Origin of the sequence: Ramlibacter cellulosilyticus (assembly GCF_014297465.1) — a bacterium.
GTDB lineage: Bacteria > Pseudomonadota > Gammaproteobacteria > Burkholderiales > Burkholderiaceae_C > Ramlibacter > Ramlibacter cellulosilyticus.
In genome coordinates, this window is sequence record NZ_JACORT010000001.1 from 880,877 (window position 1) to 935,780 (window position 54,904).

Annotated in this window: 58 protein-coding genes and 1 tRNA gene (2 of these 59 cut by a window edge); 32 read left to right on the forward strand and 27 right to left on the reverse strand. The window is 69.5% G+C overall.

Annotation, left to right across the window (positions count from 1 at the left end):
* A protein-coding gene (gene nirB / locus H8N03_RS04370; protein WP_187074881.1) for a nitrite reductase large subunit NirB crosses the window boundary here: on the reverse strand, window positions 1–565 show its start. 1,883 nt of this gene lie to the left of the window's left edge; only the first 565 of its 2,448 coding nucleotides appear in the window; the start codon lies at window positions 563–565; its stop codon lies beyond the left edge, outside the window.
* Between the two features lie 4 nt (window positions 566–569).
* A complete protein-coding gene (locus H8N03_RS04375) occupies window positions 570–1,853 on the reverse strand; it encodes an MFS transporter (RefSeq protein WP_187074882.1) in 1,284 nt (427 codons plus the stop codon).
* Between the two features lie 169 nt (window positions 1,854–2,022).
* Between H8N03_RS04375 and H8N03_RS04380 the strand changes: the two genes are divergently transcribed.
* A complete protein-coding gene (locus tag H8N03_RS04380; RefSeq protein WP_187074883.1) occupies window positions 2,023–3,270 on the forward strand; it encodes an ANTAR domain-containing protein in 1,248 nt (415 codons plus the stop codon).
* Between the two features lie 131 nt (window positions 3,271–3,401).
* On the opposite strand, the gene H8N03_RS04385 is transcribed toward H8N03_RS04380, so the two are convergent.
* From H8N03_RS04385 to H8N03_RS04400, 4 genes are all read right to left on the reverse strand, one after another.
* On the reverse strand, window positions 3,402–4,238 hold the full coding sequence (locus tag H8N03_RS04385) for an ABC transporter ATP-binding protein (protein ID WP_187074884.1): 837 nt from the start codon (window positions 4,236–4,238) through the stop codon (window positions 3,402–3,404).
* A gap of 9 nt (window positions 4,239–4,247) precedes the next feature.
* Window positions 4,248–5,105 carry a nitrate ABC transporter permease gene (gene ntrB, locus H8N03_RS04390; RefSeq protein ID WP_187074885.1) on the reverse strand — a complete coding sequence of 286 codons (858 nt, stop codon included), beginning with the start codon at window positions 5,103–5,105 and terminating at the stop codon, window positions 4,248–4,250.
* 10 nt (window positions 5,106–5,115) lie between these two features.
* Window positions 5,116–6,414, reverse strand: a complete 1,299-nt coding sequence (locus tag H8N03_RS04395) for a CmpA/NrtA family ABC transporter substrate-binding protein (protein ID WP_187074886.1) — start codon at window positions 6,412–6,414, stop codon at window positions 5,116–5,118.
* 178 nt (window positions 6,415–6,592) lie between these two features.
* The gene (locus H8N03_RS04400) at window positions 6,593–7,816 is read right to left on the reverse strand and encodes a nitrate- and nitrite sensing domain-containing protein (protein WP_187074887.1); all 1,224 of its coding nucleotides are present in this window, start codon (window positions 7,814–7,816) and stop codon (window positions 6,593–6,595) included.
* A gap of 63 nt (window positions 7,817–7,879) precedes the next feature.
* On the opposite strand from H8N03_RS04400, the gene tsaD reads away from it, so the two are divergent.
* A complete protein-coding gene (gene tsaD / locus H8N03_RS04405; protein WP_187074888.1) occupies window positions 7,880–8,917 on the forward strand; it encodes a tRNA (adenosine(37)-N6)-threonylcarbamoyltransferase complex transferase subunit TsaD in 1,038 nt (345 codons plus the stop codon).
* 49 nt (window positions 8,918–8,966) lie between these two features.
* A complete protein-coding gene (locus H8N03_RS04410) occupies window positions 8,967–9,611 on the forward strand; it encodes a class I SAM-dependent methyltransferase (protein ID WP_187074889.1) in 645 nt (214 codons plus the stop codon).
* Window positions 9,612–9,714: 103 nt separating this feature from the next.
* Here the strand turns inward: H8N03_RS04410 and H8N03_RS04415 are convergent, their stop codons facing one another.
* A complete protein-coding gene (locus H8N03_RS04415; RefSeq protein ID WP_187074890.1) occupies window positions 9,715–10,611 on the reverse strand; it encodes a LysR family transcriptional regulator in 897 nt (298 codons plus the stop codon).
* Between the two features lie 123 nt (window positions 10,612–10,734).
* Here H8N03_RS04415 and H8N03_RS04420 point away from each other — a divergent pair, with 123 nt between their 5' ends.
* Both H8N03_RS04420 and H8N03_RS04425 read left to right on the forward strand, forming a co-directional pair.
* The gene (locus H8N03_RS04420; RefSeq protein ID WP_187074891.1) at window positions 10,735–10,908 is read left to right on the forward strand and encodes a hypothetical protein; all 174 of its coding nucleotides are present in this window, start codon (window positions 10,735–10,737) and stop codon (window positions 10,906–10,908) included.
* A gap of 3 nt (window positions 10,909–10,911) precedes the next feature.
* A complete protein-coding gene (locus H8N03_RS04425) occupies window positions 10,912–11,307 on the forward strand; it encodes a tautomerase family protein (RefSeq protein ID WP_187074892.1) in 396 nt (131 codons plus the stop codon).
* 104 nt (window positions 11,308–11,411) lie between these two features.
* Here the strand turns inward: H8N03_RS04425 and H8N03_RS04430 are convergent, their stop codons facing one another.
* The gene (locus H8N03_RS04430) at window positions 11,412–11,783 is read right to left on the reverse strand and encodes an Hsp20/alpha crystallin family protein (RefSeq protein WP_187074893.1); all 372 of its coding nucleotides are present in this window, start codon (window positions 11,781–11,783) and stop codon (window positions 11,412–11,414) included.
* Between the two features lie 141 nt (window positions 11,784–11,924).
* Here H8N03_RS04430 and H8N03_RS04435 point away from each other — a divergent pair, with 141 nt between their 5' ends.
* The 26 genes from H8N03_RS04435 to H8N03_RS04560 all read left to right on the forward strand — a co-directional run bounded on the left by H8N03_RS04435 (window position 11,925) and on the right by H8N03_RS04560 (window position 36,571).
* Window positions 11,925–13,196, forward strand: a complete 1,272-nt coding sequence (locus H8N03_RS04435; protein WP_187074894.1) for a branched-chain amino acid ABC transporter substrate-binding protein — start codon at window positions 11,925–11,927, stop codon at window positions 13,194–13,196.
* 188 nt (window positions 13,197–13,384) lie between these two features.
* Window positions 13,385–14,539: a pyridoxal phosphate-dependent aminotransferase gene (locus tag H8N03_RS04440; RefSeq protein WP_187074895.1), complete on the forward strand. Its 1,155-nt coding sequence runs from the start codon at window positions 13,385–13,387 to the stop codon at window positions 14,537–14,539.
* A 197-nt stretch (window positions 14,540–14,736) separates the two neighbouring features.
* Complete coding sequence (gene rpsO, locus H8N03_RS04445) at window positions 14,737–15,000, forward strand: 30S ribosomal protein S15 (protein ID WP_187074896.1); 264 nt, start codon at window positions 14,737–14,739, stop codon at window positions 14,998–15,000.
* A 191-nt stretch (window positions 15,001–15,191) separates the two neighbouring features.
* Entirely contained in the window at window positions 15,192–17,525 is a 2,334-nt protein-coding gene (pnp, locus tag H8N03_RS04450; protein WP_187074897.1) for a polyribonucleotide nucleotidyltransferase, read from the forward strand.
* Between the two features lie 12 nt (window positions 17,526–17,537).
* Window positions 17,538–18,527 carry an NAD(P)H-quinone oxidoreductase gene (locus H8N03_RS04455; protein WP_187074898.1) on the forward strand — a complete coding sequence of 330 codons (990 nt, stop codon included), beginning with the start codon at window positions 17,538–17,540 and terminating at the stop codon, window positions 18,525–18,527.
* Window positions 18,528–18,534: 7 nt separating this feature from the next.
* On the forward strand, window positions 18,535–19,296 hold the full coding sequence (gene tpiA / locus H8N03_RS04460) for a triose-phosphate isomerase (protein WP_187074899.1): 762 nt from the start codon (window positions 18,535–18,537) through the stop codon (window positions 19,294–19,296).
* A 25-nt stretch (window positions 19,297–19,321) separates the two neighbouring features.
* Window positions 19,322–19,771 (forward strand): preprotein translocase subunit SecG, encoded by a 450-nt coding sequence (gene secG / locus H8N03_RS04465; RefSeq protein WP_187074900.1) that lies wholly within the window; start codon window positions 19,322–19,324, stop codon window positions 19,769–19,771.
* 134 nt (window positions 19,772–19,905) lie between these two features.
* A tRNA-Leu gene (locus H8N03_RS04470) sits at window positions 19,906–19,990 on the forward strand.
* A 56-nt stretch (window positions 19,991–20,046) separates the two neighbouring features.
* Window positions 20,047–20,418, forward strand: a complete 372-nt coding sequence (locus H8N03_RS04475) for an NADH-quinone oxidoreductase subunit A (RefSeq protein ID WP_187074901.1) — start codon at window positions 20,047–20,049, stop codon at window positions 20,416–20,418.
* 40 nt (window positions 20,419–20,458) lie between these two features.
* Window positions 20,459–20,938: a NuoB/complex I 20 kDa subunit family protein gene (locus H8N03_RS04480; RefSeq protein WP_169420697.1), complete on the forward strand. Its 480-nt coding sequence runs from the start codon at window positions 20,459–20,461 to the stop codon at window positions 20,936–20,938.
* A gap of 2 nt (window positions 20,939–20,940) precedes the next feature.
* Entirely contained in the window at window positions 20,941–21,561 is a 621-nt protein-coding gene (locus H8N03_RS04485) for an NADH-quinone oxidoreductase subunit C (RefSeq protein ID WP_187075219.1), read from the forward strand.
* Between the two features lie 156 nt (window positions 21,562–21,717).
* Window positions 21,718–22,971 (forward strand): NADH-quinone oxidoreductase subunit D, encoded by a 1,254-nt coding sequence (locus H8N03_RS04490; RefSeq protein WP_187074902.1) that lies wholly within the window; start codon window positions 21,718–21,720, stop codon window positions 22,969–22,971.
* The gene (nuoE, locus tag H8N03_RS04495; protein ID WP_187074903.1) at window positions 22,968–23,453 is read left to right on the forward strand and encodes an NADH-quinone oxidoreductase subunit NuoE; all 486 of its coding nucleotides are present in this window, start codon (window positions 22,968–22,970) and stop codon (window positions 23,451–23,453) included. Before H8N03_RS04490 ends, nuoE begins: the two co-directional genes overlap by 4 nt.
* Window positions 23,450–24,817, forward strand: coding sequence for an NADH-quinone oxidoreductase subunit NuoF (gene nuoF / locus H8N03_RS04500; protein ID WP_187074904.1), 1,368 nt, complete (start codon window positions 23,450–23,452; stop codon window positions 24,815–24,817). Before nuoE ends, nuoF begins: the two co-directional genes overlap by 4 nt.
* A 6-nt stretch (window positions 24,818–24,823) precedes the next feature.
* Complete coding sequence (nuoG, locus tag H8N03_RS04505; RefSeq protein ID WP_187074905.1) at window positions 24,824–27,001, forward strand: NADH-quinone oxidoreductase subunit NuoG; 2,178 nt, start codon at window positions 24,824–24,826, stop codon at window positions 26,999–27,001.
* On the forward strand, window positions 26,998–28,080 hold the full coding sequence (nuoH, locus tag H8N03_RS04510) for an NADH-quinone oxidoreductase subunit NuoH (protein WP_187074906.1): 1,083 nt from the start codon (window positions 26,998–27,000) through the stop codon (window positions 28,078–28,080). Before nuoG ends, nuoH begins: the two co-directional genes overlap by 4 nt.
* Window positions 28,081–28,084: 4 nt before the next feature.
* Window positions 28,085–28,600 (forward strand): NADH-quinone oxidoreductase subunit NuoI, encoded by a 516-nt coding sequence (gene nuoI, locus H8N03_RS04515; RefSeq protein ID WP_187074907.1) that lies wholly within the window; start codon window positions 28,085–28,087, stop codon window positions 28,598–28,600.
* A gap of 12 nt (window positions 28,601–28,612) precedes the next feature.
* Complete coding sequence (locus H8N03_RS04520) at window positions 28,613–29,278, forward strand: NADH-quinone oxidoreductase subunit J (protein ID WP_187074908.1); 666 nt, start codon at window positions 28,613–28,615, stop codon at window positions 29,276–29,278.
* Window positions 29,275–29,583: an NADH-quinone oxidoreductase subunit NuoK gene (gene nuoK / locus H8N03_RS04525; protein WP_187074909.1), complete on the forward strand. Its 309-nt coding sequence runs from the start codon at window positions 29,275–29,277 to the stop codon at window positions 29,581–29,583. The genes H8N03_RS04520 and nuoK overlap by 4 nt, the downstream gene beginning before the upstream one ends.
* A 25-nt stretch (window positions 29,584–29,608) precedes the next feature.
* Window positions 29,609–31,666: an NADH-quinone oxidoreductase subunit L gene (gene nuoL / locus H8N03_RS04530; RefSeq protein WP_187074910.1), complete on the forward strand. Its 2,058-nt coding sequence runs from the start codon at window positions 29,609–29,611 to the stop codon at window positions 31,664–31,666.
* Window positions 31,667–31,685: 19 nt separating this feature from the next.
* Window positions 31,686–33,158, forward strand: coding sequence for an NADH-quinone oxidoreductase subunit M (locus H8N03_RS04535; RefSeq protein WP_187074911.1), 1,473 nt, complete (start codon window positions 31,686–31,688; stop codon window positions 33,156–33,158).
* A gap of 22 nt (window positions 33,159–33,180) precedes the next feature.
* The gene (gene nuoN / locus H8N03_RS04540) at window positions 33,181–34,674 is read left to right on the forward strand and encodes an NADH-quinone oxidoreductase subunit NuoN (RefSeq protein ID WP_187074912.1); all 1,494 of its coding nucleotides are present in this window, start codon (window positions 33,181–33,183) and stop codon (window positions 34,672–34,674) included.
* Window positions 34,671–34,973, forward strand: a complete 303-nt coding sequence (locus H8N03_RS04545; RefSeq protein WP_187074913.1) for a DUF2818 family protein — start codon at window positions 34,671–34,673, stop codon at window positions 34,971–34,973. The genes nuoN and H8N03_RS04545 overlap by 4 nt, the downstream gene beginning before the upstream one ends.
* 7 nt (window positions 34,974–34,980) lie before the next feature.
* The gene (locus H8N03_RS04550; RefSeq protein WP_187074914.1) at window positions 34,981–35,571 is read left to right on the forward strand and encodes an NUDIX domain-containing protein; all 591 of its coding nucleotides are present in this window, start codon (window positions 34,981–34,983) and stop codon (window positions 35,569–35,571) included.
* A complete protein-coding gene (locus tag H8N03_RS04555; RefSeq protein ID WP_187074915.1) occupies window positions 35,568–36,008 on the forward strand; it encodes a DUF1178 family protein in 441 nt (146 codons plus the stop codon). The genes H8N03_RS04550 and H8N03_RS04555 overlap by 4 nt, the downstream gene beginning before the upstream one ends.
* Before the next feature lie 173 nt (window positions 36,009–36,181).
* Complete coding sequence (locus tag H8N03_RS04560) at window positions 36,182–36,571, forward strand: 4a-hydroxytetrahydrobiopterin dehydratase (protein ID WP_187074916.1); 390 nt, start codon at window positions 36,182–36,184, stop codon at window positions 36,569–36,571.
* Here the strand turns inward: H8N03_RS04560 and H8N03_RS04565 are convergent.
* The 19 genes from H8N03_RS04565 to H8N03_RS04655 form a co-directional block, all read right to left on the reverse strand.
* Window positions 36,558–37,448, reverse strand: a complete 891-nt coding sequence (locus tag H8N03_RS04565; RefSeq protein WP_187074917.1) for a VWA domain-containing protein — start codon at window positions 37,446–37,448, stop codon at window positions 36,558–36,560. The genes H8N03_RS04560 and H8N03_RS04565 overlap by 14 nt on opposite strands.
* Window positions 37,445–37,987 carry an MxaK protein gene (locus H8N03_RS04570; RefSeq protein WP_187074918.1) on the reverse strand — a complete coding sequence of 181 codons (543 nt, stop codon included), beginning with the start codon at window positions 37,985–37,987 and terminating at the stop codon, window positions 37,445–37,447. The genes H8N03_RS04565 and H8N03_RS04570 overlap by 4 nt, the downstream gene beginning before the upstream one ends.
* Window positions 37,984–39,000, reverse strand: a complete 1,017-nt coding sequence (locus tag H8N03_RS04575) for a vWA domain-containing protein (RefSeq protein ID WP_187074919.1) — start codon at window positions 38,998–39,000, stop codon at window positions 37,984–37,986. Before H8N03_RS04575 ends, H8N03_RS04570 begins: the two co-directional genes overlap by 4 nt.
* Window positions 38,997–39,836 carry a hypothetical protein gene (locus H8N03_RS04580; RefSeq protein WP_187074920.1) on the reverse strand — a complete coding sequence of 280 codons (840 nt, stop codon included), beginning with the start codon at window positions 39,834–39,836 and terminating at the stop codon, window positions 38,997–38,999. The genes H8N03_RS04575 and H8N03_RS04580 overlap by 4 nt, the downstream gene beginning before the upstream one ends.
* Complete coding sequence (locus H8N03_RS04585) at window positions 39,833–40,684, reverse strand: DUF58 domain-containing protein (protein ID WP_187074921.1); 852 nt, start codon at window positions 40,682–40,684, stop codon at window positions 39,833–39,835. Before H8N03_RS04585 ends, H8N03_RS04580 begins: the two co-directional genes overlap by 4 nt.
* Window positions 40,685–40,692: 8 nt before the next feature.
* Window positions 40,693–41,718 (reverse strand): AAA family ATPase, encoded by a 1,026-nt coding sequence (locus H8N03_RS04590; RefSeq protein ID WP_187074922.1) that lies wholly within the window; start codon window positions 41,716–41,718, stop codon window positions 40,693–40,695.
* Entirely contained in the window at window positions 41,705–42,064 is a 360-nt protein-coding gene (locus H8N03_RS04595) for a hypothetical protein (protein ID WP_187074923.1), read from the reverse strand. The genes H8N03_RS04590 and H8N03_RS04595 overlap by 14 nt, the downstream gene beginning before the upstream one ends.
* Complete coding sequence (locus H8N03_RS04600; protein WP_187074924.1) at window positions 42,061–42,702, reverse strand: hypothetical protein; 642 nt, start codon at window positions 42,700–42,702, stop codon at window positions 42,061–42,063. The genes H8N03_RS04595 and H8N03_RS04600 overlap by 4 nt, the downstream gene beginning before the upstream one ends.
* 2 nt (window positions 42,703–42,704) lie before the next feature.
* Window positions 42,705–43,562, reverse strand: coding sequence for a substrate-binding domain-containing protein (locus H8N03_RS04605; RefSeq protein ID WP_255428030.1), 858 nt, complete (start codon window positions 43,560–43,562; stop codon window positions 42,705–42,707).
* The gene (locus H8N03_RS04610) at window positions 43,562–43,969 is read right to left on the reverse strand and encodes a c-type cytochrome (protein ID WP_187074925.1); all 408 of its coding nucleotides are present in this window, start codon (window positions 43,967–43,969) and stop codon (window positions 43,562–43,564) included. Before H8N03_RS04610 ends, H8N03_RS04605 begins: the two co-directional genes overlap by 1 nt.
* Window positions 43,969–45,777, reverse strand: a complete 1,809-nt coding sequence (locus tag H8N03_RS04615) for a methanol/ethanol family PQQ-dependent dehydrogenase (RefSeq protein ID WP_187075221.1) — start codon at window positions 45,775–45,777, stop codon at window positions 43,969–43,971. The genes H8N03_RS04610 and H8N03_RS04615 overlap by 1 nt, the downstream gene beginning before the upstream one ends.
* A gap of 42 nt (window positions 45,778–45,819) precedes the next feature.
* A complete protein-coding gene (gene fae, locus H8N03_RS04620) occupies window positions 45,820–46,332 on the reverse strand; it encodes a formaldehyde-activating enzyme (protein ID WP_187074926.1) in 513 nt (170 codons plus the stop codon).
* 86 nt (window positions 46,333–46,418) lie between these two features.
* Window positions 46,419–47,309 carry a triphosphoribosyl-dephospho-CoA synthase gene (locus H8N03_RS04625; RefSeq protein ID WP_187074927.1) on the reverse strand — a complete coding sequence of 297 codons (891 nt, stop codon included), beginning with the start codon at window positions 47,307–47,309 and terminating at the stop codon, window positions 46,419–46,421.
* Window positions 47,306–48,259 (reverse strand): ATP-grasp domain-containing protein, encoded by a 954-nt coding sequence (locus tag H8N03_RS04630; RefSeq protein WP_354005073.1) that lies wholly within the window; start codon window positions 48,257–48,259, stop codon window positions 47,306–47,308. The genes H8N03_RS04625 and H8N03_RS04630 overlap by 4 nt, the downstream gene beginning before the upstream one ends.
* Window positions 48,256–49,245 (reverse strand): methenyltetrahydromethanopterin cyclohydrolase, encoded by a 990-nt coding sequence (gene mch, locus H8N03_RS04635; RefSeq protein WP_187074928.1) that lies wholly within the window; start codon window positions 49,243–49,245, stop codon window positions 48,256–48,258. The genes H8N03_RS04630 and mch overlap by 4 nt, the downstream gene beginning before the upstream one ends.
* Window positions 49,242–50,378 (reverse strand): ATP-grasp domain-containing protein, encoded by a 1,137-nt coding sequence (locus H8N03_RS04640; RefSeq protein ID WP_187074929.1) that lies wholly within the window; start codon window positions 50,376–50,378, stop codon window positions 49,242–49,244. The genes mch and H8N03_RS04640 overlap by 4 nt, the downstream gene beginning before the upstream one ends.
* Before the next feature lie 9 nt (window positions 50,379–50,387).
* Window positions 50,388–51,296, reverse strand: coding sequence for an NAD(P)-dependent methylenetetrahydromethanopterin dehydrogenase (locus H8N03_RS04645; RefSeq protein WP_187074930.1), 909 nt, complete (start codon window positions 51,294–51,296; stop codon window positions 50,388–50,390).
* A 3-nt stretch (window positions 51,297–51,299) separates the two neighbouring features.
* The gene (locus tag H8N03_RS04650; RefSeq protein WP_187074931.1) at window positions 51,300–52,328 is read right to left on the reverse strand and encodes a beta-ribofuranosylaminobenzene 5'-phosphate synthase family protein; all 1,029 of its coding nucleotides are present in this window, start codon (window positions 52,326–52,328) and stop codon (window positions 51,300–51,302) included.
* A gap of 1 nt (window position 52,329) precedes the next feature.
* Window positions 52,330–52,818, reverse strand: a complete 489-nt coding sequence (locus H8N03_RS04655; protein ID WP_187074932.1) for a dihydroneopterin aldolase — start codon at window positions 52,816–52,818, stop codon at window positions 52,330–52,332.
* Window positions 52,819–52,947: 129 nt separating this feature from the next.
* Between H8N03_RS04655 and H8N03_RS04660 the strand changes: the two genes are divergently transcribed.
* Window positions 52,948–54,904: the 5' portion of a sigma-54-dependent Fis family transcriptional regulator gene (locus H8N03_RS04660; protein WP_187074933.1), read on the forward strand. It continues 14 nt past the right edge of the window; only the first 1,957 of its 1,971 coding nucleotides appear in the window; the start codon lies at window positions 52,948–52,950; its stop codon lies beyond the right edge, outside the window.

Genomic DNA, 54,904 nt, shown 5'->3' on the forward strand with positions numbered 1-54,904 from the left:
CGACGTCGTCGAGCTGGCGCTCCATCAGCCAGGGCATCACGTGCACCACGGTGACGTCCATGCCGCGCTTCATCAGCCCGTTGGCGGCTTCCAGTCCCAGCAGGCCGCCGCCGATCACGACGGCCTTCCCGTACCTGGCAGCGGCTTCGATCATCGCGTTGGTGTCGGCGATGTCCCGGTAGGCGATCACGCCCTGCAGCTCCTTGCCCGGGACCGGGAGCATGAAGGGGTTGGATCCGGTGCACAGCAGCAGCCGGTCGTACTCCTCCTCGGTGCCGTCATCGGCACGCACCACGCGCTTGACGCGGTCGATGTGCACCACCTTCCTGCCGGCATGCAGGCGGATGCCGTTCTGCTCGTACCAGTCCCAGGAGTTCAGGACGATCTCGTCCAGCGTCTGCTCGCCCGCGAGCACGGGCGACAGCAGGATGCGGTTGTAGTTCGGATGCGGCTCGGCGCCGAAGACCGCCACCTCGTACAGCTCCGGCTGGATGCGGATCAGTTCCTCGAGGGTGCGGACGCCGGCCATCCCGTTGCCGACCATCACCAGCTTCATCTTCTTCATGCGTTCACTCCTGGGTCTGCGAGAGGGGTTGCGGGTGCGGGCGGCCGGAGGGCCAGCCGGTGGCGCCCGAGGACGCCGTGGTGCGGGCACGGCCGCCTTGGCCGACCCACGAGCGCGTCCAGCCGGACTGCATCACGCGCAGCAGGGCCAGCACCAGCAGGGAGAGCGCGGCGAACAGCAGGAAGCCCCAGGCGTAGCTGCCCAGGTACTGCTTCGAGAGGCCCATGGAGCTGGGCACGAGGCCGCCCCCGAGGGCGCCGATCTCGCCGATCATGGAACCCGCCACCGCGGTGGAAGCTGGCCACCGCAGCGGCACGAGCTGGAAGAGCGCGCCGTTGCCCGCGCCGAGCGCGGCGAAGCACAGCATCATCAGGAGCGTGGTGACCACGAGCGAGCCGCCGCTGAACCCGATGGCCACCAGCGAGGCCGTGACCACGCCCAGCACGAGGGTCAGCACGTTGATGCCGCCCCAGCGGTCCGCGAGCCAGCCGCCGCACACGCGCAGGGCCGCGCCCATGAAGGCCGCCAGCATCGTGAGCTGCCCCGCCTGCACCTTGCTCACGCCGAACTGCTCGAAGTAATAGGAAGGCAGGAAGCTGGTGAGGCCGATGAAGCCGCCGAAGGTGATCGCGTAGATCACGCTGAAGACCCACCCGTCGCCTTCGAACAGGCAGGCGACGTGTTCGCGCAGGCTGGCGTGGCGGTTCACGTCTGCGGGCTCGCGGGCGAAGGTGATCATCACCGCCATCGGCAGCAGGATGGCGACGGCGGCCACGCCGTACACCGCCTGCCAGCCGAGCCACTGCGCCAGCGGCGGCGCCACGAGCACCGATACCGCCGTGCCCACGTTCCCGGCTCCCACGATGCCCATCGCCAGCCCCTTGTGCTTGGCGGGGAAGGAGCCCGAGCCGAGGGACAGCGCCACGCCGAAGCTGGCGCCGGCGATCCCGAGCAGAACGCCCATGGCGAGCAGGTCGCCGAAGCTGTCGACGAAGAAGAGGCCGAAGACCATCGCGACGGCGATCAGCGCCATCTCCACCAGCGTGGCGTTCTTGCGGCCGATGTACTGCGCGAGCACGCCCAGCGGGAAACGCATCAGCGCCCCCGCGACGATGGGGATGGAGAGCATCAGGCCTTGCTGGGCCGCCGTGAGCTGGTAGCTCTCGCGGATGAAGGGCGCCATGGCGCCGTTCAGCACCCAGATCGCGCAGGAGAAGGCGAAGTAGAGGAACGCCGCGAACAGCGTGGGCGAATGGCCGGACTGCAGGAAGTGGTGGAACGCGCGCATCGTGTGTCTGGACCCCGGCACGCCGGGGGCGTGCCACGAATGAATCGAGTACAGGTCAGCACACGGCGTCGTGCGCACGGCCGGCGGTACGGTGCCCGGCCCGGGTGCGTCGTCACACCCGATGGCCTGGTCCTTGCAACCAGCGTGCCAGCAACGCCTGCCGCTCTCGATGACCTCCGTCCTGCTCCTCGCCACGCCCGATCCCGGTGCACCCGCCCTCGCTTCCGACTTCTCCGCCGCGGGTTTCGAGGTGCGCGGACAAGGCGATTGCGCCCACCTGGTGCGCGAGGCGCTGCGTGCGCAGGCCGACGTGCTCGTTTGCTGGGCGCCGCGCCCCGATGCGGCGCTGTTGCAGTCGGTTGCGACGCTGCAGGCCCAGCAGCCGATGCCGGTGCTGTTCTTCACCCAGGACGCCGGCGTGGAGTGCATGGAAAGTGCACTGGCCGCGGGCGTGCACGCCTGGGTGGTGCAAGGCTATGCGCCGCAGAGGCTCCGCGCCCTGGTGCACATGGCGCAGCTTCGCGAGAAACACGAGCGCGCCTTGCGCACGCAGGTGGCCGAACTCGGCGAGAAGCTGGAGGAGCGCAAGTGGGTGGACCAGGCCAAGGGCGTGCTGATGCGTGCCCAGCAGGTGAGCGAGGAGGACGCGTTCCGCATGCTGCGGCGCGCGTCGATGCAGGCCAACCGCAAGGTGGGCCAGCTCTCGAAGGACGTGATCGCGGCCGCGCGCATCGCCGAGGCCACGAACCGCGCGGGGCAGCAGCGCATGCTGTCGCAGAGGCTGGTGAAGCTCCATGCGCTGGCCTGCAGCCGCACCGACGGTGCCGCCGCCGCGGTGCTGATGAAGGAATCGATCCAGCGGGTGGAGGACAACCTCGCGTTCCTGGAGGCCGGCCTGTCGGTGGCGAGCTACGGTGACCTGGTGGCCGCCGCGCGTGCCGGGTGGAAGGTGCTGCGCGCCTTGCTGGAGGCGCCGGCGCAGCCGTCGGAGCTTCCACGACTCGACGCGGCCGCCGAAGCCGTGCTGGCGCAGGCGGATGCGCTGGTGCGCGCGTTCGAGGCCTCCGGCATCGCGCCGCAGGTGCACGTCGTGAACGTGGCCGGGCGCCAGCGGATGCTGTCGCAGCGCATGGCGAAGCTGGCGCTGCTGGGGAATGCGGCGGGACAGGCGGCGACGGCGCAGGAGTTCGAGCAGGGGCTTGCCACCTTGCAGCAGGCGCCGCTGTCGACGGCGCAGATCCGCGCGATGCTGGACCAGGGGGCGGCGGCGTGGAAGACGCTGCGCGCGGCCATGCCGGAGGCGGCGCAGGCAGGCGGGCGGATGAAGGTGGCCGCCGCGAGCGAGGAACTGCTGGAGGTGTTCGACCGGCTGACGGAGGCGTACCAGGGCAGCATGGAGGTGCTGGTGGGGGGGTGAGCCGTCCTCGGTGGGGTTCGCTTCGCTCACCTTCGGCGGCTGCGCCGCCCCACCCTACAACGGCCGCTGGAGTCCTGTAGGGTGGGGCGGCGCAGCCGCCGAAGGTGAGCGCCAGCGAACCCCACCGCCAGTCACGCCACCGCCTTTTCCTTCTTCCCGAACCCCGCCCCCACCCGCCCCGCAATCGGCTCCACCTTCCGTTGCTTCTCGTACAGGAAGGACAGGATCTCCTGCCGGCAATGGTTGTAGACCTTGTCTTCCGCCAGCGCGATGCGGTTGCGCGGACGTTCCAGCGGCACGTCCATCACCTGCCCGATGGTCGCGGACGGCCCGTTGGTCATCATCACCACGCGGTCCGACATCAGCACGGCCTCGTCCACGTCGTGGGTGATCATCATCACGGTGTTCCCCAGCTCGGACTGGATGCGGATCACCTCGTCCTGCAGGTGGGCGCGCGTCAGGGCGTCCAGGGCGCCGAAGGGCTCGTCGAGCAGCAGCACCTTGGGTTCCATCGCCAGCGCGCGCGCGATGCCCACGCGCTGCTTCATGCCGCCGGAGACCTGCGACGGCAGCCGGTCCAGCGCATGCGACATGTTCACCATCGCGAGGTTGTGCAGGATCCACTCCCTGCGCTCCGCGGCATTGCGGCTGTCCCGGAAGATCTTGTCCACCGCCAGCTCCACGTTCTGGTAGACGGTGAGCCAGGGCAGCAGCGAGTGGTTCTGGAACACCACGGCGCGGTCCGGCCCGGGCGCGTTCACCTCGCGGCCGTCGACGATCACGCCGCCGGACGTGCACGCCAGCAGGCCGGCCACGATGTTCAGCACCGTGGACTTGCCGCAGCCCGAGTGGCCGATCAGCGAGATGTACTCGCCGCGCCGCACGTCGAGGTTGATGTTCTTCAGCACCGGGTTGGGTCCGGGGAAGGTCATGTCGACCTGGGACAGCGAAAGGTAGGCTTGGGTCATGGCTTGTCCTCAAGCAGCAGCGGTGCCGCGGGTGACCTTGCGGCCGACGAAGGCGACGATGCGGTCCAGCGCGAAGCCGACCAGGCCCACGTAGACGAGCGCCAGGATGATGTCGCTGATGCGCGAGGAGTTCCACGCGTCCCAGATGAAGAAGCCGATGCCCACGCCGCCGATCAGCATCTCCGCGGCGATGATCGCCAGCCACGACAGGCCCACGCCGATGCGCAGCCCCGAGAAGATGAAGGGCGCCGCCGCGGGCAGCATGATCTTGCCGAAGTACTCCAGGCCGTTGAGCCGGATCACCTTGGCGACGTTGCGGTAGTCCTCGGGGATGTTGCGGATGCCGATCGAGGTGTTGATGATGATCGGCCAGATCGACGTGATGAAGATGACGAAGATCGCCGAAGGGTGCCCGTCGCGGAAGCCCGCCAGCGAGATCGGCAGCCACGCGAGCGGCGGCACCGTGCGCAGCACCTGGAACAGCGGGTCCAGGCCGCGCAGCGCCCAGGTCGACTGCCCCACCAGCACGCCCAGGCTGACGCCGGCCACCACCGCGAGCGAATAGCCGTACGCCACCCGCTTCAGGCTGGCGAGCAGCTGCCAGGCGATGCCCACGTCGTTGCCGCCGCGGTCGTACCAGGGGTGCGCGATCAGGTCCCACGTGTCCTGCACCACCTTCGCGGGCGAGGGCAGCGCGGCACCGGGACGGGAGCCGAGCACCTGCCACACGAGGACGAGGAAACCGATGATCACGAGCGGCGGCAGCACGTGGGTGAGGAAGCCGCGGACGGCGGCCCGCGTCCACGCCTGCAGCACACCCGGGGTGGCGGCGCGCGCCACGGGAATGGATTCGACGATGTCGCTCATGGGGCGTCCTTCAGGCGGCGGTCTTCAGGTACTTGATCTCGAGCGCGTCGAGGTACTTCTTCGGGTTCGCCGGGTCGAAGACCTTGCCGTCGAAGAACTTCTCGACGCCGCGCGAGGTGGACGCCGGGATGTCCTTCGCAGCCACCCCGAGGTCCTTCGCCGCCGCGCGCCAGAGGTCTTCGCGGTTCACCTTCGCGATCAGCGACTTCGTGTCCAGGTTGGGCGGCAGGTAGCCCCAGCGCTGGTTCTCGGTGAGGAACCAGAGGTCGTGGCTCTGGAAGGGATAGGACGCCTGGTCGCGCCAGTAGCGCATCTGGTACCTGCTGTTCGCTTCCACGCGACCCGTGCCGTAGTCGAAGTTGCCCTGGATGCGGTCGACGATGTCGTCCACCGGCGCGCTGATCCAGCGGCGGCGCGAGCAGATCTCGGCGACCTCGGCGCGGTTCTTCGTCTCCTCGCACCACATCTGGGCTTCCATCACCGCCTTGAGGAGCGCGCGGGTGGCGTTCGGGTTCGCCTGCACGTAGTCGGCGCGCATCGCGAACGCCTTCTCCGGATGGTTCATCCACAGCTCGCTGGTGGTGAGCGCCGTGTAGCCGATCTTCTGGTGAATGAGCTGCAGGTTCCAGGGCTCGCAGACGCAGAAGGTGTCCATGCTGCCCACCTTCATGTTGGCCACCATCTGCGCGGGCGGCACCACGATGGTGTTGATGTCGCGCGTGGGGTCCACGCCGCCGGCCGCCATCCAGTAGCGGATCCACAGGTCGTGCGTGCCGCCGGGGAAGGTCATCGCGGCGTTCACGGGCTTGCCGGTCTTCACGCGCTTGTCCAGCAGCGCCTTGCGGAACGCCTTCGTGTCGACGCCGACCTTCAGGTCCTTGTATTCGTTGGACACGGAGATGCCCTGGCCGCCGAGGTTCAGGCGCGCCAGGATGTTCATCGGCACGGGCACGTTGTTGGGCGTCACCGCCCCGGTGGTGATCAGGTACGGCATGGGCGTCAGGATGTGCGCGCCGTCGATGCCGTTGCTCTTCGAGCCCAGCACCAGGTTGTCGCGCGTCGCGCCCCAGGAGGACTGCTTCAGCACCTCCACCTCGGTCATGCCGTGCTTCCTGAAGAACCCCTTCTCGTCGGCGACGAAGAGCGGCGCCGCGTCGGTGAGCGCGATGAAGCCCAGCTTCGCCTTCGTCGTCTCCAGGGCGCTGCCTTGCGCGACGGCGATGCCGGGGAAGCCGCCCGCGAGGCTGGCGCCCCCGAGCGCCGCGGCGCCGCGCAGGACGGTGCGGCGGGAGAAGGTGTTGCTTGGCATCGATAGCTCCTGGTTGCGAGAGAGAAAAAAGAAACGGCGGCCATCGCGCTGCGTGCCTGGGCACACAGGGATGGACGCCGTTGTCCGGATGTCGGGTCGTGCGCGCGCCGCCGTTGGCGCCCGTTCGGGAGGAGGGGATGCAGGGACCGTGCCAGCTCTTGTGCACCGCAGCAGTGCGCTAGCGCCCGGCCGGCAGCACCTCCGCCAGCGAGAGCACCGCCTCGGCCACGTCCACGATGCGGCGGTTCTGGTTCATGGCCATCTGGCGCAAGGCCTTGTACGCCTCGTCCTCCGTCATGCTCCGGTGCGCCATCAGCAGGCCCTTGGCGCGTTCGACGAGCTTGCGTTCGCCGAGCGAGGCGCGTGCCGCATCGAGCTCGTCCCCCATCGCCTGCAGCCGGCGCGACTGCTCCTGCACCAGCGCGAGGACGGAGCGTTCGAGCTGCGGCCCCAGCGGCGCGGTGCCGTCGGCGCCGGGGCAGGGCGCCTCGCGCGCCAGCGCTTCCAGCAGCGCGCGGCGGTCGCGCAGCTCCCTGCGTGCCTGGGCGATGCGGGTCTCGCACAGGCGGCGCAGGTGCAGCGCGAGCCTTTCCTCGACGCTGCGCATGGCGTCGATGCGGCACGTGGCCCACTGGTACCACTCCGTGCTGAGGCTGCTGTCCACGGCGCCGGGTCGGCCCGCGCAGCCGATGCGACGCAGGCGCTCCACTTCGGCGCCCACCGCCCGGTCGCGGCTCGCCTCGTCGGCGCGCACCACCTCGGGATCCGAGAAATCGGCAAAGACCCGGAAGCAGCCTTGCTGCGCCTCGATCAGGTGCAGCCATTGCTGCTGGCCGGCGGGCGCGAGGGTGCCGGACGCGAAGAGGTTCGCGCCATGCGCCCGCTCCTGGCCCGCCAGTTCCTTGCCCTGCATGAAGTGGAAGAGCGCGACGAGGGCGCGCGAGACCTCCGGGTCCGACGCGCTGTCGGCGGCCTCGAACACCACGGCGAGCAGGCCCGCGATGAGCCTGCTGAACGCCGCCGTCGCCTCGCGCGCGGCGATCGCCCGGGTGCCGACCTGTTCGCGCAGGGCCGGCAGGCCTTCCAGTGCGTGCAGCACCACGGCGACGCGACTGAAGAGGCGGGCGCCGTTGCGCGCATGCGCCGAATCCGTGTCCAGCACCTCGAAGAACGTGCGCACGCGGGCCTCGGCGACCATGCATTCGGCCAGCTGCTGTTCGCGCTGCAGGCCGAAGCGGGAGCCCTGCGAGGCGAGGAAACCGTTCGAGAGGCCGCGCTCCCGCTGCAGCGCATGCACGAAGCGGCCGATGGCGCCCACCAGCTCGCCGGTGCGGGCCAGCTCCTCCAGGTCGGCGATCTCGCACTGGCGGGCGGCAAGGAGGAAGGTGGAGCCGGACTTCACGCGCAGGCTGCAGCAACAAGCGTGCCGCGGCGGGGGAAAAGGGGCGGCCGGTACACTGCCCGCATGATCGTTCTGGGCATCGAGTCTTCCTGCGACGAGACCGGCGTGGCCGTGGTCGAAACCGGCGCGCAACCGGTCCCGGTGCTGCGCGCGCACGCGCTGCACAGCCAGGTCGAGATGCACCAGGCCTACGGCGGCGTGGTGCCGGAACTGGCGAGCCGCGACCACATCCGCCGCGTGCTGCCGCTCGCCGGGCAGGTGCTGGCCGATTCCGGCTGCGCGCTCGCGGACGTCGACGTGGTCGCGTACACCCGCGGGCCGGGCCTCGCCGGCGCCCTGCTGGTGGGAGCGGGCGTGGCCTGCGCGCTGGGCGCGGCGCTCGCCAAGCCGGTGCTGGGCGTGCACCACCTCGAAGGGCACCTGCTGTCGCCTTTCCTCAGCCAGGACCCGCCGGAGTTCCCCTTCGTCGCGCTGCTGGTGTCCGGCGGCCACACGCAGCTGATGCAGGTGGACGGCGTCGGCCGCTACACCCTGCTCGGCGAGACGATCGACGATGCGGCCGGCGAAGCCTTCGACAAGTCGGCCAAGCTGCTCGGCCTCGGCTATCCGGGCGGGCCGGCCTTGTCCCGGCTCGCGGAGCAGGGCGATCCGGCCGCCTTCAAGCTGCCGCGCCCGCTGCTGCACAGCGGCGACCTCGACTTCTCCTTCGCGGGCCTGAAGACGGCCGTGCTCACGCAGGTGCACAAGCTCGGTGCGGAGCTTCAGGCGCGCAAGGCCGACCTGGCGGCGTCCACGGAGGCGGCCATTGTCGAGGTGCTGGTGAAGAAATCGCTGGCAGCACTGGATCGCAGCGGCTTGCAGCGCCTGGTGGTGGCCGGCGGCGTGGGGGCGAACCGACGCCTGCGTGCGCAACTTGACGCCGCCTGCGCGAAGCGGGGCGTGCGCGTGCACTACCCGGAGCTGGCGCTGTGCACGGACAACGGGGCCATGATCGCGCTGGCCGCCGCCATGCGGCTGCAGGCGGGCGTGCAGCAGCCCAGCGACAGCTATGCCTTCGACGTCAAGCCCCGCTGGCCGCTCGATCTGACGGCAATTGCCTAAAGGGGTTTCCCGCAAGCTCGCCGGCGGAGTGCGTGCCTAACATGGGGCCATGAGCGACCCGCACGCCACTGCGCCCGTGTTCGAAGACCCGGCCGGCACCTGGAACCGGCGCTTTTCGGCACCCGGCTACCTGTTCGGCACCGAGCCCAATCCGTGGCTGCACGAGCACGCCACGCTGTGGGAGGCCGGCCAGCGCGTGCTGTGCGTGGCGGACGGCGAGGGGCGCAACAGCGTCTTCCTCGCGCAGCAGGGCCTGACGGTCGATGCCTTCGACATCTCGGAAGTGGGCGTGCGCAAGGCGCGCGACTTCGCGCGCATCACCGGCGTGAAGGTGAACTTCGCCGTCGCCGACATCGCGCAGCTGCAGTGGCCCAAGGGCCTGTACGACGGCGTCGTCGCCATCTTCATCCAGTTCGCGGACCCGGTGCTGCGCGCGCGCATCTTCGAAGGCATGGTGCGCAGCCTCAAGCCGGGCGGGCTGCTGGTGCTGCAAGGCTACACGCCCAAGCAGCTGGACTACCGCACGGGCGGCCCGCCTTTCGCGGCGCACATGTACACGGAGCCGCTGCTGCGCGAGGCGTTCACGGGGATGGAGATCGTGGACCTGCGCGAGTACGAGACGGAGCTCGCCGAAGGGACGGGGCACCGCGGGCATTCGGCGGTGATCGGGTTGGTGGCGCGGAAGCCGGCGTGAATGTTGCGAGGATTGCTGGGGTGCGCTTCGCGCAACCCAGCCTACCCTGCCTGCATTCGTCGGGTCCCCGTAGGCTGGGTTTCGCGCCAGCGAACCCCGGCATTCACCCCCGCCCGAACCACTCCGTCCAGTACTCCAGGCACGCCCGGATCTTCGGCAGCCGGTGCCGCGTGCCCCCCGTCACGGCATACACCGGCACCGGCCGCAGGTCCACGAATTCGGGCAGCACCCGCACCAGCGCGCCTTGCGCGGCGAGCACGTCGCCCACCAGCGTCGCGAGCCGCCCGATGCCGAGTCCCTGCAGCACCATCGCCGCCGCCATGTTCGTGTCGTTGGCGCGCCATTTCCCCTGCGCCGGGTAGGTCCACGGCTTGCCGTCGACGAGGAAGGGCCACTCGTTGAGCACCGTCACCGCGCTGTTGCTCACGAGCGTGTGGCGGGCGAGTTCCTCCGGATGCCGCGGCAGCCCGTGCGCCTGCGCATACGCCGGCGACGCGTACAGGGAGCGGCCGAGCGTGCCGATCTGCCGCGCCACCACCGTGTCCGGCAGGCTGCCGGCGGCGCGGATCGCGATGTCGATGCCTTCGCGCGCCATGTCGATGATGCGGTCGCCGGCCTCGATCTCCACCTGCAGCCGCGGGTGGCGCCGCGCCAGCCCTTCCAGGCTGGGCACCAGCGGGTAGTGGGCGACCACCGTGCTGGCGGCCACGCGCACCACCCCGCTCGGCTCGCCCGTGCGCTCGGCGAACGCGCCTTCCAGTTCCTCCATCGTGTCCAGCGCGCGGCGGCTGTATTCGAGGAAGGTGCGGCCTTCCTCGGTGAGCGACAGGCCGTGCGTGGACCGGTTCATCAGGCGCGCGCCGCACGCCTTTTCCAGGCGCGCCAGCGTGCGCGACACCTGGCTGACCGGCACGTCCCGCTCGCGCGCGACCGCGGACAGCGACCCGAGCTGGGCCACCCGCGCATAGAGCGCCATCTCGTCGAACTGGAGGTTGCGCATGGGGCCGGATGGTAGCGGCGCGGGCGAGGCCTTGCAGGCGGCGCAAAACCGATTTGCGGCGCAGGCGGTTTCGGGAGGGAAGGGCCTTTCCTAGAGTGGACCCACCCACAGCAGGAGCCCGCCATGGACTACCGCCACACCGAGGATTTCGCCCGCCGCATGGAAGCCGCCGAACTGCGCGCGCAGATGCTGCGCAACCAGGCGATCGACGCGTTCGTCGCCGCGGCCGCCAGCCGCCTGGCGCTGTTCCTGCGCCGCATCGCGCACCAATGCGTGCGCTTCATCCCGGAGGCCTGATCCATGCCCACGCTGCAGCTGAAACTGAGCCCGCCCCAGCCCGCCGAGCGCCTGCAGGTGCTCGCGCGCCGGCTCACCGACCTCGTCGCCCAGGTTCTGGGCAAGCGCCGCGAAGTGACGGCCGTGGTCGTGGAGGAGCTCTGGCCGGGACGCTGGTTCATCGCCGGCCGCAACCCGGGACAGCCGACGGCGCTGCTGGAGATCCGCATCACGGAAGGCACGAACACGGCCGAGGAGAAGGAAGCCTTCGTCCGCGCCGCGTTCGAGGAGCTGTGGCAGCAGATCGGGCCGCTGGCGGAGGCGAGCTACGTCGTCGTGCAGGAAGTGAAGGCGACGGACTGGGGCTACGGCGGGAGGACGCAGGAGGAGCGCCGCCAAAGCAAAACGCCCGTGCTGTGACGCACGGGCGCTTGCTGCTTCTTCGGGGGCACCCTGGATCCTGCGAGCCCGCCCCTGCGCAGGCAGGGGTCAGGATGAAAGGACGCGGCGGCGAGCCGCCGATGTCATTTCACTTCGATCTGGCGCGACGTCACCACGGGCTTCTTCTTGCCCAGCGTGAGCGTCAGCACGCCGTTTTCCAGCTTGGCGCTGGTGGCTTCGGCGTCGATGTCGGCCGGCAGCTCGTAGGCTGCCTGGTACTGGCGCGCGGCTTCCTTGGCGGTGGACACGCGGACCACGGCGCCGTCCACGTCGATGGACAGCTGCTCGCGGGTGACGCCCGGAACGTCGAGCGACACGGTCCACGCCTCTTCATTCTGTTCGACCTTGGGCAGGCCGGCGGAGAAGAAGGAGTCGTTCAGGAAACGCTCGAAGGAGCGGTCGAAGGAACGCGCCGGGACGTAGGCGCGGGTGCGAAGGGCGGGAGCGAAAAACATCTGCAATCTCCTTGACTGGATTCGGGTGGGGTGCGGCACATTACGTATCCGCTGCCCCCTTAAACTGCGCGGCTCTCGCCATCGATCGCCGCCTGGTCACCATCTGCGCACCGGGCCCGGCATTTCAAGGGATCTCCTGTGATGAAAAAAACGCGCCGCGCCGTCTTGAAAACGCTGGCCGCGTCGGCATTTCTCCCCGCCTTCGCTTCCGCCCAGCCTGCACCGCCCACGATCCGCCTCGCGATGATCGAGGGCCTCTCCGGCGGCAATGCCAACGGGGGCGAGGCCGTGTACCGCAACCTGGTGTGGGCGGTGGAGCGCGTCAACCAGCGCGGTGGCGTGCGCACCCGCGACGGCCAGCGCCTGCTGGAGCTCGATCGCCACGACAGCAAGGGCACCATCGAGGAGGCACTCTCCGCGCTGCGTTCCGCGGTGGACCGGGGCGCGCGCGTGATCCTGCAGGGCAACTCCTCGGCGGTGGCCGCCGCGTTGATCGATGCCATCGAGCGCCACAACGAGCGCGAGCCGGACAAGCGCGTGGTGTTCCTGAACTACTCCGCGGTCGACCCGATCCTCACGAACGAGAAGTGCAGTTTCTGGCACTTCCGCTTCGACGCGCACGCCGACATGCGCATGGCCGCGCTCATGTCGGTGCTGAAGGACGACGCGTCGGTGAAGTCCGTGTACCTGATGAACCCGGACTACAGCTTCGGACAGGCCGTGCAGCGCGAGGCGAAGCGGCAGCTCGCCCTGCAGCGCCCGGACGTCAAGGTCGCGGCGGAGGAACTGCACCCGCTGCTGAAGATCAAGGACTTCGCGCCCTATGCCGCGAAGATCCAGGCGAGCGGCGCGGACGCCGTGATCACCGGCAACTTCTCGAGCGACCTCACGCTGCTGGTGAAGGCGGCGCGCGAGGCGGGCTTCGACGGCCGCTTCTACACCTTCTACGGCAATGCGCTCGGCGCGCCCGCGGCGATGGGCGAGGCAGGCATCGGCAAGGTCGTGGCCGTGGCCGACTGGCTGCCCAACGTGCCGGCGAAGCAGAGCGAGGACTTCTACCGCTCCTTCCGCGCGCGCTACCCGAAGCCCGCCGACGACTACGTGCACATGCGCATGCAGCTCGTGATCGAGGCGCTGGCGCAGGCCATCGAGAAGGCGGGCACCGCGGAAGCCGTGCCGCTGGCCAACGCGCTGGAGAACGTCGACGTGCGCTTCGCCGGCTGGGTGGGCCGCATGCGCGCCGCCGACCACCAGTTCCAGCAGCCGCTCGTGGTGGGCCTCATGGACCGCCAGGGCACGCCCGGCGTGCAGTTCGACGTCGAAGGCTCCGGCTACGGCTTCCGCGTGATCCGCCAGTTCCCGCCGACGAAGGTGGAGATGCCGCATTCGTGCCGGATGGTTCGGCCGACTTGAAGGCGGGATCGGACAGCCGGACGCAGAAGACGCAGAAGTTGCGCAGAAGTCGCAGAAGAACATCCGAAGAAGGATGGAAGGTCTTCCGTCTTCTCTTTTCCTCCTTCTCTTCTTTTGCGTCTTCTGCGTAACTTCTGCGCCTTCTGCGTCCGGCTGTTGGGTTTTCGACTTTCCCCGACAATCCCCCCATGCGCCAGACCGTCCTCGACCTCGAAGAATCCAAGATCCGCGAAGTGGCCAACGCCGGCATGGGGCGCGCCGACGTGCTGCCGTTCTGGTTCGGCGAGAGCGACGAGGTCACGCCGGACTTCATCCGGCAGGCGGCGATCGCCTCCCTGCAGAACGGCGAGACCTTCTACGCGCACAACCTGGGCCTGCCGGAGCTGCGCGAGGCGATCTCGGCGTACGCCTCCAAGCTGCACGGGCCCGTGGGCACCGACCGCATCGCCGTCACCTCGGGCGGCGTCAACGCGCTGATGCTCGCCTGCCAGGCCGTGGTGGACGCGGGCGACGAAGTGGTGGCGGTCACGCCCGTCTGGCCCAACCTGCCGGCCCAGGCGCTGATCATGGGCGCGAAGCTCAAGCGCGTCTCGCTGACGCCGAAGGACGGCGCGTGGACGCTGGACCTGCAGAAGCTGCTCGATGCGATCACGCCCGCCACGCGCCTCCTGATCGTGAACGCGCCGAACAACCCCACGGGCTGGACCCTGTCGCGCGACGAGCAGCAGGCGATCCTGGCGCACTGCCGCCGGACCGGCACCTGGATCCTTGCCGACGAGGTGTACGAGCGGCTCTACTACGAGCCGACGGCCCAGGGCTGCGCCCCCAGCTTCCTGGACGTCGCCGCGCCCGACGACCGCCTGGTCGTGGCGCACAGCTTCTCCAAGAGCTTCCTCATGACCGGCTGGCGCCTGGGCTGGCTGGTGATGCCGCCCGCCATGACGCACCACATGGGCAAGCTGATCGAGTTCAACACCTCCTGCGCCAGCGTGTTCACCCAGCGGGCGGCGGTGGAGGCGATGCGCCGCACCGACGAGGTGACGCCGCGCGTGGTGGCGCACCTGAAGCACTGCCGCGACACCCTGGTGCCCCTGCTGCAGGCGATCCCGCGGGTGGAACTGGCGCCGGCCAAGGGCGGCATGTACGCCTTCTTCAAGCTGGACGGTTTCGACGATTCGCTGGCGCTGGCGAAGCGGCTGGTGGCCGAGGCAGGGATCGGGCTGGCGCCGGGCAACGCGTTTGCGCCGGAAGCGCAGGGGTGGCTGCGGTGGTGCTTCGCGTCGAAGGACCTGGCGCGGTTGAGGCAGGGCGTCGACCGGCTGGCGACCTGGCTGGCGCGGTGAGTCCGTGCTGGGGTCGCCTGCGGCGAACCCAGCCTACAGCCGCGCCCCTTCGTAGGCTGGGTTGCGCGAAGCGCACCCCAGCAAAAGCGCCCCTTCTCCCCCTCGGCTATAATCCTGCGGTTCTGCATCTCGCGGAACGCACGTGGGGCCGCAATTCCGGCAGCCCCTCGCAAGTCAACAACTTTCAAGGAATCCCCATGACCGCCATCAACAAGGCAGAGGTCGTCGCCGCCAACGCGCGCGCCGCCAACGACACCGGCAGCCCGGAAGTGCAAGTCGCCCTCCTGACCGCCCGCATCAACGAACTCACCCCGCACTTCAAGACGCACGCCAAGGACCACCACGGCCGCCGCGGCCTGCTGCGCATGGTGAACCGCCGCAAGAGCCTGCTCGCCTACCTGAAGGACAAGGACGCCGAGCGCTACACGGCCCTGATCGCCAAGCTGGGCCTGCGCAAGTAAGCAGCCCCGCCCGCATGAACGCCTGAGACGGTTTCCAGACTGCCTCAGGCGTTTTTCACTTCGGAGCAACCCGAAACCGCAGGGATTAGGGATTAGGGGTTAGGGGCTAGGGAACGGAAGTGTTTCCCTAGACCCTAGCCCCTAACCCCTAGCCCCTACGGAGAGCTCCACAACCAATGAGAGAACAAGCCATGAGCATCTTCAACAAGGTCACCAAGTCGTTCCAGTGGGGCAACCACACCGTCACGCTGGAAACGGGCGAGATCGCGCGCCAGGCATCCGGCGCCGTGCTGGTCAACATCGACGACACCGTGGTGCTCGCCACCGTGGTCGGCTCCAAGACCGCCAAGCCGGGCCAGGACTTCTTCCCCCTGACCGTCGACTACATCGAGAAGACCTACGCCGCCGGCAAGATCCCCGGCTCGTTCTTCAAGCGCGAAGCGAAGCCGTCCGAACTCGAGACGCTGACCTCCCGCCTGATCGACCGCCCGATCCGCCCGCTGTTCCCCGAGGGCTTCTACAACGAGGTGCACGTGGTCATCCACACCATCTCGCTGAACCCCGAGGTCGACGCCGACATCGCCGCCATGATCGGCGTGTCCGCCGCGCTGTCCATCTCCGGCATCCCGTTCAACGGCCCGATCGGCGCCGCGCGCGTGGGCTACGTCAACGGCGAGTACGTGCTGAACCCGGGCCCGACCGCCCGCAAGATGTCCGACCTGGACCTCGTGGTCGCCGGCACCGAGTCCGCCGTGCTGATGGTGGAGTCCGAGGCGCAGCAACTGTCCGAGGAAGTGATGCTGGGCGCCGTGGTGTTCGGCCACGAGCAGGGCAACATCGCCATCAACGCCATCCACGAACTGGTGCGCGAAGCCGGCAAGCCGGTGTGGGACTGGCAGGCCCCGGCCAAGGACGAATCCTTCGAGGCGAAGGTGCGTGAGCTGGCCGAGGAGAAGATCCGCGCCGCCTACCAGATCCGCAGCAAGCAGGCCCGCACGCAGGCCCTGCGCGACGCCGGCGCGTCCGTGCAGGCCGCGCTGAAGGAGCAGGGCGTCGACTTCGACCCGATCAAGGTCGACAACCTGGTGTTCGAGATCGAGGCCCGCGTGGTGCGCAGCCAGATCCTCTCCGGCGAGCCGCGCATCGACGGCCGCGACACGCGCACCGTGCGCCCCATCGAGATCCGCACCGGCGTGCTGCCCCGCACCCACGGCTCCGCGCTGTTCACGCGCGGCGAGACGCAGGCGCTCGTGATCTCCACGCTGGGCACCGAGCAGGACGCGCAGCGCATCGACGCGCTGGCCGGCGAGTACCAGGACCGCTTCCTGTTCCACTACAACATGCCTCCCTTCGCCACCGGTGAAGTGGGCCGCATGGGCTCCACCAAGCGCCGCGAAGTGGGCCACGGCCGCCTGGCCAAGCGCGCGCTGATCCCGCTGCTGCCCTCGAAGGAAGAGTTCCCCTACGTGATGCGCGTGGTCTCCGAGATCACCGAGTCCAACGGCTCCTCCTCCATGGCGTCCGTCTGCGGCGGCTGCCTGGCGCTGATGGATGCCGGCGTGCCGATGAAGGCCCACGTGGCCGGCATCGCCATGGGCCTGATCAAGGAAGGCAACCGCTTCGCGGTGCTGACCGACATCCTGGGCGACGAGGACCACCTCGGCGACATGGACTTCAAGGTCGCGGGCACCGTGAACGGCGTGACCGCCCTGCAGATGGACATCAAGATCCAGGGCATCACCAAGGAGATCATGCAGGTCGCCCTGGCGCAGGCCAAGGAAGCGCGCATGCACATCCTGGGCAAGATGCAGGAAGCCCTGGGCGAGGCGAAGCAGGACGTGTCCAACTTCGCACCGCGCCTGTACACGATGAAGATCAACCCCGAGAAGATCCGCGACGTGATCGGCAAGGGCGGCGCGGTGATCCGCGCGCTGACGGAAGAGACAGGCACGCAGATCGACATCGCGGAAGACGGCACCATCACCATCGCCTCCACCGACGCCGGCAAGGCCGAAGAGGCGAAGAAGCGCATCGAGCAGATCACCGCGGAAGTGGAAGTCGGCAAGGTGTACGAAGGCCCGGTCACCAAGATCCTGGACTTCGGCGCGCTGATCAACCTGCTGCCCGGCAAGGACGGCCTGCTGCACATCAGCCAGATCGCCCACGAGCGCGTGGAGAAGGTCACCGACTACCTGTCCGAAGGCCAGGTCGTGAAGGTCAAGGTGCTCGAGACGGACGACAAGGGCCGCGTGAAGCTGTCCATGAAGGCGCTGACCGAGCGTCCGGAAGGCATGCCCGAGCGCGAGCCACGCGAGCCCCGTGGCGACCGCCCGCCGCGCGGCGAGTACCGTGGCGACCGCGGTGATCGCGGCGACCGCGGCGACCGCGGCGACCGTGGCGACCGCCCCCCGCGCGAGTCGCGTGAGCAGCGCGAGCCCCGTGGCGAGCAGCAGCGCGACCCGCGCGAGCCGCGTCCGGAGCCGCAGCAGGAATCCGGCAACCCCGAAGGCGGCAGCCAGCAGTAAGGCCGAAGCGCCATGAAGGCCATCGAGATCACGCAGTACGGCGCGCCGGAAGTGCTGCGCGCCGGCGAGCGCCCGGACCCCGTCGCGGGTGCGGGCGAGGTGCTGATCCGCGTCGCTGCCAGCGGCGTGAACCGGCCCGACGTGCTCCAGCGCACCGGCAACTACCCGGTACCGCCGGGCGCGTCCGACATCCCCGGCCTCGAAGTGGCGGGCACCATCGTGGGCGGCGACGCTGCCGCGATGGCGGCCGCCGGCTTCAAGCCGGGTGACCGCGTCTGCGCGCTCGTGGCCGGCGGCGGCTACGCCGAACTGTGCGTCGCGCCGGTGGGCCAGTGCCTGCCGGTGCCCGAGGGCCTGAGCGACATCGAGGCGGCCTCGCTGCCCGAGACCTTCTTCACCGTGTGGAGCAACGTCTTCGACCGCGGACGCCTGCAGCCGGGGGAGACTTTCCTCGTGCAGGGTGGCACCAGCGGCATCGGCGTGACGGCGATCCAGATGGCGAAGGCCATGGGCGCGTCCAGGGTGATCGCCACGGCGGGTTCGGACGACAAGTGCCAGGCCTGCCTGAAGCTCGGCGCCGACGCGGCCATCAACTACAGGACGCAGGACTTCTCCGAGGAAGCGAAGAAGCTCACCGACGGCAAGGGCGTGGACGTGATCCTCGACATGGTCGCCGGCAGCTACGTCGACCGCGAGGTGAAGTGCGTGAATGAAGACGGCCGCATCGTGATCATCGCGGTGCAGGGCGGCACGAAGAGCGAGTTCAACTCGGGCCTCGTGCTCCGCCGCCGCATCACGATCACCGGTTCCACGCTGCGCCCGCGGCCGGTCGCCTTCAAGGAGGCGATCGCGCAGTCGCTGAAGAAGAACATCTGGCCGCTGATCGAGGCGAAGAAGATCCAGCCCGTGATCTTCAAGACCTTCGCCGCGGCGGACGCGGCGCAGGCCCATGCCCTGATGGAGTCCAACCAGCACGTGGGCAAGATCGTCCTGACCTGGTGAAGAACGAATGACGGACAAGAAGAAGCTGATTGCCGGCAACTGGAAGATGAACGGCAACCTGGAGGCCAACGACGCGCTGGTGCGCGCGCTGGTGGCGGGGATGAAGGATGCTGCCTGCGACGTGGCGGTCTGCGTGCCGGCGCCTTACCTGGCGCAGGTGCAGATGCTGCGCCACGGCGCGAAGCTGGACCTCGGCGCGCAGGACGTGTCGCAGCACGCTTCGGGTGCCTACACCGGCGAGGTGTCGGCGCCCATGCTGCGCGAGTTCGGCGTGCGCTACGCGATCGTCGGCCACTCCGAGCGCCGCCAGTACCACGGCGAGACCGACACGCTGGTGGCGGAGAAGGCGAAGACGGCGCTCGCGCACGGCATCACGCCCATCGTGTGCGTGGGCGAGACGCTCGCGGAACGCGAAGCCGGCAAGACCGAGGAAGTGGTGAAGCGCCAGCTGGCTGCCGTGATCCACGTCAACGGCCACTGCATCAGCGAGATCGTCGTCGCGTACGAGCCCGTGTGGGCCATCGGCACCGGCAGGACGGCCACGCCGGAGCAGGCGCAGCAGGTGCATGCGCTGCTGCGCAAGCAGCTCGCCGCGGCCACCGGCCACGCCGGGCGCGTGCACATCCTCTACGGCGGCAGCATGAACGCCGCCAACGCGGCCAGCCTGCTGGCGCAGCCGGACATCGACGGCGGCCTCATCGGCGGCGCATCGCTGAAGGCACCCGATTTCCTGCAGATCATCGCCGCCGCTTCGCGCAGCGCGGCCTAAAGACAAAGTACGGAGTGATTGAAGAATGAATTTCCTGCTGACCCTCGTCCTGGTCGTCCAGATCCTGACGGCCCTGGGCATGATCGGCCTCATCCTGATCCAGCACGGCAAGGGCGCGGACATGGGTGCGGCTTTCGGCAGCGGCGCGTCCGGCAGCCTGTTCGGCGCCACCGGCAGCGCGAACTTCCTGTCCCGCACCACCGCGATCCTGGCCGCCGTGTTCTTCGCGTGCACGCTGGCGCTGGCCTACTTCAGCCACAGCGTGAAGCCGGCCAGCTCCGGCTCCGTCCTCGAGCACTCGGCCCCGGCCACCGCGCCTGCGGCGCCCGCGTCGTCCGACGGCGGCCCGAACCCGGCCAACCAGATCCCGGCCGGTGCTTCCACCGTGCCCGCACCGCAAGGCCCGGCGACCACGCCGGCCACCACGGTGCCGGTCGCCCCCGCTTCCGGTGCGGCGCAGATCCCGACGAAGTAAGCGTTCGTCAGCGAAACAGGCGCCATGCACGGCAGTAGGGCGTCTGTTTCGGAGTACACTTAGTGGTTGTCCGGATAGGCACGCGGTTCTCCACGAAACGCAAGCCCTCAGAGCCTCTCCGGGACGTTCAGATAGCCGACGTGGTGAAATTGGTAGACACGCTATCTTGAGGGGGTAGTGGCGAAAGCTGTGCGAGTTCGAGTCTCGCCGTCGGCACCAAACAAGAGCCTGCCGGGCACCGCCCCGGCAGGCCGCGCACCCGACAAGCCGCCACGATGAACCTCGACCAGTACCTTCCTGTCCTCCTGTTCATCCTCGTCGGCATCGGCGTCGGTGTCGCTCCCCAGGGCCTCGGCTGGCTGATCTCCAAGGGGATCGGCGTCCACAAGCCGGACGCGGCCAAGAACTCTCCCTACGAATGCGGCTTCGAGGCCTTCGAGGACGCGCGCATGAAGTTCGACGTGCGCTACTACCTCGTCGCCATCCTCTTCATCCTGTTCGACCTGGAAATCGCCTTCCTCTTCCCGTGGGCGGTGGCGCTGAAGGAGATCGGTCCCGTGGGCTTCTGGTCCATGATGGTCTTCCTCGCCATCCTGGTCGTCGGCTTCGTCTACGAGTGGAAGAAGGGCGCGCTCGACTGGGAATGATCCCCGCGCGGCCCCCCACAGCTTCCAAGAAAGTTCCGAGATGGCAAACCAAGGCATTCTTGAAAAAGGTGTCGTGACCACGACCGTCGACACGGTCATCAACTGGGCCAAGACCGGCTCGCTGTGGCCGATGACGTTCGGCCTCGCGTGCTGCGCCGTGGAGATGATGCACGCGGGCGCCGCGCGCTACGACATCGACCGCTTCGGCATGCTGTTCCGCCCCAGCCCGCGCCAGTCCGACCTGATGATCGTGGCCGGCACGCTGTGCAACAAGATGGCGCCGGCGCTGCGCAAGGTGTACGACCAGATGGCCGAACCGCGCTGGGTGCTCTCCATGGGCACCTGCGCCAACGGCGGCGGCTACTACCACTACAGCTATTCCGTGGTGCGCGGCTGCGACCGCATCGTGCCGGTGGACGTGTACGTGCCCGGCTGCCCGCCGACGGCCGAGGCGCTGCTGTACGGCATCATCCAGTTGCAGCAGAAGATCCGCCGCACCCAGACGATCGCGAGGGCTTGAGCATGCAAGGAAACCTCGCGGCGGTCTCGCCCGCTCCCGAAGCCGTGCGCGACGCGGTCGTTGCCGCGCTCGGCGACAAGGCGAAGCGCGTCGACCTGAAGCACGGCGAAGTGACGGTGATCGTCACGGCCGCCAACTACCTCGCGGCCGCGCGCATCCTGCGCGACCACGAGAGCTGCCGCTTCGAGCAGCTGCTCGACCTGTGCGGCGTCGACTACTCCGAATACAAGATGGGCGACTGGGACGGCCCGCGCTACGCCGTCGTCTCGCACCTGCTGTCCGTGAGCCTGAACCAGCGCGTGCGCCTGCGCGTGTTCGCGGCCGACGACGAACTGCCCGAGGTGGACTCGCTGGTCGACCTGTGGACCTCCGCCAACTGGTTCGAGCGCGAAGCCTTCGACCTGTACGGCATCGTGTTCGTGGGCCACATGGACCTGCGCCGCATCCTCACCGACTACGGCTTCATCGGCCATCCCTTCCGCAAGGACTTCCCGGTCTCCGGCCACGTGGAAATGATCTACGACGCCGAGCGCAAGCGCGTGGTCTACCAGCCCGTGACGATCGAGCCGCGCGAGATCACGCCGCGGATCATCCGCGAGGAAAACTACGGGGGGCTGCAGTGAACTCCCGAACTTCCGGACATCCGAACGCAAAGGGCGCAAAGGTTCCGCAAAAGACGCAAAAGGACTTCCAGGTCCTTGAAGGTTTCTTTTGCGTCCTTTGCGTAGATTTTGCGTCCTCTGCGTTCGGATGTTCTGGCTGTTCTGCCTGCTAAGACCATGGCTGAAATCAAGAACTACACCCTCAACTTCGGCCCGCAGCACCCGGCAGCGCACGGCGTGCTGCGCCTCGTGCTGGAGCTGGATGGCGAAGTGATCCAGCGGGCCGACCCGCACATCGGCCTGCTGCATCGCGCGACCGAGAAGCTGGCCGAGACCCGCACCTACATCCAGACGCTCCCGTACATGGACCGCCTGGACTACGTCTCGATGATGTGCAACGAGCACGCCTACTGCCTCGCGGTGGAGAAGCTCCTGAACATCGAGGTGCCGGAACGCGCCCAGTACATCCGCGTCATGTTCTCCGAGCTCACGCGCCTGCTGAACCACCTGCTGTGGCTCGGCGCGCACGGCCTCGACTGCGGCGCGATGAACATGCTGATCTACTGCTTCCGCGAGCGGGAGGACATCTTCGACATGTACGAAGCGGTCTCCGGCGCGCGCATGCACGCGGCGTACTTCCGCCCGGGCGGCGTCTACCGCGACCTGCCGGACAGCATGCCGCAGTACAAGGCGAGCAAGGTCCGCAACCAGCGCGAGATCGACCGCATGAACGAGGAGCGCTCCGGTTCGCTCCTCGACTTCATCGAGCGCTTCACGCAGCGCTTCCCCGGCTACGTCGACGAGTACGAGACGCTGCTGACCGAGAACCGCATCTGGAAGCAGCGCACCGTGGGCATCGGGGTCGTCACGCCCGAGCGCGCGCTCAACCTGGGCTTCACCGGCCCCATGCTGCGCGGCTCCGGCATCGCGTGGGACCTGCGCAAGACGCAGCCCTACGAGGTCTACGACCGCATGGACTTCGACATCCCGATCGGCAGGACGGGCGACTGCTACGACCGCTACCTGGTCCGCGTGCAGGAGATGCGCGAAGCCAACCGCATCATCCAGCAATGCGTGGCCTGGCTGCGCGCCAACCCCGGCCCCGTGATCACCGACAACCACAAGGTGGCGCCCCCCGACCGCGAGAGCATGAAGGCCAACATGGAGGAGCTGATCCACCACTTCAAGCTCTTCTCGGAAGGCATGCGCGTGCCCGAGGGCGAGTCGTACGCGGCCGTCGAGCACCCGAAGGGCGAGTTCGGCATCTACATCGTGAGCGACGGCGCCAACAAGCCGTACCGCCTGAAGATCCGTCCGCCGGGCTTCCCCCACCTGGCCGCGATGGACGAGATGTCCCGCGGCCACATGATCGCCGACGCCGTCGCGATCATCGGCACGATGGACATCGTGTTCGGAGAAATCGACAGATGATCAGCGACACCACCCGCGCGCGCTTCGACCGCGAAGTCGCCAAGTACCCGCCGGACCAGAAGCAGTCCGCCGTGATGGCCTGCCTGGCCATCGTGCAGCAGGAGCAGGGCCACGTCACGCAGGAGGCCGAGCAGGCGATCGCCGAGCACCTGGGCATGCCCCAGATCGCCGTGCACGAGGTCACGACCTTCTACAACATGTACAACCAGCACCGCGTCGGCAAGTACAAGCTGAACGTGTGCACCAACCTGCCGTGCCAGCTGCGCGACGGCCAGAAGGCGCTGCAGCACCTGGAGAAGAAGCTGGGCATCGCCATGGGCGAGACCACGCCGGACGGCCTGTTCACGCTGCAGCAGAGCGAGTGCCTCGGCGCCTGCGCCGACTCGCCGGTCATGCTGGTCAACGACCGCACGATGTGCAGCTTCATGAGCAACGACAAGCTCGACCAGCTGATCGACGGCCTCAAGGGAGCCCAGGGATGAACGCCCAGCAAGTTCTCGCGCAGTTCCAGGCCACGGGCGTCCAGACCTGCTTCCACGACCGCCACATCACCCCGCAGATCTACGCGGGCCTGGACGGCACCAACTGGCGCCTGAAGGACTACGAGGCGCGCGACGGCTACAAGGCGCTGCGCAAGATCCTCTCCGAGGGCCTCACGCAGGACCAGGTGATCGCCACCGTCAAGGAAAGCGCGCTGCGCGGCCGCGGCGGCGCCGGCTTCCCCACGGGCCTGAAGTGGAGCTTCATGCCCCGCCAGTTCCCGGGCCAGAAGTACCTGGTGTGCAACTCCGACGAAGGCGAGCCGGGCACGTGCAAGGACCGCGACATCCTCGCGTACAACCCGCACATCGTCATCGAAGGCATGATCATCGCGGCCTACGCGATGGGCATCACCGTGGGCTACAACTACATCCACGGCGAGATCTTCCAGGTGTACGAGCGCTTCGAGGAAGCGCTGGAAGAAGCCCGTGCCGCGGGTTACCTGGGCAACAACATCCTGGGCTCGAACTTCTCGTTCCAGCTGCACGCGTTCCACGGCTTCGGCGCCTACATCTGCGGCGAAGAGACCGCGCTGCTCGAGTCGCTCGAGGGCAAGAAGGGCCAGCCGCGCTTCAAGCCGCCGTTCCCGGCGAGCTTCGGCCTGTACGGCAAGCCCACCACGATCAACAACACCGAGACCTTCGCGGCGGTGCCCTGGATCATCCGCAACGGCGGCCAGGCCTACCTCGATTGCGGCAAGCCGAACAACGGCGGCACGAAGATCTTCTCCGTGTCGGGCGACGTGGAGCTGCCCGGCAACTACGAGGTCCCGCTCGGCACGCCTTTCAGCAAGCTGCTGGAGCTGTGCGGCGGCGTGAAGGGCGGCCGCAAGCTCAAGGCCGTGATCCCCGGCGGTTCCTCCGCCCCGGTGCTGCCCGCGGACATCATGATGCAGTGCACGATGGACTACGACTCCATCGCGAAGGCCGGCTCCATGCTGGGCTCCGGCGCCGTCATCGTGATGGACGAGACGCGCGACATGGTGGAAAGCCTGCTGCGCCTGTCCTACTTCTACATGCACGAGTCCTGCGGCCAGTGCACGCCCTGCCGCGAAGGCACGGGCTGGATGTGGCGCGTGATCGACCGCATCCAGAACGGCCACGGCAAGCCCAACGACCTCGACCTGCTGAACTCGGTCGCCGACAACATCCAGGGCCGCACCATCTGCGCGCTGGGCGACGCGGCGGCCATGCCGGTGCGCGCCATGATCAAGCACTTCCGCCACGAGTTCGAGGCGAAGATCGCGCGGCCCAACCTGCCCACCTCCGACGACAAGCAGCCCGTTCCGGCTGGCGCGCGAGGCTAAGACAACATGATTGAGATCACCCTCGACGGACAGAAGGTGGAGGTCGCCGAAGGCAGCATGGTGATGCATGCGGCCGAGAAGGCGGGCACCTACATCCCCCACTTCTGCTACCACAAGAAGCTCTCCATCGCCGCCAACTGCCGCATGTGCCTGGTGGACGTGGAGAAGGCGCCGAAGCCCATGCCGGCCTGCGCCACGCCCGTGACCAACGGGATGATCGTCCGCACCAAGAGCGACAAGGCGATCAAGGCGCAGCAGTCCGTCATGGAGTTCCTGCTGATCAACCACCCGCTGGATTGCCCCATCTGCGACCAGGGCGGCGAATGCCAGCTGCAGGACCTGGCCGTCGGCTACGGCGGCTCCGGCTCGCGCTACGAGGAAGAGAAGCGGGTGGTCCTGCACAAGGACGTGGGCCCGCTGATCTCCATGGAGGAGATGAGCCGCTGCATCCACTGCACCCGCTGCGTGCGCTTCGGCCAGGAACTGGCCGGCGTGATGGAGCTGGGCATGGTCAACCGCGGCGAGCACAGCGAGATCACCACGGTGCTGAACGACACCGTCGATTCCGAAGTGTCCGGCAACATGATCGACCTGTGCCCGGTCGGCGCGCTCACGAGCAAGCCGTTCCGCTACAGCGCGCGGCCCTGGGAGCTGTCGCGCCGCAAGTCGGTGAGCCCGCACGACTCCACCGGTGCCAACCTGATCGTCCAGATCAAGAACAACAAGGTGATGCGCGTTCTCCCCTTCGAGAACAACGACGTCAACGAGTGCTGGCTGGCCGACCGCGACCGCTTCTCCTACGAAGCGCTGAACACGAACGAACGCCTGACCGCGCCCATGCTGAAGCAGGGCGGCCAGTGGAAGACGGTCGACTGGCAGACCGCGCTCGAGTACATCGCGCGCGGCGTCGGTGACATCAAGCGGGACCACGGTGCGAAGAGCATCGGCGCGCTCGTGAGCCCCCACAGCACGGTGGAAGAACTGTTCCTGGCCCAGAAGCTCGTTCGCGCGCTGGGCAGCGAGAACGTCGACTACCGCCTGCGCCACGCCGAGTTCCTGCCGTCCGAAGGCGTGCGCTGGCTCGGTACCTCCATCGCGTCGCTGTCGACGCTGCAGGGCGCGCTGGTGATCGGCTCCAACCTGCGCAAGGACCATCCGCTGTTCGCGATGCGCGTGCGCGCCGCCGTGCGCACCGGCGCCCGCGTGTCCGTGATCCACGACCGCGACGAGGACTGGGCGATGACGATGGCCGGCAAGTCCATCGTCCCCGCCGGCCAGTGGGTGCAGGCGCTGGCCGACGTGGCCACGGCCATCGCCGGCGAGAAGGGCGGCCAGGCGCCGCTGCAAGGCAACGCCACCGACAACGCCCGGGCGATCGCCGCTTCGCTGCTCGCCGGCGAGCGCAAGGCCATCCTGCTGGGCAACGCCGCCGCGCACCACCCGACCGCTTCGTCGCTGCTGGCGCTGGCGCAGTGGATCGGCGAGCAGACCGGTGCCACGGTGGGCTTCCTCACGGAAGCCGCGAACACCGTTGGCGCGCAGCTCGTGAAGGCCATGCCCGGCGAAGGCGGCCTGAACGCCGCGCAGATGCTGGCCGGCGGCCTGAAGGCGCTGTTCCTGCTGAACACCGAGCCCGAGTTCGACTCCGCCCACGGCGCCGCCGCGCGCAAGCTGGGGCAGGGCGGCGGCATGGTCGTGACGCTCAGCCCGTTCAAGGCGAACCTGGACATCAGCGACGTGCTGCTGCCCATCGCGCCCTGGACCGAGACGCCCGGTACCTTCGTCAACGCCGAAGGCCGCGTGCAGAGCTTCCACGCCGTGGTGAAGCCGCTGGGCGAAGCCCGTCCCGCGTGGAAGGTGCTGCGCGTGCTGGGCAACATGCTCGGCCTGCAGGGCTTCGAATACGAATCCGCCAACGAGGTGCTCGCCGATGCGCGCGGCGCCGACGGCCAGGACCAGGCCATGGTGCAGGGCAACCTGCTGTCCAACCGCACGGCCAAGGCCGCCTGGCTGGGCGACACCAACGCCCGCCCGGTCGCCGCTTCGATCTACCAGCTCGATGGCATCGTGCGCCGCGCACCTTCCCTTCAGCTGACCGCCGATGCGAAGGTCGGCCTGGTTCGCGCCGGCGACGTAGGCTGGGTTCGCGACAGCGACCCCAGCAACCATGGAGTCGCCGCATGATCGACACCATCTACACCTTCGGCAACGGCCTCATCGCCGCCCCCTGGTGGACCCAGGCCGGCTGGCCCGTGGTCTGGAACCTGATCAAGATCGTCGTGCTGGTGCTGCCGCTCTTCGGCGCGGTCGCCTACCTGACGCTGTGGGAACGCAAGGCGATCGGCTTCACGCAGATCCGCCCGGGCCCCAACCGCATCGGCCCCTTCGGCCTGCTCACGCCCATCGCGGACGCGCTGAAGCTCCTGACCAAGGAGATCATCCTCCCGACGGTCGCGAACAAGGGCCTGTTCCTGCTCGGCCCGATCATGGCCATCATGCCGGCGCTCGCCGCCTGGGTGGTGATCCCCTTCGGTCCCGAGACGGCGCTGTCCAACATCAACGCCGGCCTGCTGTTCCTGATGGCGATCACCTCGCTCGAGGTGTACGGCGTCATCATCGCCGGCTGGGCCTCGAACTCGAAGTACGCCTTCCTGGGCGCGCTGCGCGCGTCGGCCCAGATGGTCAGCTACGAGATCGCCATGGGCTTCTGCTTCGTGGTGGTGCTGATGGTCTCCGGCTCGCTGAACATGACCGAGATCGTGCTGCAGCAGGACCGCGGCTACTTCGCGGACCGCGGCATCAACCTGCTGTCGTGGAACTGGCTGCCGCTGCTGCCGATCTTCTTCGTCTACTTCATCTCCGGCCTGGCCGAGACGAACCGCCACCCGTTCGACGTGGTGGAAGGCGAATCGGAGATCGTGGCCGGCCACATGATCGAGTACTCGGGCATGTCCTTCGCCATGTTCTTCCTGGCGGAGTACGCCAACATGTGGCTCGTGTCGATCCTCGCGGTCGTCATGTTCCTGGGCGGCTGGCTGCCCCCCATCGACGCGCCGCTGCTGAACTGGATCCCGGGCTGGATCTGGCTGGGCATCAAGACCTTCGTGATGGTCACGATGTTCCTGTGGATCCGCTCGACGTTTCCGCGCTACCGCTACGACCAGATCATGCGCCTCGGATGGAAGATCTTCATCCCGGTGACGCTCGTCTGGCTGGTCGTGATCGGCGCGTGGATGCAGACCCCCTACAACGTCTTCAAATAAAGCCATGGCCACCGACACCCTGTCCCGCCCGGGCTTCAACCTGGGCGACTTCCTCCGCAGCTTCATGCTGGTGGAGCTGTTCAAGGGCCTGCGCATCACGGGCAAGTACTTCTTCGCCCGCAAGATCACCGTGCAGTTCCCGGACGAGAAGACGCCGCTGTCGCCGCGCTTCCGCGGCCTGCACGCCCTGCGCCGCTACGAGACCGGCGAGGAGCGCTGCATCGCCTGCAAGCTGTGCGAGGCCGTGTGCCCCGCGCTCGCGATCACCATCGAGAGCGAGCAGCGCGACGACGGCACCCGCCGCACGACCCGCTACGACATCGACCTGACCAAGTGCATCTTCTGCGGCTTCTGCGAGGAGAGCTGCCCGGTCGACTCGATCGTCGAGACCCACATCCTCGAGTACCACGGCGAGAAGCGCGGCGACCTGTACTTCACCAAGGACATGCTGCTGGCCGTGGGCGACCGCTACGAGGCCGAGATCGCCGCGAACAGGGCGGCCGACGCCAAGTACCGGTAAGCGAGAACAACAATGGACATCCGGACCGGTCTCTTCTACCTCTTCTCCGCGGTGCTGCTGTTCGCGGCCTTCCGCGTGATCACCGCGCGCAACCCGGTGTATGCCGCGCTGTTCCTGGTGCTCACCTTCTTCCAGGCCGCCGGCATCTGGATGCTGCTGCGCGCCGAGTTCCTCGCGATCTCGCTGGTGCTGGTGTACGTGGGCGCCGTGATGGTGCTGTTCCTGTTCGTCGTGATGATGCTGGACATCAACGTCGACGCGCTGCGGGCGGGCTTCTGGAAGCACTTCCCCGTCGCCGCGACCGTGGGCGCGCTGATCGCGCTGGAAATGGCGGCGGTGCTCATGGGCGGTTTCCGTCCGACCGAGGAGCCGCGCGCATTGCCGGCCGCCACGGCGGCAGCGCAGGCGGGCGTCCAGTTCTCCAACACCAAGGAGCTGGGCAAGCTGCTGTACTCCGAGTACGTGTACCCGCTGGAGATCGCGGCCGTCATCCTGGTGGTCGCCATCGTGGCCGCCATCGCCCTGACGCTGCGCCACCGCAAGGACACCAAGGCGATCGACCCGGCGCTGGCCGTGCGCGTGAAGGCGCGCGACCGCCTGCAGATCGTGAAGCTGCCGCCGTCGCGCCCGGCGCAACCTGAGGCGGCCCCGGCCGCCGCCGCGGAGACGAAGGCATGATGCTCACCCTCGGACACTTCCTGACCCTGGGCGCGATCCTGTTCGCGCTGTCGGTCGTCGGCATCTTCCTGAACCGCCGCAACCTGATCGTGCTGCTGATGGCCATCGAGCTGATGCTGCTGGCGGTCAACATGAACTTCGTGGCGTTCTCCTACTACCTGGGCGACATGCACGGCCAGGTGTTCGTGTTCTTCATCCTGACGGTCGCCGCGGCGGAGTCCGCGATCGGCCTGGCGATCCTCGTTCTGCTGTTCCGGAACAAAGAGAACATCAACGTCGAAGAACTGAACGCGCTCAAGGGCTGATGCCCGCAGGGCGGGAAAAGAAACGATGGCTACAGAACTCAACGCAGCGACGCTGCTCGCCGTTCCGCTCGCGCCCCTGGCCGGCGCGGTGATCGCGGGCATCTTCGGCACGAAGATGGGCGGCAACCTGATCGGCCGGCGCCTGTCGCACACGGTCACGATCCTGGGCGTGCTTATCGCCTTCATCCTCTCGGCGATGACGCTCAAGAGCGTCGCCGTCGACGGCGCGCGCTTCAACCAGACCATCTACGAATGGATGGTGGTCGGCGGCCTGAAGATGGAGATCGGCTTCCTGGTCGACGGCCTCACCGCCATGATGATGTGCGTGGTGACCTTCGTGTCGCTGATGGTGCACATCTACACCATCGGCTACATGGAAGAGGACGAGGGCTACGACCGCTTCTTCGCCTACATCTCGCTGTTCACCTTCTCCATGCTGATGCTGGTGATGGCGAACAACTTCCTGCAGCTGTTCTTCGGCTGGGAGGCGGTGGGCCTCGTGTCGTACCTGCTGATCGGCTTCTGGTACACCAAGCCCACGGCGATCTTCGCCAACATGAAGGCCTTCCTGGTCAACCGCGTCGGCGACTTCGGCTTCATCCTGGGCATCGGCCTCATCGCCGCCTACGCCGGCACGCTGAACTACGGCGAGACCTTCGCCAAGGCCGGCGAGCTCGGCGCCATGAAGTTCGGCCACGGCACCGACTGGATGATGATCACCGTCATCTGCATCTGCCTGTTCATCGGCGCGATGGGCAAGAGCGCGCAGTTCCCGCTGCACGTGTGGCTGCCGGACTCCATGGAAGGCCCCACGCCCATCTCCGCGCTGATCCACGCCGCCACCATGGTGACGGCCGGCATCTTCATGGTGGCGCGCATGTCGCCGCTGTTCGAGCTGTCCGACACCGCGCTGTCCTTCATCCTGGTGATCGGCGCCATCACGGCCCTGTTCATGGGCTTCCTGGGCATCATCCAGAACGACATCAAGCGCGTCGTCGCGTACTCCACGCTGTCCCAGCTCGGGTACATGACCGTGGCGCTCGGTGCGTCCGCGTACAACGTGGCCGTGTTCCACCTGATGACGCACGCCTTCTTCAAGGCGCTGCTGTTCCTCGCGGCGGGTTCCGTGATCATCGGCATGCACCACAACCAGGACATCCGCTGGATGGGCAACGTGCGCAAGTACATGCCCATCACCTGGATCACCTCGCTGCTCGGTTCGCTCGCCCTGATCGGCACGCCGCTGTTCGCGGGCTTCTACTCCAAGGACTCGATCATCGAGGCGGTGCACCTGAGCAAGCTGCCCGGTGCCGGCTTCGCGTACTTCGCGGTCATGGCGGGCGTGTTCGTCACGGCCTTCTACTCCTTCCGCATGTACTTCCTGGTCTTCCACGGCAAGGAACGCTACGACCAGGCGCCCGCCCACGAGCACGCCGCGGACGAGGAGCCGGACCCGCACCACCACCACGACGACCACAGCACCCCGCACGAGTCGCCCTGGGTCGTGACCGCGCCGCTGGTGCTGCTGGCGATCCCCTCGGTGGTGATCGGCTTCCTGACCATCCAGCCGATGCTGTACGGCGAGTTCTTCAAGGACTCGATCTTCATCGACTTCGCGAAGCACCCGGGCATGGAGGAGATGGCGAAGGAATTCCACGGCCCGCTCGCGATGGCGCTGCACGGCCTCATGACGCCCGTGTTCTGGCTGGCGCTCGCCGGCGTGGTGCTGGCCTGGATCTTCTACATGAAGAAGCCGGAGATCCCGGCGGCGATCCAGAAGCGCTTCCAGCCGGTGTACAAGCTGCTGGACAACAAGTACTACATGGACTGGATCAACGAGAACGTGATCGCCCGCGCCGCCCGCGCGCTGGGCCGCGGCCTGTGGAAGGGCGGCGACCAGGGCGTGATCGAGGGTGTCTTCGTCAACGGCAGCGCCCGCGCCGTGGGCTGGTTCGCCGGCGTGATCCGCTGGGTGCAGTCCGGCTACATCTACCACTACGCCTTCGCCATGCTCGTGGGCATCGTGGTGCTCATGACGTACTTCGTCAGCTGGCCGATGATCAGCGACTGGCTGAAGAAGTAAGGGAAGAAGAACAATGCAAGTGGGACTCCTCTCCCTGGCCATCTGGACGCCGATCGTCTTCGGCGCCATCCTGCTGGCCCTCGGCCGCGACGACCAGGCCCGCATGGTGCGCTGGCTCGCCCTGATCGGCTCCGTCGTCAGCTTCCTCGTGACGCTGCCGCTGTACTCCCGCTTCAACACGGGAACGGCGGACATGCAGTTCGTCGAGAAGCAGCCGTGGATCCCGGGCTTCAACGTCAACTACCACCTGGGCCTGGACGGCATCTCCTTCTGGTTCGTGCTGCTCACCGCCTTCATCACGGTGGTGGTCGTCATCTCCGCCTGGGAGGTGATCACCGAGCGCGTCAACCAGTACATGGGCGCGTTCCTGATCCTGTCGGGCCTGATGATCGGCGTGTTCTGCGCGCTCGATGCGGTGCTGTTCTACGTGTTCTTCGAGGCGACCCTCATCCCGATGTACCTGATCATCGGCATCTGGGGCGGCCCGAACCGCATCTACGCGGCCTTCAAGTTCTTCCTGTACACGCTGCTCGGCTCGCTGCTGATGCTGGTCGCGCTGGTGTACCTGTACACCAAGTCCGGCGGGTCCTTCGACATCCTCTCCTGGCACAAGCTGCCGCTGTCCTCGCTGGCGCAGACGCTGCTCTTCTTCGGCTTCTTCGCGGCCTTCGCGGTGAAGGTGCCGATGTTCCCGGTGCACACCTGGCTGCCCGACGTGCACGTGGAAGCGCCCACCGGCGGCTCCGCGGTGCTGGCCGCGATCATGCTGAAGCTGGGCGCCTACGGCTTCCTGCGCTTCTCCATGCCGATCGCGCCGGACGCCTCGCGCGAGTGGGCCTGGCTGATCATCGCGCTGTCGCTGATCGCCGTGATCTACGTGGGCCTGGTCGCCATGGTGCAGCAGGACATGAAGAAGCTGGTGGCCTATTCGTCCGTGGCCCACATGGGCTTCGTGACGCTCGGCTTCTTCATCTTCGAACCGCTCGGCGTGGCCGGCGGCCTCGTGCAGATGATCGCCCACGGCTTCGTCTCCGGCGCCATGTTCCTGTGCATCGGCGTGCTGTACGACCGCGTGCATTCGCGCCAGATCGCGGACTACGGCGGCGTGGTGAACACCATGCCCACCTTCGCGGCCTTCGCGATCCTGTTCGCCATGGCCAACTGCGGCCTGCCGGCCACCGCCGGTTTCGTGGGCGAGTGGATGGTGATCCTGGGCGCGGTGAAGTACCACTTCACGCTGGGCCTGCTGGCTGCCACCGCGCTCGTCTTCGGCGCCGCCTACACCCTGTGGATGGTCAAGCGCGTGTACCTGGGCCCGGTGGCCAACGACAACGTGCGCGCGCTCACGGACATCAACGCCCGCGAGTTCACGATGCTGTCCATCCTGGCCATCGCCGTGCTGTACATGGGCATCCACCCCAAGCCTTTCACCGACGTCATGAACGCCTCGGTGGACAACTTCCTGAAGCACGTCGCCGTGTCCAAGCTGTGACGGTGCACGGGAGAAACGAACGATGATGGACAACACGAGCCTCGCCGCCGTCGGCCCGGAGATCCTGCTCCTGGCGATGGCCTGCGTGATCGCCCTGGTGGACCTGGGCGTCAAGACCAAGCTGCGCAACGTCACCTACTGGCTGACGATGCTGACCCTCGCGGCCGTCGCCTTGTACACCGGCAGCATGGCTTCCGACGGCACCACCTCCTATGGCTTCGGCCGCATGGTCGTGAACGATTCCATGGGCAACTGGCTGAAGTGCTTCGCCAGCCTGGCCATGATGGTGTGCCTGGTCTACGGCCGGCCGTACGCGGGGGACCGCGACATGCTGCGTGGGGGCGAGCTGTTCACGCTGGCCATGTTCGCGCTGCTGGGCATCTTCGTGATGATCTCCGGCAACAACTTCCTGGTGATCTACCTGGGCCTGGAACTGCTCACGCTCTCCAGCTACGCCCTGGTGGCGCTGCGGCGCGACCACACGGTGGCGACCGAGGCGGCCATGAAGTACTTCGTGCTGGGTGCCATGGCTTCGGGCTTCCTGCTGTACGGCCTGTCGATGCTCTATGGCGCCACCGGTTCGCTGGAGATCGGCACCGTCTTCAAGATCATCGGCTCCGGCCAGGTGAAGCACCAGGTGCTGGTGTTCGGCCTCGTGTTCATCGTCGCCGGCCTCGCGTTCAAGCTGGGTGCCGCGCCGTTCCACATGTGGATCCCCGACGTCTACCAGGGCGCGCCGACGGCCGTCACGCTGATGATCGGCTCCGCGCCGGAGCTGGCCGCCTTCGCCATCGCGGTCCGCCTGCTGGTGGAAGGCATGCTGCCGCTGGCCATCGACTGGCAGCAGATGCTGGTGGTGCTGGCCGTGGCGTCGCTGTTCATCGGCAACCTGGCGGCCATCGCGCAGAACAACCTCAAGCGCATGCTGGCCTATTCGACGATCGGCCAGATGGGCTTCGTGCTGCTGGGCCTCGCCTCGGGCGTGGTGAACGGCGTCGCGACGCCGGAGGCGATGCGTACCGCGTACAGCGCCTCGATGTTCTACATCGTGACCTACGTGCTGACCACGCTGGCGAGCTTCGGCATCATCCTGCTGCTGGCGCGCGAAGGCTTCGAGAGCGAGGAGATCTCCGACCTCGCCGGCCTCAACCAGCGCAGCCCGCTGTACGCCGCGATCATGTCGATCTGCCTGTTCTCGCTGGCCGGCATCCCGCCGATGGTGGGGTTCTACGCGAAGCTGGCGGTGCTGCAGGCGCTGCTGCAGTCGGGCAGCGTGTTCTACATCGGCCTGGCGGTGTTCGCGGTGGTGATGTCGCTGGTCGCGGCCTTCTACTACATCCGCGTCGTGAAGGTGATGTACTTCGACTCGCCGATCACGGCCACCACGGTGGCGGCGCCCGCGGACGTGCGCGTGGTGCTCACGCTGAACGGCGCGCTGGTGCTGGTGCTGGGCATCCTGCCCGGCGGCCTGATGGCGCTCTGCGCGCAGGCCATCGTCAAGATGCTGGGGTCGTGACGCAGACGGCCTCCATCTGGCTGGTCCTCGTGCTGGCCTTCTGCGCCGCCAACCTGCCGTTCCTGTCCCAGCGCTTCCTCGGCGTGCTGCGCCTGGCCGGCGGCAAGAGCCTCTGGGTGCGCCTCGGCGAGCTGGTGCTGCTGTACTTCCTCGTCGGCGGCATCGGCCTGCTGCTGGAAAAGCGCGCGGGCCAGGTCGCGCCGCAGGGCTGGGAGTTCTACGCCATCACCGGCGCGCTCTTCCTCACGTTCGCCTTCCCCGGCTTCGTGTGGCGCTACCTCTTCAAACCACGCCACTGAGCACGCCATGGCCACCGACGACAGCCACCTGACCGAGCACACCACCGCCCGCGAGGAACTGCTGAAGGGCCACTTCCTGCACGTCGTGCGCGAGACGGTGCGGCTGCCCGACGGCGGCTCCGCCACGCGCGAGTACGTGCTGCACCCGGGCGCCGTGGCGGTCGTGCCGCTGCTGGACGACGGCCGCATCGTGCTGGAGCGCCAGTACCGGCATCCCACGCGGCAGGTGATGATCGAGATCCCGGCCGGCAAGCTGGACGCGGGCGAGGGACCGCTGGTCTGCGGCCAGCGCGAGCTGCTCGAGGAGACCGGCTACGTGGCCCGCGAATGGGCCTATGCTTTCACCATGTACCCCACGGTCGCTTACTCGGACGAGGCCATCCAGATCTGGTTCGCGCGCGGGCTGGAGCACCGCGGTGCGCGGCTGGACCAGGGCGAGTTCCTGGAGGTGATCGCCGCGACGCCGGAGGAATTCCTGCGCTGGTGCCAGGAAGGCCAGGTGGTCGACTCGAAGACGCTCGCCGCCGCGGTGTGGATCCAGAACGTGCTCGCCGGGACTTGGAAACTCGACTGGCAGGCACCACCTTCGCAAGCATGAAGGTCCTCAACCTCCAGTGCAGCCAGGCCCACGGCTTCGAGGGCTGGTTCGCCTCCGAAGACGATTTCCAGGGCCAGCTCGCCCGCGGGCTGGTCGAATGCCCGATGTGCGGCGACAAGGCCGTGGCCAAGCTGCCGAGCGCCCCGCGCCTGAACCTCGGCGCCGCCGAGGCGGCCGCCCCCAAGCAGGAAGTGATGTCCGCGCCGAACGCGCAGCTGCAGGCCGCATGGATGCAGCTGGTCAAGCAGGTGATGGCCAACACCGAAGACGTCGGCGAGCGCTTCGCCGAAGAAGCGCGCAAGATCCACTACGGCGAATCCGAGGAACGCGGCATCCGCGGCCAGGCCTCGAAGGAAGAGACGCAGTCGCTGCTCGAAGAAGGCATCGGCGTGCTGCCACTGCCGATCCCCAAGGGCCTCAAGGGTCCGCTGCAGTAAGCTCTTTCAAGGCGGACAGCCGGACGCAAAAGTCGCGAAAGTACGCAAAAGTCGCGAAAGAACTTCCAGGATTCCTTTCGCGACTTTTGCGGAACCTTTGCGACTTTTGCGTCCGGCTGTCCGCTTTCAGTGCGCACGGAATATGCATCAACCTCCATCGCAAGGAGGTCCCCATGGCTCAATGGCGCAAGTCCTCCCCGGGCGAGGTCTACACCCCCGAGGAAATCGAGCAGAGGCTGAAGGCGGAGCTGCCTGCCTGGTACTTCGAGGACGGGTGGATCCGGCGCAAGTACAGGACTTCGGGCTGGAAGTCCACGCTGATGGTGGTGAACACGGTCGGCCATCTCGCCGAGGCGGCGTGGCATCACCCGGACCTCACGGTTTCCTATGCCTTCGTCATCGTCAAGCTGGTGAACCACGCCGCCAAGGGCGTGACCGACCGCGACTTCGCGCTTGCGCGGAAGATCGAGGAGGTCGTGCTCTGGCAGCCGGGCCAGGAGCCCGGCTCCGCCCTCGAAGGAACGCCGGACGACCCGCGGTTCAAGTACCTCAAGTACGACTGAGCCGCGGGCGGAAGTGCAGCACCAGCAGCAGCAGGGCAAGCACCGCCGGTACGGCCGAGAGATCGGTGGGCACGCTGACCGGATGCGCGAGCCGCGGGTCGCGCATCCATCGCGCCAGCGCCGCCGGGTCGCGCAGCGCGGCATAGGCGAGGCCAGTGCGGTCCGAGAGCATGCGCAGGTGCGGCTCGCGCAGTTCGGACAGGTGCTCGTGCGCGCGCGGCTGGCCGTCCGGCGCCGCGCGCTGCTGCACGTCGGCGGCGCGCCAGTAGCCCACCCGCTTGCCTTCCGCGTCCGTGCGCGGGATCGGCTGCGGCACGGGGCCGCCCACGCCCAGCAGCCAGCCGCGCACCTGCCCGGCCTTCACGTCGTCGAACCGCGGCAGCGCGCTGAAGGGCGGCGCTTCCTGGCCGTCGGTGAGGAACACCACGGCTGTCCGCGGGCCGAGATCCCTGGCGGCCCGCAGCGCCCAGAACACCCCCTTGGCCACCTCGCTCGCGTTGCCCCAGCGCATGCGCCCGTCGATCTCGCCCAGGGTGGCCAGCAGGTCGTTGTAGTTCTCGCAGACTTCGATCGGCGCGAGCAGCAGCAGCGTGCGGTACTCGGTGAAAGCGGCCCAGCCCACGCGCGAGCCGCAAGGCAGTTCGCGCAGCGCGCGACGCGCCGCCTCGCGCGCGAACGCGAGCCGGCTCGCCGGCGCGCCATCCAGCTGCACGTCCTCCACGTCCATGCTCTGCGTGATGTCGAAGACCACCACGGTCTCGCTGCGTTGCAGGGGCAGCGTCACGGGGGGCATCGCCACCGCGAGCAGCAGCAGCGCGAGTGCACCGGCCAGGAAACCTGCGCCACGCCAGGGTGCCGGCAGCGCGAACCGCTTCATGGCAGGTCCGTGCGCATGGCCGGCGCGGTGGTGATGGTGAGCTCCTTGCCCACGGGCGGGTCCTTCTCCTCGGCGGCCTGCGCGTCGATCTCGGGCGCGAGCGCCAGCGCGCGTTCGAGGTTGTAGCGCGCGTCCCAGTCGCCAGGGTCGGCGCGCAGCGCGTCGCGATAGCTCTGCTTGGCGAGCTCCACCAGCGGCAGGGACTCCACCGCGGCGGCCTGCCCCTTGCGCAGCGCCTGCCGCAGGTGCAGGTTGCCGAGGTTGTAGAGCGCTGCGGTGCGCAGCGCGCCGCGCTCCTGCTGCACCAGCGCCTTCTGCGCGGCCAGCCCCGCCTCGTAGCCGCCCGTGCGCGCGAGCGCCAGCGCGTGGGCGAAGCGCGCCTCGGCGAAGTCGCCGGGGCGTGCCGCCGGATCGGCCGCGCGCGCGATCGCCTCGTTGATGCGCGCCGCCTGCTGCAGCCGCACGGCCTGCAGCACCGCGGGCACGGCCAGTGCCGCGCTCGCGAGCGCGAAGGCGAGGTGCACGAGCCGCCGCTTCATCGCCACGCTCCCAGCGTGACCGCGCGCAACGCGAGCAGCAGCGCGCAGCACGCGATGCCGAGGGCCAGCGCGATGCGTCCCAGCTCGCGGCGCGGCACGCGCTCGGCGTAGTCGAGCGGGAAGTTCTGCTGCCGCGCCACGTCCGCCACGGCGCGCGCGAGGTCTTCCGGCGCCTCGGCTTCGTAGGCACGGTAGTGGCCGGGCAGCGTCTGGAAGAAGCGGTGCAGCGCGATCTCCGGCACGGCCTCGCTCGCCTGGCCGGGCGTGTCGAGCTTCGGTCCGTTGACGGAACGCAGGTAGATCCAGGCCAGCGACACGCGGTTGCGCAAGGCGGCCGCATGCAGGCGCTGCTTCGTGGCCGCATCGAGGCGCGCGCCGCCGTCCGACACCATGAGCACGATGCGGCTGCCGCTGTACGCGCGCCCGTCGAATTCGGCAAAGGCGGCGGCCAGCGCGCGGCCGACGTCCGTGTCCGACAGCCCGCGCCCGATGTTGCCGGCGGTGATGCCCGCCTGCACCACGGCGTCGTGCTGGGTGAAGCGCACGATGCGGATGGCGTTGCTGCTGAAGAACATCAGCGAGAAGCGGTCGTCCCGCCGTTCGGCCACGAACTTCGCCAGCAGCTCGCGCGCCACCTTGCCCTTGGGTTCGCCGCGCGACGCCGCCTGGTAGCGCAGGTTCAGCGGATCGATGGTGCGCCAGTCGGAGGGCACCATGCGCTCGTCCATGCTGCGGCTGCGGTCGACCAGCAGCACGATCTCCGCGCCGTGCCCCGTGCGCTGCACGAACGTCTCGGGTCGCTGCGGCCCCGCGATCGCCACCACGGTGGCCGCGACCGCGAGCGCGCCCAGCACGCGCAAGGCCCAGCCGAGCGCGGCACCCGCGCGGTCCGGCGGCAGCCAGGGCACGTGCGAGAAGACCAGCGCGTCGCGGCGCCCGGGCAGCAGCGGCAGCAAGGCGAGGGGCAGCAGCAGCAGCGCCCACGCGCGCGAGAATTCGAGCGCTGCATTCATGGCACGTGCCGCCGTTCCAGCCGGCGCAGGCGCCGGCACAGCGCCGCCGGCGACTCGGCGTCCCCGGGCAAGCCGCCACCGAAGAACAGCGCCGCGGACTGCGCGTAGAAGCGCTCGATCTGCGGCTGCAATGCGCGCAGGTGCGGCGCGCTGTCGAACAGCGGCGCGAGGCTGCCCGCATGCACGACGCGGCCCGCGGTGCGGTCGAAGGCGTGGTGCAGGGCGACATGGGCAGCGACCGTGGCGTCGTCCTGGCCGCGCAGCTCGCGCAGCGCCCGGGCGAAGGGCAGGGTGCTGCTCGCGCGCCAGGCGTTCCAGCCTGCATAGGCCAGCCAGGCGGCGAGGGTGGCTGCCAGCGCGCCGGCCCAGAGCCACAGCTGGCGCCGGAGGGTCGCCGTGTCGATCGCGGGCGGGGGACGGTCCGGCCGCAGGGGCACCGCCTGGTCCGCCGCGGCCGGCGTGGTCAAGGGGCCCACGCTGAGCGTCGCGGCCGCCACGCGCAGCGGCGCCGTCCCCGTGGGCCCCGCCAGCTCCCACCCCGGCACGGTGACGGTGGCCAGTGTCCGCGGCGCATTCACGAGCTGGTAGTCCACCACCATCCAGCGCCTGCCGTCCGCGCCGCGTTCGATGCGCACGGGGCGGCGCTCGAGCCAGGCGCTCGCGCGCGCCGCTTCCGGCAACGACGCCGGCGCGAAGCCGTCCGGCAGCTGCACGCGCTGGGTGGCGATGTCGCCGACCGTGTAGCCGAAGGGACGCGGCTGTTCCACGACCGCATCCCTTACCTGCGCGTGCGTGGCGAGGCTGGCCAGCAGAACGAGGCAGGCGGCGGCCTTCACGCCTGAACCTCGCAGAGATGGTTGGTGAGCGCCTGCGCATCGAAGGCGCCTCGCAGGTGGAAGGGGCGCACGCCGCGCAGGCCGAACAGCCGGTCCAGCGCCATGCGGCGTTCGCGGAACGCCTCGCGCCAGCGCGTGCGCAGCGCCGGCCGCAGCCACAGGGTGCGGGTGCGACCGCTTTCCGCATCGCGGACGGTGGCGAGCCCGTCGGCCGCGGGCGGCTCCAGTTCGGCGGCATCCCATACCACCAGCGGCACGACGTGCGCCGGCGCCAGCAGGTCCAGCACGGCGTGCAGTCCTTCCAGCGGCCACTGGAAGTCCGAAGCCAGGAACACGATCCCACCGCGCCCCTGCAGCAGCATCGCCGCCTCGCGCAAGCCTTCGATGCCGCCTGCACCACCGCGGCTTTGCAGCAGCAGCGATGCCAGCATCTCGCCCATGCCGCGGTGCCGCCACGCGGCGATGCGCAGCTCGGGCCGCTCGGTGCGGTCGAAGGCGGCCATGCCGACGGCGTCCCCGACGCGGAAGGCACTCTGGCCCAGCGCCCGCGCGAAATCCGCCACCACCTCCAGCTTGGAGGGCGTTCCGAAGCGCATCGAGGCCGACACGTCGACCAGCAGCCGCACCGTCATGGCGGCCTGCTGGCGGTTCACGCGCACCAGCCACTCGGACCGCAGGCTGGCCATGCTGGCGCGCAGGTCCAGCCGGCGCGGGTCCGGCCAGTCGAACAGGCGCAGGTGGGTGGCGAACGCGAGGCCGGCGCCCGGCCCCGTCCCTTCGTGCGTGCCGGTGCGCCATCCACCCACGCGGTGCGGCGAGCGGTAGCGGAACTCCTGCACGGCGGCCATGGCGTGCTTCAACGCGGCGTCGGCACGCGCTCCAGCAATTGCGCCGTGAGTGCCGCGGCGACCTGCGCATGGCGCATCTCGTACAAGGGCGAGAAGAACAGGCGGTGGCCCATGACCGCGGGGAAGACGAGGGCCACGTCGTCCGGCTGCACGTGCCCGCGGCCGGCCAGCCACGCGACGACGCGCGCGGCGCGCACCAGCGCCATCGTCCCGCGGGGGCTGGCGCCGGCGACCATCAGCCGGTCCATCTCGACGCCCTCGATCGCGGCGCCGAAGCGCTGCGGCGCCTGCGTGGCGTCCCACAGGTCCATCACGTAGCGCTGCAGCGCCTCGCTGGCCTGGATGCTCGCCTGGATCAGCGCGCCCACGTCGTTCAGCTCGCTCGCGGCGACGATGGCCGGCTCCACGCGGGCCAGCAGGGCCTCCGTGTCGTGGAAGGCCGGGTCGAAGACGATTGCATGGCGTGACGCCTCGTCCGCCGGCGCGGCCATGCGCAGCTCGAACATGAAGCGGTCGCGCGCGGCGGCGGGCAGCTCGAAAGTCTCCTCGCGCTCCAGGCGGTTGCGGTCGGCGAATACCGTCAGGTGCGGGAAGCGGAACTCGCGGTTGAAGGCGGACACGCTGCGCTCCGCCATCGCGCGCAGCAGCAGCGCCTGCACCTGCGGCCGCGCGCGGTTGATCTCGTTGAAGAAGAAGGTGGCCAGCGCCTCGCCGTGCCGCAGCAGCGGCCCGGGCTCGATGCGCGGCTTGCCGTGTTCGTCGACATACGTGTGGTACACGAGGTCGCCCGGCATCAGGTCCACCGTGCCTTCGACGCGCTCGAAGGCGCCGCCGATGGCGCGAGCGAAGGCCCGCAGCACGGTGGTCTTGCCGACGCCCACGTCGCCCTCGAGCAGCACGTGGCCGCGCGCGAACAGGGCGACGGTGAGCATGCGCAGCGTGTCCGGCTGGCCGATCACGGCGCGCGCGACGCCGTCCTGGACGCGCAGCGCCCGCTCGCGCCAGTCGTGCAGCAGTTCGTCAGCGCGGCGCATCGGGGGCGGCGATCATGCAGCTCTTGCGCGCCTGCGCCTGCAGCTGCCGGAACTTGCGGATCTGCACCTGCAGGCCCTCGACGTCGCGGATGTAGGAGCCGCGTTCGCCGCCGATGCTGGTGGCCTTCGCGGCCGTGTTCATGTCCTCGTACTGGTCGAAGGGCAGCTCGCGCGCCAGCGTGTCGATCACGCAGGAGCACTTGTTCAGCATCTCGTAGTAGCCGCCCGGGTAGTCGTGCATGCAGGCCTGCACGTAGAGCACGCGTTCGGCCGTGGGGTAGTCGTAGGCGCGGGCCGCCGCAGGAAGCAACGGCAGCATCGCGAGGATCCAGGGCACGCGCTTCATGGCTGCGGGTCCTCCAGGGTGAGCGTGCGGCGCGCCGCGCCGCCGGGCAACGCGGCCTCCATGCTGTAGACGCCGCCCGGCACGGCGTCGGACAGCACGAACGCGTATTCGGTGGCCGCCTGCTCCGGGAAGCGGCCGCGGTAGGGATCGTTCAGGAAGGGCGCCATGCGCACGGTGCGGCCGGGCACCGTGCGGTCGCCCCAGCGGACGGGCGTGTCCGCGATGGTCGCTTCGTCCACCAGCGCCTGCCGCATGCGGCGGCGGAAGTGCGCGGCCTGGCCTTGCGTGGTGCGCTGCAGGCGCCGCACCTCGCCCTCCAGGAAGTACAGCAGCACGGGGTTGGCGCGCGCTTGCGGGATGTCCGGTAGCTGCACCGCGCCGCGGCCGGAGAGGTAGGTGCCCTCGACGTCGCAGCAGCGTCCGCCCGCCCCCGTGCGCAAGGTCATCGTCGCGCGGTCGGTGACGCGCTCCTGGGCCTGCGCATCCTCGACGTAGCGGTAGCGCAGCACGCGCGGTTCGCCGACATTGGCGAGGTGTTCGTGCAGGAAGAGGAGGCGTTCGGCTTCGGACGGCGGGGGCGGCGGCTGCGCTGCGGCCAGGGGCAGGGCCGCAGCGAGCAGGACTGCGACGGCCTTCATGGCTACTTGCCGGCCGGGATCGGCACCAGCGGCACGGCGTATTCGCGCAGGATGGCGAGGATCTGTGCCTGGTTGCGGGCGATGAGCGCCTCGACCTGCTGCTTCCACTGCGGCTCGCCGTAGCGCACGCCCATGGCGATGGAGAACTCGAAGGGCAGGCCCGGCTCGGACTTCATCGGCACCACCAGGAGTTCGGGCGAGCGCACGCGGCGCGCGAAGAAGCCGGCGATCGGGCCCCAGACGATGGCGGCGTCGATGCGGCCCTGCGCGAGGTCGCGCTCGATCAGCTGGCCGGGGTACTGGTCCGGGTCCGGGCTCATGATCGGGTAGGGCACGCCGCGGTCGACGAGGTCGTGCCGCGCGAGCCAGAGCGACCCCGGCGAGCGGTCGTACACGCCGATGCGCAGGCGGCGCAGCGTCTCGGGCGGCAGCGCCAGCAGGTCGTCGGAGCTGCGCACCGCGTCCAGGCCCTTGCCCTGGGGGAACACGAGCGCGTACGTGGAGCGGTAGTAGGGCTTCGTCGCCGAGACCTGGTCGAATTCCGCGGGCACGCCCAGGACGATGTCGCAGCGGTACGGCTCGTCGGGCAGGCGGTAGCGCAGCGTGTTGCGGATGAACGCCAGCCGGTTGGGGAAGGAGAAGTACGTGAGCGGCAGCCCCAGGTCCTTCGCGAACAGTTCCGCGATGCGGTTCTCGAAGCCTTCGCCCTTCAGGTTGGAGAAGGGCAGGTTGTTCGGGTCCTGGCACACCTTGAGCACGGTGCGCGGGGAGTCGTCGGGCACGGCCTGCGCCCGCGCGGCGCCGGCCAGGCCGGCCAGCGCCGCGATCGCGAGTGCAAGCCAGGCCCGGCTGCGCATCATCACCCCCCGCCTGCCATCGGTTCCACCCGGGCGCGCGTGATGGCGCCGTCGGAGCGCCCCTTCAGGTACGCGTACAGGGCGTCCAGGTTGTCCATCACCGTCTTGTTGTCCGCAAAGGCCACCATGCCCTTGTCCTGGCGACCCTCGCGCACGACCTTCACGAATTCGTCCTTGGTCAGCGTCTTCAGGCTCGTGAGCAGCGACGGTCCCACCAGCCCCTCCTGGTTGGCGCCGTGGCAGCGGTCGCAGGCCGCGGCGCGCCAGGTGCGGAAGCCGGTCATCGTGACGGGGTCGACCTTGTAGCCGTCGACCACCTTGTAGGGTGCCGGGTCCTGGGCCCACGCGCTGCCCCCGGCAAGCGCCAGGGGCAGCACGATGAACATCAGCCCGCGGGCCACGCGTGTCATCAGTTCGGCAGGGTGAAAACGGTCAGGGATCCGCCCAGCTCGGTGTACTTGTTCAGCTCGCGGTAGCCGCCCACCGCGCCGAGCCCGTCGGTGTCCTTCTCCAGGCCCGCCGCCATGCCGATGCCGGCCCAGCCGCCGATGCCGGAGAACACGCCCATGTACTGCTTGCCCTTGTGCTCGTACGTGAACACGTTGCCGATGATCCCGGACGGCGTCTTGAACTTGAACAGCTCCTTGGAGATGTTCTTCGCGTCGACGCACTTCATGTAGCCCTCGAGCGTGCCGTAGCAGGAGATGCCGCCGGCCGTGTTGAGCGATCCGCTCCACACGGAGAACTTCTCCGGCTTGCTCTGCACGATCTTGCCCGTGCCCGCGTCCCACGCGATGTAGTTGCCCATGCCCCCGTGGCTGTTGGGCGCCGGGTACATCGAGAGCGTGGCGCCGACGTAGGGCTGGCCCGCCGTGTATTCGACCTTGAACGGCTCGTAGTCCATGCACACGTGGTTCGTGGGCACGTAGAACAGCTTCGTGTTCGGGTCGAAGGACGCCGGTTGCTGGTCCTTGCTGCCCAGCGCCGCGGGGCAGATGCCCTTGGTGTTGACGTCCGGCCCGCCCGCGGCGGTCGAATACTTCTTCACGACCTGCGGCCGCCCGGTCTTCATGTCGACGTGGGTCGCCCAGTTCACCGCCGGGTCGAACTTCTCGGCGACCAGCAGTTCACCCGTGATGCGGTCCAGCGTGTAGGCGAAGCCGTTGCGGTCGAAGTGCACCAGCGCCTTGCGCGGCCGGCCCTTCACGTCGATGTCCGCGAGGATCATCTCGTTGATGCCGTCGAAGTCCCACTCGTCGTAGGGCGTCATCTGGTACACCCACTTCGCGACGCCGGTGTCCACGTCGCGCGCGAAGATGGTCATGGACCACTTGTTGTCGCCGGGGCGCTGCGCCGGATTCCAGGTGGAAGGATTGCCGGTCCCGTAGTACATCAGGTTCGCGGCCTTGTCGTAGCTGAACCAGCCCCAGGTGGTGCCGCCGCCGATCTTCCACTGGTCGCCCTGCCAGGTCTTGAGCGACGAGTCGCGGCCCACCGGCGCCATGCGGCCGTCGGTCCAGGTCATCGTCTTCTCGGGATCGAGCAGCATCTCGTTGTCCGGGCCCGTGCTGTAGCCGCGCCAGACCTGCCGGCCGGTGTTGATGTCGTACGCGGTGATGTAGCCACGCACGCCCCATTCACCGCCGCTGATGCCGGTGATGACCTTGTCCTTGAAGACGTGCGGTGCGTTGGTGTTGACGGCGCCGACCTTCGGGTCGCCGTTCTTCACCGACCAGACCACCTTGCCCGTCTTGGCGTCGAGCGCCACGAGCATGCTGTCGGCCTGCTGCAGGAAGACCTTGCCTTCGGCATAGGCCAGGCCGCGGTTCACCGTGTCGCAGCACATCTGCGGGATCACCGCCGGGTCCTGCTTGGGTTCGTACTTCCAGACGATCTTCTGGTCGTTCAGGTCGATCGCGAACACCTTGTTCGGGAAGGGCGAGTGCAGGTACATCATGTCGCCGATCACCAGCGGCGAGCCTTCGTGGCCGCGCAGCACGCCGGTGGAGAAGGTCCACGCGACCTGCAGCTTGCCGACGTTGCCGGCGTTGATCTGCCGCAGCTTGCTGTAGCGCTGGTTGTACATGTCGCCGGCCTGCATGGCCCAGTTCTTCGGGTCGGCGATGTTCTTCTCGACGTCGGCATTGGCGTGCGCCAGCGCCGGCACGGCGAAGAGGAGGGCGGCGACGCACTGCCGCCAGGGGACGCTGCGTCTCATGTCGAACATGGTTGTCTCCTTGATGGTTTGCGGACAGCGGGATCAGGCCGGCGCCTGGAAGGGGTGGGCGACGGTGTACTTCTTCTCGACGATCTGGGCCGGGCTCGGCTCGCGGTTGACGGCGCGCTTGATCGATTCCTTGGTGGCCCGGTAGTTGAACTCCTGGATCTTCTTGTCGTCCTCGGCCTGCCAGTGGATGAACACGCCGACGCAGACGAACAGGTCCTCGGCCTCGGCCAGCGGGATCGTCCCGTCCTCGACGCAGTCGGCGACCGCCAGCGCGACGCCGTGCTGGGCCGGACCGAACATCTGCACCGCCTGCTTCGCGCCCTTGATCGTCACCTTGTTGAACATGACCGTGTGCGGCTTGGCCGGCAGGTTCGGCGCCACCACCGCCAGCAGCGAGGTGAAGCCGTCCTTGTTGTTCGTCAGCGCGTTCGCGAAGGCGGTTTCCGCCGGCGACCCGCGCGGGCCGATGATGAGGTCGATGTGGGCGACCTCGTTGCCCTCGCCGACGAGGGACTCTCCAACCAGCAGGCGATCGATCTTGGCCATGTGTGCTCCTCCGGAAGAAACGGGGACGATGGACGCGGCATGCGCCACGGGCGGACACCTGCTCACATATTCCGTGCCGGGTTGCGTCAGGGCAAACGCGGAGGCGGGACGAGCAGGGCGGCGGTCAATGCGGCGGCCACGCACAGGTCCGCGCTGGTGCCCGGATTGAGCCCGCGCGCCTTGAGGTCTTCGTCCCAGCGGGCGAACGCCGGGTCGTGGTCCAGCACCGCGCCGGCGCGCGCCCGGGCGCGCCAGGGAGCGGCTTCACGGATGACAGACTGCGCCACCGCGCCGCCGTGCTTTCGCACAATGTGTGAGTCGGGCAGGGCCGCCGCGAACTCCAGGAAGGCCGCCTGCATGGCACGGGCGCCGGCGTCGCCGGCCGAGCGCGCCGCCAGCAGGGGCGGCAGCCCGAGCTCGAACACGTCGCCGTACGCGTGCTGGTATTGCCACGCGATGCGGTCGCGGTGCGAGGCGAGCGCCATGGCCTCGCGCAGGCCGACCGTCGGGGCCGCCTGCACGTCCTGCTCCGCGACGCGGCCGAGCCCGCCCGGGTGCGCCAGCGCGATCGCGCGGTAGGCCGCGCGCGCGTCGGCGAGGTCGAGCGACTGCAGCACGGCTTCGAGCGCGCCGCGCAAGGTGTCCGCGTCGGTCGTGCCTTCCCCCCGCTCGAAGGCCGCGAGCAGGGGCGCGCACAGCAGCACGATGCCGAGGTTGGTGTTGCAGTGCACGGCCTGCCAGGCCGCGCGCACGGCGGCTTCTATGCGCTCGCCCACGGTCGCGCCGGCCGCGCTGATCGGCCCCGCGGACACCGCCGCAGCCGCGATGAACGTGGCGGCATGCATGCCGTGGCCGGCGGAGGCGAAGCTCACGTTGCCCGGCTTGCGGGTCTGCACGTCCAGCGAGCAGGCCCACAGGAAGGCCTGCCGCCCGCACTCCGCCCGGTCGGCCCGCGCGGGCGCCGGGCTGCGCTTCACGCCTGCAGCCGGCGCTCGCGCCCGGCGCACTTGCGCTCCAGCAGGTCGCGCACGAGCGCCTGCGCGATGCTGGCCCGCGTCACGCGCTGCAGCCCTTGCCAGGCCGCCACGCCGTTCACCTCGATCACCTGCGCGCCTTCGCGCGTGGGCAGCAGGTCGACGCCGGCGTAGTCCAGGTCGAGCGCGCGCGTGGCCGCCTCCGCGAGCCGCGCAAGTTCCGGCCCCGGCCCGTCCGCCAGGGCTTGCGGCTCGCAGCGCGCGCCCTGGGCCACGTTGTGCACCCAGTGCTCGCTCACGCGGCGCATCGCGGCGAAGGCATGGCCGCCGATCACCAGCACGCGGAAGTCGTGGCCCGGATGCGTGAGCGGCGGCAGGAAGCGCTGCAGGTGGGCCACCTGCCCGTAGGCGCCGTCCAGCGCCGGCAGCGGCACGTGCGCGCCGTCCACCCAGCCCACGCGCTGCAGCCCCGCCCCTTGCGAGCCGAACAGCGGCTTGAGCACGAGCGAATGGCCCGCCGCGCTCTCGCGGTGGACGAGCTGCTGGGCCGCGGCAGGCGATTCCATCGTCCAGGTGGGCGGCGTCGGCACGCCCGCCGCGTGCAGCAGCACGCTCGTCATGGACTTGTCGACGCTGCGCTCGATGGCGCGCGCGTCGTTGTAGACCGGCACGCCGCACTCGCGCAAGGCATGCAGCACGCCCAGCCGCCGCGTCACCTGCTCGAAGCTGCCGCCCGCGATGCCGCGGACGATGGCCGCATCGGGCAGGGCCTGGCCGAAGCCGGGAAGGACCAGGCCGTGCCACGCGTGCGTCGTGTCCATGCGGCAGTGGGCGAGGTCCACGCAGCGGCCGGTGCAACCGTGCTCGCGCAAGGCGCGCAGCAACTCGCGGGTGTGCCAGCCCGTCTCGTCGGTGAGGATGGCCACGCGCAGGCCGGCCGCGCGCTGGATCACGGCAGGCCTTCGTCCTGCCAGACCGCGCGCAGCAGGTCCATGCGCAGGTGGCCCGCGTGCCAGGTGCGGCCGGAGCCGAGGTGGCTCACCCAGACCTGGGCGGGCGCGAACAGGGCGCCGTCGAGCTTGTAGAAGTCGTGCCCCGCCTCGGCGAACAGGGCGCCGAAGGAGCGCCCGTGCTGGGGCGAGTTGACGGAAGGCAGCTTGCGCGCGAGCGCGTGGGCGGCATCGGCGCCGCCCGTCACGGTGAGGTGCACCTGGCCGCCGTAGAGGATCGCGTCGTTGGTGCGCGCCATCGCTTCCAGCGGGTCGGCGCCGGGCGCGGGCAGGGGCGCGCAGGCCGTGCCTTCGACGATGTCCTGCAGCGGGAAGGCGAGCGCGTGCGCCCGGTGCAGGGCGACCTCGAGCACGCGCGCGACGACCTGCGTCGTGCCGGCAAAGCTCGCGGTGGGCGTCAGCACGAACGCCAGGCCTGCCGGCGCGAGGCCGCAGTCGCGCAGCACCTTGTCGACGATCACCGCGGGCGGCGGGCGGTCGACCTCCAGCACGAGCACGCCGCGGTCGGCGGCGTCGCGGTAGCGCAGCTCCTCGAACAGCGGCTCGCGGCAGGCGAGCGCGCGCGCGGGGCCCGAGCCGAGCGCGAAGAACTTCCTGCCCCCGCCTTCCTCCTTGCTCGCGGACAGGCTCCAGCCGGCGTACTGGCTCGCGAGGCAGGCGAGCACGGGTTGCGAGCTGCGCACGTGCAGCCAGTCGGGCCAGCCTTCGCGGGGCGCCGAGGACAGGCGCACCGTGCCCAGGCCGCCCATGCACAGCTGCGCGACGTGCAGGCCGGCTTCGACGCTGCCGCGCGCCGCGATGCCGGCATCGACGAGGGTGGCGCCCGAGGCGTCGCGCGTGACGGCGAGCCGCAGCCGGTCGGCGTCCTGCAGCAGGCGGTCCAGGAGCGGCGCCGCGAGCGCGTTGACGCTGGGCTGGGGCGCATTCATGCGGCGAGTTCCTCTTCCTGCGCGAGGCGGGCCCGAACGCCCGCGGCACGCGCGTCGAGTTCGCGCACCACCGCGTCCTGGTCGCTGCCGCAGGCGCTGACGCTGCACACCGGTTCGCCCGGCGCGAAGGTCGCGCCGGCCACGGGGAGGTCGTGGCAGTGCGTGCTGCGGGCCAGGTCCGCCGCGAGCGCGGCACCAACGCGGCAGGCGCGGTCCGCGAAGACGATGAGGTTGCCGCGCACGCCGCCCGCGTGCGCCGGCGGCCCTGGCGGCAGCCAGCCCTGCACGGCGCGCACGTGGGCATCGACCAGCCCGGCAGGCCATGCCGCGTCGTGCAGCACCATGGTGGCCGAGGGCCGCGGATTCACTTCCAGCAGCCAGGCATGCTGCCCGTGCGCGATGAAGTCCAGGCTCGCCAGGCCGCGCAGGCCGAACACCGGCACGAGCAGCGCGAGGATCGCTTCCATGCGGCGCGCGAGCACCGCGTCGCGCACCGGGCCGATCGCACCGTGGTACACGAAGGGCGCGTCGCCCAGCGGCCGCACCAGCAGCCGGTTGAGCGCCACCACGCGCGCGTGGGCGCCGTCGGCGAGGAACAGCACCGACATGGGCACGCCCGGCTGGAAGCGTTGCCAGTACACGCCGGTCGTGCGCGCGTCGTCCTCCGCCGCACGGATGTGCCAGCCGCCCGATGCGCCCGCATCCTTGGCGAGCCAGCCCGCGGGATCCGCGGGGGACTGGAAGGCGATCGCCGGATGTTCCAGCCCAAGACGGTCCAGCTTGCCGAAGAAGCTCGCCGGAGCGCGCACGCGCCGCATGGCTTCACCCGCCATGCCCAGCAGCGGCAGTCCGGCGATGCGCTGGTCCAGGGCTTCGGGCATGCCTTCGAAGCCGCTGCCGGCCACCCAACCGAGCACGCCGGGTTCGCGCGAAGCGCGCTCCAGCGCCCCGCGCAGCAGTCCGGGCGCGATCGCGAACGCGGCCGGGTCGCCGATGCGCTCCCAGCGCGCGCAGGCGCGCCAGGTGTCCGCGTCGCCGAACAGGTCGAGGGCGACCACGCGCCAGCCTGCCCGCGTCGCGGATTCGGCGAGCGGCCTCACCCACAGGCCGGCGACGACGAGGCTGCCGCGCATGGCGCTCCTTCAGTGGTCCTTCCCGGCCAGCACCTCCCGCGCGAGCGCATAAGCCTCCTCGAAGCCGAGGACGACCGGCCGCTCCGATTCGCGCATGCGCGCCAGCAGGGCATGCTGGACCTTGAACTTGATGTTGCCGACCGCCAGCGCGCCGATGCCCACGGCAGACGTGCCCGCCAGCGGCTTGCCGTCATCCGAGGCACCCACGCCGGCCAGGCCGGACGGCGGCACCGCGTTGAGGTCGACGGCCACCCGCAGGTGCTTCGCCGTGGCGAGGTCGTCCTCGCCGGCCACCTGCACGCCCGCGCCGGCGACGGCCATCACCACTTCCGCCTCCGCCAGCGCGGCGCGCAAGGCGCCCGCGTTGGCGGTGGACACGGCGTCGATCGCCACGCCGAAGCGTTCGCCCGTCGCCGCTGCGGCTGCCTCCGCCGCGTCCGCGCCGCGGTGGCTTCCCAGCACCGCATGCGCGCCGCGGCGGGCGCAGAGCACCGCCGCGATGCGGCCCACGGGCCCCGTGCCGCCGAGCAGCAGCACTTCGCGCCCCTCCAGGTTGCCGCCATCGGCGCGACCGAGCGCGGTCTCCGTGCACGCCACCATCGCGGCCGACGTGGTGTACGCGCCGCTCGGGTCGGCGCACAGCGAGACCACGAAGGGCGGGAACATCGCCTTGCGCGCGCGGGCCAGCATCTCGTCGGCCAGCAGCACGTCGCGGCCGCCGACGAACAGGCCCGTGCGGGCCGCGCCCTTGGGGCCGCGGGAGAAGATCGCGTCCTGCACCAGCGAGGCCACGTCGTCGGCCGCGACGCCCGTGTACGGCATCAGCACCTCCCAGCCCGCGTCGGCCGCCATGTTGACGTCGAAGGGACTCACCCGCGGGCCGGGGGTGAAGAGGTGCAGGACATAAGGCCGTTCCATGCGTCACCCTCCTGCGCGCGCCACGGTGGTCCAGGCCCCGTGGTTGCGCGCGGGCACCACGAGGACGGCGAGCGCGGGGTCCACCACGCCGGCTGCGCGCGCACGCTGCAGCACGTCGCGCGCCTGCGCTTCGGAAGCCAGGAATGCGAAGGCGGCCGGCCCCCACGAGCTCTGCCCGATGCCGGCGGTCGTGTCCTGCGCCACCCACCGCAGCAGCCGTCCCGCCGGCTCGCTCGCGAAGGCGCAGCCGCCCTGGGCGGGCGCGAAATGCGCGCCCAGCACTTCCTGGATGCGGCTCACGCCCGCGGCGAACGGTGCGAACTCCGCGCCGGCCGCGCCGGGCAGCACGCGCATCAGCACCTGGTGGCAGACGTCGGCGGCCGCCGCGCGCGGCAAGGGCGCGAGACCCGCGAGCGCCTCCTTCTCCGCCGCACCGCTGAGCCCGCGCATGCGCGGGTCGAGCACCAGCAGCACGCGCCAGGCGGGGGGCAGGGCGATGCGCGCCAGCAGCGGCGCCGGCGATCCGTCGGCACGCGGGCCGCCATCGACCGACAGGCCGCCCTGCTCGAAGCTCGCGATGCCCGCGCCGGAGCGCACACCACGGTGCAGGAGCCCGGCGAGGTGGCGGCCGTCGAGGTCGACGCCGAAGGTGGCGCAGAAGGCGCGTCCCACGGCGAGCGCGAGTTGCGTGCCGGAGCCCAGGCCGGCGTGCGCGGGCAGGACGCTGCGCAGGCGCAGCCTCACGGGGGCGTCGCATCCGGTGGCGCGCCGCAGCGCGGCGAGATGCTCGCGTGCGCGCTGCAAGGCGCCGTCGCCACCGGCGCACGTTTCGAACGAATCGCTCTCGCCACGGCCGAGCTCGACCACGGTCTCCGGCCCGCCGACCGCCACGCCCAGGCTGCCGAACGCACGGCCGAGGCTGGCGCCCGGATCCAGGAAGCCCAGGTGCAGCCGGCCCGGCGCATGCACGCGCACGTGTTCCGTCGCGAGCGGTCGCGCGGGACGGTCCGTGGCAAGGCCGGCGGCCGACATATCAATAGCGCCCGCCCGGCACCAGCCCATGCCCGATGAGCCGCAGCGTCGCGCGGCCCGCGGCCGCAGGCGTCACGGCGCGCCTGCGCTCGATCACCACGCCGACGGCCGCCGTGTCCTCGAACTTGCGCGGCTTGGCCACGCGCACGCGCACCCAGTGCGCATGGAATTCGTCGATGGCGATGCGCGCCACCTGTTCCGCCAGGCTTTCGAGCAGCTGCACGCGGTGCTCCCGCAGCAGGCGGTGCAGGCGCTCGCGCAGCACGCCGTAGTCGATGGTGTCGCCGATGGCGTCGCTCGCGCAGGCGCGCAGGCGCGGCACGCCCGCGCACAGGTCGATCGTCACCGGCTGCGGCGCGTGCAGCTCGCCGTCATCGATGCCGATCACCGTCCGGCCGGTGAAGCCCTCGATGAAGACGCGGTCCAGGGCATCGTCCCCCGACGGGCCGGGCAGGGCCGCCGGGGCGGCATGGTCCAGGGCTGGCTGCATGGGTCCCCCCTTCCGCATGGAAGTAGCAACTTGCGGACCTGATGCAAATTCCCTAATGCGTTCCGCGACACTCTGCTCCAGAATGGTGACGCACTGCCCGGATGCACACGGGCGGGCGGAGGGGGCACCATGCCGATTTCCGATCCGCTGGCGCACGCACACCGCGTCCTCGACGCCGTGCGCTCGGGCGTCATGCACGCCACCACCGACGTCGTGGCGCACTCGTGGACGCGCTGCGTGCAGGAGCACGGGCTCGATCCCAGCGAGGCGCGGCGGCCGCAGGTGCTGGGCGGCATGGACCTGCCGACGCGGCAGCGCCGCATGGCCGCCGTCATCGACTGCGCGCGCTACGAGATGACCACCTTGTACCAGCAGCTCGGCGACCCGCAGCTGGCCGTGGTGCTCACCGACACCGAAGGCGTGATCCTCCACATGGTCACCTCGCGCGACTACGAGCGCGTCGTGCAGCCGCTCGGCCTCGAGGTCGGGGCGATCTGGAGCGAGGCGGAGGTGGGCACCAACGGCATGGGGACCTGCGTCGTCGAGGCCGCGCCGGTCGTCGTGCAGCAGGCCGACCACTTCCTGAGCCAGTACACCGGGCTCACCTGTTCCGCCGTTCCCATCCTCGACCCGGCCGGCCAGATGACGGCCGTGCTCGACGTCAGCAGCAGTTCCATGCAGCCGCAGAACCACCTGCTGGTGCTGCTGCACATGACGGCGCGCTCCATCGAGAACCGCCTCATCGACCTGCGCTTCCGCGACGCGCACCCGATCCACTTCCACAGCCGGCCCGAGTTCGTGTACACGCTGCACGAAGGCAAGCTGGTCGTCGACGGCGACGGCCGCATCCTCGCGGCCAACCACAGCGCGCTGGTGCAACTGGGCTCCACCCATGCCGAGCTGCGCGGCGCGCGGCTGGAGCAGATCTTCCAGACGACGCTGGACGACATGCTCGAGCGCAGCCAGCGTGCCGCGCTGCACCCCATCGTCACCTTCCGCGCCAACGCGGCGAACCGCTTCTTCGCGGTCGCGCGGCTGCCGGCACACGAGGAGGACCCGGTCCGGGGCGCGGCGCCGGGCCGCGTGCGCCTGCCGCCGCCGGCCGCGTCGGCCAGCCCGCGTCCGCGCGTGCCCGAAGGCGGCGCCTTGCCCGGCGTGACCTTCGGTGATCCGCGGCTGGCCGCGCACCTGGCCACCGCGCAGCGCGTCATCGCCGGCGGCTCGCCGCTGCTGCTGCACGCGGAGACCGGGGCCGGCAAGGAGGTGTTCGCGCGTGCCGTGCACGCCTGCGGCAGCCGGGCGCACCATCCTTTCGTGGCGATCAACTGCGCCAGCCTGCCGGAGACGCTGATCGAGGCCGAGCTGTTCGGCTACCGCGCGGGCGCCTTCACCGGCGCCGAGAAAGGCGGGCGCCGCGGCAAGATCGTGCAGTCGGACGGCGGCACGCTGTTCCTCGACGAGATCGGCGACATGCCGATCGCGTTGCAGGCGCGCCTGCTGCGCGTGCTGGACGAGCGCATGGTCACGCCGCTGGGCACCGACGAGTCCAGGCCCGTCGATTTCCAGCTGATCAGCGCGACGCACCGCAACCTCGCGCAGATGGTGCGCGAGGGCACGTTCCGCGAGGATCTCTATTACCGGCTCGCCGGCATCGAGCTGCAGCTGCCGCCGCTGCGCGAACGCAGCGACCGCGCCGAGATCATCCGCAACCTGCTGGTGGAGGAGGGGCGCCCCGACGCGGCGCTCACCCCGGCGGCCTGGGACTTGCTGCTGCGCCATCCATGGCCCGGCAACGTGCGGCAACTGCACCACGCGCTGCGCAGCGCGGTGGCGCTGGCGGCGGGCGCGCCGCTGGGCGTGGAGCACTTCCCTTCGCTGAACGGGCCCGGCGCGCCGGCGCTGGCCGCCAGCCCGGCCACGGCCACGCCGGAGCTGCCCTACCTGCCGCCGGAACACGCGCAGGAGCGCCAGTCGCTGCTGGACGTGCTGGAGGCGCAGCGGTGGAACGTGAGCCACGTGGCGAAGTCGCTGGGGGTGAGCCGCAACACTCTGTACCGGCGGATGCACAAGCTGCGCATCCCGGTGA

Coding starts and splice junctions, on each gene's coding strand:
- H8N03_RS04480 (WP_169420697.1), top strand. CDS start 20,459: ATGGCAAACCAAGGCATTCTTGAAAAAGGTGTCGTGACCACGACCGTC.
- H8N03_RS04595 (WP_187074923.1), bottom strand. CDS start 42,064: ATGAAGCGCGTGCCCTGGATCCTCGCGATGCTGCCGTTGCTTCCTGCG.
- H8N03_RS04425 (WP_187074892.1), top strand. CDS start 10,912: ATGCCCACGCTGCAGCTGAAACTGAGCCCGCCCCAGCCCGCCGAGCGC.
- H8N03_RS04585 (WP_187074921.1), bottom strand. CDS start 40,684: ATGGCCGCCGTGCAGGAGTTCCGCTACCGCTCGCCGCACCGCGTGGGT.
- H8N03_RS04380 (WP_187074883.1), top strand. CDS start 2,023: ATGACCTCCGTCCTGCTCCTCGCCACGCCCGATCCCGGTGCACCCGCC.
- tsaD (WP_187074888.1), top strand. CDS start 7,880: ATGATCGTTCTGGGCATCGAGTCTTCCTGCGACGAGACCGGCGTGGCC.
- H8N03_RS04375 (WP_187074882.1), bottom strand. CDS start 1,853: ATGCGCGCGTTCCACCACTTCCTGCAGTCCGGCCATTCGCCCACGCTG.
- nuoE (WP_187074903.1), top strand. CDS start 22,968: ATGATCAGCGACACCACCCGCGCGCGCTTCGACCGCGAAGTCGCCAAG.
- nuoI (WP_187074907.1), top strand. CDS start 28,085: ATGGCCACCGACACCCTGTCCCGCCCGGGCTTCAACCTGGGCGACTTC.
- fae (WP_187074926.1), bottom strand. CDS start 46,332: ATGGCCAAGATCGATCGCCTGCTGGTTGGAGAGTCCCTCGTCGGCGAG.
- nuoK (WP_187074909.1), top strand. CDS start 29,275: ATGATGCTCACCCTCGGACACTTCCTGACCCTGGGCGCGATCCTGTTC.
- nuoH (WP_187074906.1), top strand. CDS start 26,998: ATGATCGACACCATCTACACCTTCGGCAACGGCCTCATCGCCGCCCCC.
- H8N03_RS04560 (WP_187074916.1), top strand. CDS start 36,182: ATGGCTCAATGGCGCAAGTCCTCCCCGGGCGAGGTCTACACCCCCGAG.
- H8N03_RS04520 (WP_187074908.1), top strand. CDS start 28,613: ATGGACATCCGGACCGGTCTCTTCTACCTCTTCTCCGCGGTGCTGCTG.
- H8N03_RS04475 (WP_187074901.1), top strand. CDS start 20,047: ATGAACCTCGACCAGTACCTTCCTGTCCTCCTGTTCATCCTCGTCGGC.
- nuoL (WP_187074910.1), top strand. CDS start 29,609: ATGGCTACAGAACTCAACGCAGCGACGCTGCTCGCCGTTCCGCTCGCG.
- H8N03_RS04550 (WP_187074914.1), top strand. CDS start 34,981: ATGGCCACCGACGACAGCCACCTGACCGAGCACACCACCGCCCGCGAG.
- H8N03_RS04555 (WP_187074915.1), top strand. CDS start 35,568: ATGAAGGTCCTCAACCTCCAGTGCAGCCAGGCCCACGGCTTCGAGGGC.
- H8N03_RS04490 (WP_187074902.1), top strand. CDS start 21,718: ATGGCTGAAATCAAGAACTACACCCTCAACTTCGGCCCGCAGCACCCG.
- secG (WP_187074900.1), top strand. CDS start 19,322: ATGAATTTCCTGCTGACCCTCGTCCTGGTCGTCCAGATCCTGACGGCC.
- pnp (WP_187074897.1), top strand. CDS start 15,192: ATGAGCATCTTCAACAAGGTCACCAAGTCGTTCCAGTGGGGCAACCAC.
- nuoF (WP_187074904.1), top strand. CDS start 23,450: ATGAACGCCCAGCAAGTTCTCGCGCAGTTCCAGGCCACGGGCGTCCAG.
- rpsO (WP_187074896.1), top strand. CDS start 14,737: ATGACCGCCATCAACAAGGCAGAGGTCGTCGCCGCCAACGCGCGCGCC.
- H8N03_RS04655 (WP_187074932.1), bottom strand. CDS start 52,818: ATGCAGCCAGCCCTGGACCATGCCGCCCCGGCGGCCCTGCCCGGCCCG.
- H8N03_RS04455 (WP_187074898.1), top strand. CDS start 17,538: ATGAAGGCCATCGAGATCACGCAGTACGGCGCGCCGGAAGTGCTGCGC.
- H8N03_RS04640 (WP_187074929.1), bottom strand. CDS start 50,378: ATGCGCGGCAGCCTCGTCGTCGCCGGCCTGTGGGTGAGGCCGCTCGCC.
- H8N03_RS04385 (WP_187074884.1), bottom strand. CDS start 4,238: ATGACCCAAGCCTACCTTTCGCTGTCCCAGGTCGACATGACCTTCCCC.
- H8N03_RS04650 (WP_187074931.1), bottom strand. CDS start 52,328: ATGTCGGCCGCCGGCCTTGCCACGGACCGTCCCGCGCGACCGCTCGCG.
- mch (WP_187074928.1), bottom strand. CDS start 49,245: ATGAATGCGCCCCAGCCCAGCGTCAACGCGCTCGCGGCGCCGCTCCTG.
- H8N03_RS04430 (WP_187074893.1), bottom strand. CDS start 11,783: ATGTTTTTCGCTCCCGCCCTTCGCACCCGCGCCTACGTCCCGGCGCGT.
- H8N03_RS04415 (WP_187074890.1), bottom strand. CDS start 10,611: ATGCGCAACCTCCAGTTCGACGAGATGGCGCTCTATGCGCGGGTGGCC.
- H8N03_RS04395 (WP_187074886.1), bottom strand. CDS start 6,414: ATGCCAAGCAACACCTTCTCCCGCCGCACCGTCCTGCGCGGCGCCGCG.
- nuoN (WP_187074912.1), top strand. CDS start 33,181: ATGATGGACAACACGAGCCTCGCCGCCGTCGGCCCGGAGATCCTGCTC.
- H8N03_RS04410 (WP_187074889.1), top strand. CDS start 8,967: ATGAGCGACCCGCACGCCACTGCGCCCGTGTTCGAAGACCCGGCCGGC.
- H8N03_RS04435 (WP_187074894.1), top strand. CDS start 11,925: ATGAAAAAAACGCGCCGCGCCGTCTTGAAAACGCTGGCCGCGTCGGCA.
- H8N03_RS04575 (WP_187074919.1), bottom strand. CDS start 39,000: ATGAATGCAGCGCTCGAATTCTCGCGCGCGTGGGCGCTGCTGCTGCTG.
- H8N03_RS04565 (WP_187074917.1), bottom strand. CDS start 37,448: ATGAAGCGGTTCGCGCTGCCGGCACCCTGGCGTGGCGCAGGTTTCCTG.
- H8N03_RS04590 (WP_187074922.1), bottom strand. CDS start 41,718: ATGCGCCGCGCTGACGAACTGCTGCACGACTGGCGCGAGCGGGCGCTG.
- H8N03_RS04420 (WP_187074891.1), top strand. CDS start 10,735: ATGGACTACCGCCACACCGAGGATTTCGCCCGCCGCATGGAAGCCGCC.
- H8N03_RS04615 (WP_187075221.1), bottom strand. CDS start 45,777: ATGAGACGCAGCGTCCCCTGGCGGCAGTGCGTCGCCGCCCTCCTCTTC.
- nuoG (WP_187074905.1), top strand. CDS start 24,824: ATGATTGAGATCACCCTCGACGGACAGAAGGTGGAGGTCGCCGAAGGC.
- H8N03_RS04645 (WP_187074930.1), bottom strand. CDS start 51,296: ATGGAACGGCCTTATGTCCTGCACCTCTTCACCCCCGGCCCGCGGGTG.
- H8N03_RS04605 (WP_255428030.1), bottom strand. CDS start 43,562: ATGATGCGCAGCCGGGCCTGGCTTGCACTCGCGATCGCGGCGCTGGCC.
- H8N03_RS04440 (WP_187074895.1), top strand. CDS start 13,385: ATGCGCCAGACCGTCCTCGACCTCGAAGAATCCAAGATCCGCGAAGTG.
- H8N03_RS04600 (WP_187074924.1), bottom strand. CDS start 42,702: ATGAAGGCCGTCGCAGTCCTGCTCGCTGCGGCCCTGCCCCTGGCCGCA.
- H8N03_RS04610 (WP_187074925.1), bottom strand. CDS start 43,969: ATGACACGCGTGGCCCGCGGGCTGATGTTCATCGTGCTGCCCCTGGCG.
- ntrB (WP_187074885.1), bottom strand. CDS start 5,105: ATGAGCGACATCGTCGAATCCATTCCCGTGGCGCGCGCCGCCACCCCG.
- H8N03_RS04570 (WP_187074918.1), bottom strand. CDS start 37,987: ATGAAGCGGCGGCTCGTGCACCTCGCCTTCGCGCTCGCGAGCGCGGCA.
- H8N03_RS04485 (WP_187075219.1), top strand. CDS start 20,941: ATGCAAGGAAACCTCGCGGCGGTCTCGCCCGCTCCCGAAGCCGTGCGC.
- tpiA (WP_187074899.1), top strand. CDS start 18,535: ATGACGGACAAGAAGAAGCTGATTGCCGGCAACTGGAAGATGAACGGC.